Below are 57,671 nucleotides of genomic sequence, written 5' to 3' on the forward strand. Positions count from 1 at the left end.
TGGATTACCTCCAATCACTTCAGCTGGAGGAGAAGTTTCACTTCCTCCACTAATAAAGTTTGCTTTTGTTGGACAATATGCAATACCTTCTGGTAAACCAGGGCCAATCATTAAGTGCCAAGCATCTTCAAAGATAACATCTCTCGTTACACCATCTACTGAGGCATAAGCTTTTATGCTAAAATAATAGTCGCCGTAGTCAAAAACATCATTTTCAGAAATCATAATTTTTCCAGCATCCGATAAATCATAAGTAGTAACTACCTCACCAGTATCTGGATGTGTTGTTTCTAGTTCTTCAGGATTTTGAATAGTGACAAAATTTAAAAAAGAAGCGTCTAAAATTTGATCACCTTTTCTTATACTTTCAACTGCAAACTGGACTGGATGTCCATTTGAGTTAATAGTTGGTCTGCCACTTTCTATGTGGCTGAACTCTCTTGCGTTTACAATTTCAGGGTATGATAAGTCAGTGGGTATAATACGCACCTCCAAATCACTCCCAAAAGAACTATCATCATCGCATCCTTGTAGCATAAATGCTGCAAAAGCAAATAGCACTGATGATAATTTCAATGCTTGTTTAAAATTCATAATTAAATTAGTTAAATTAATATTCATTAGTTTTAATTCGTAGAAAATTCTACAGGGGTCTATTTAGTTATTGGTTAATAATTATTTTTTAGTTTTTTTATTCTTTTTTCTTTGTTTAATCTTTGCATCTGTATGAAGCAATCCTAAAAAAATAGGGTCCTTTAATTTTGATTCCCATCTATCTAAAACTGATTGTAATCGTTTCACTTCTTCTGGATATTTATTCGCAATATTAAAAGATTCACTAACATCGTCTTTGACATTAAATAGTTCTACTTTGTTCGTTTTACCTTTAACAATTAATTTTAAATCACCATCTCTAACACTGTATAATTGTTGATCGAATTTTCTAATGTAAATATGTTGATGTGGATTACCTGAAATCTCTCCATTGATGTATGGGACGATATTTACGCCGTCTAACGGTTTCTCTTTCGAGATAGCAACTTTTGATAGTTCAGCAATAGTACCAAAAATATCTAAAGAAGATATAGGATACTCATATTTTTTTTGAGGCTCAATCGTACCTTTAAATTGAAGAGCAAAAGGAACCCTAAATCCACCTTCATATATAGAGCCTTTTCCTTCTCTTAATATTCCGTTATTAGACGCATTTTTTGTTTCAGGTCCACCATTATCTGATAAAAAGAAAACCATTGTATTTTCTTCTAAGCCTAATTCAGCAAGTTTGTCTAATATCAATCCTACACCATCATCTACAGCGCTCACCATAGCGGCATAAGACTTTCTTTTTTTATCTTGAATATGATCGAATCGTTCAAGATACTTTTTAGATGCTTGTAATGGAGTGTGTGGAGCATTATATGAAAGGAACAAAAAGAATGGTTCTTTTTGATTGCGTTCTACAAATTCTACAGCAGCATCTGAGAATTCATCTGTTAAGTATTTCTCTGTTTTAACTGGTTCATGATTTTTCATGATCCATGTTCTGTAACTCGCAGTTTCGGCGGGAGCCTTCCATGTTTTATTAGGGTCTTTTTCATCGGGAATTTGAACATAATCACCGGTAAAATAACTATCTTTGATTGTTAAGTTTTCCGGAAAATAAGTGTGACCGCCGCCTAAATGCCCAAAGAAATGATCAAACCCCCTGTTTAAGGGATGATTAGATAAATGAGCACCTAAATGCCATTTACCAATAACCCCTGAGGTATAACCAACTGTATGTAAATATTCTGCTATCGTTTTTTCTTCTTTAGGAAGCCCCATGTTTGGATCATCAGTCCTGTATTGTGGGTTTCGCTCAAATCCAAAGCGCTGTTGATATCGACCTGTAATAAAACCAGCTCTACTAGGTCCGCAAACAGCGTAAGAAGTATACCCATTGGTAAAAGTAACTCCATTACTGGCTATTCTGTCGATATTAGGAGTTGGGATATCTGTACAACCGTTAAAACCTACGTCTTGGTAACCTAGGTCATCAGTCATAATAACAATTACATTTGGCTTTTTAGTTGTTTGTGCTGTTGCGTTGAAGGCTACCACACTGAGTATGGCAAATATAATTTTAATATAATTGTTAATAATATGAGTCATTGGGGTTATCGGGTTGTTATTATTTCGTTAATTTCTTTTTCAAATTTCTGTATCAATTTTTCAAACTTCTTTTCATTTGCAATATTGTACCATTCGTGTGGGTCGTTATTATGATTGTACAATTCTTGCTTACCATTGCCATACCTAATATAGCGGTATTGCTCTGTTCTATATGAAATGTGTTGTTGCTCTAAGGTGGTGTTTTTACCAATATTGCCAACAATGCTCAGTGCACCGCTTGGCCCTTGCCAATTCGCTTTCGAGTTAGTGAAAAATGGTTTTAAACTATACCCCCCAAGAGTACCTCCAGCTTCATTTTTCTTATTACTACCTTCTAAATGGCAAACATCTACCATTGTTGGAAAGATGTCAATTAGTGAAATAGGTTGCGTTACTTTTCCAGAATTATTTTCTGGAGCTTTAATAATCATAGGAATTCGGGTGCTTTCTTCCCAAGGTGAATTTTTAAAGAGATAGTCTTTTTCACCCATTTGCCACCCATGATCAGCTGTGAAAACTACAATAGTGTTATCGTTTAATGTGCTGTTTTCGAGATGATTTATTAATTTTCCAACTTGGTCATCTATAAAGGCAACACAAGCCAAATAGGCTTGTAGAAAGTGCTTTAATGCTAATTCTCGATCACCATTATAGGAAGCGATAAGCTGCTTGTAATATCTAGGACCTTTTTTCTTAGGATTAAAATTTTCTAACCAGTAGGTGTCATCTACATCATCAATCATCCATGGTGCAAGCTCTAAACCTTCAAGAGGAAACATGTCAAAGTATTTGTCGGGCGCATGTAGTGGGGTGTGGGGTCTTACAAAACCAACTCCCATAAAGAAAGGTTCTTTGGAAGATTCTAATTCTGTAAGTTTTGCAATTGCCCACTTGACATGTTTCTCATCTTGTAGTAGGTCTCTATCGTTATCATTGATATAGCGCATTGGTTTTTTATCCCATCCGTAGATCCAACCTTTTTCTCCAGTTTTTTTTCCTTCTGATTTTACGGTAGATAAACGACCAAAAGAACCATCAACGGGTCCAATTTTGTTATACGGTGCAGGAACACTTGGATGCGGTCCTACTTTTTCTCCATCAAAATAAGTAGGTCCGTAATTGTGTTTGATATTCATACCCCATTCTTGCCAATCTTGTACATTATTACCATGATCTAATTTTCCTGTTCCTAGAGTCTTATATCCATTTTCATTGAATAACTGCATCAAAGACTTATTATTTTTTAATACAGGTTGCTTATATCTTGAGGTCCAAGCAAAGTCTTTAGATTGATGTGGGTACACACCCGTAAATAAACTATTTCTAGATGGCTGGCAAACCGGAATGTTAGATTGAGCGTTTACAAATTGAACACCAGATGCTGCTAATTTGTCTATGTTTGGAGTTTTGGCCTGTGGGTGTCCACCGAATATACCTTGGTAATCATTTAAATCATCACAAATAATAAACAATACATTAGGCGTGCTTTTTTGAGCAATAGCAGATATTGTTATTGCATATAATATAGTTAGTACAGTTAATTTCACGCGCATAAATAAGACTGGTATGGAGTGGTAGGTACAAATTTAGAATTATGAAGCGCTTTTAAGGTATCAAAAATTACCCATAAAGACCCAGAAATTACCATCGAAAACGTTAGAGTAAATTAGAAAAAAGAATGACTTACCAATAGTTTTATACCATTAATAAGTCATTTAAATCATTTGTATATAGAAGTTTAGATCTTTATAAATTTGATGTTATTTCCAGATTCGAGCTGTAATACATACATACCAGTAGGTATTTCTTTAATACTTATTGTCCCATTAGTATTTCCTACTTTTAATAATTGACCTTGTATATTAAATATTTTGTAATTTTCGTTATTAATAGATTTATTAAAGGTTATAGTATTCTTAGCAGGATTTGGGTATACGTAGAGATTTGATTCTTCTATAGTCTCGTTTTCGTTATTTAAAACTCCTAAATATTCATGAAAACCAATATCAATGTTGGATAAGGTAGAACCGAAATAGTCTAAAGTACCATTATTGGTTATGGAAATACCTGAATTTATTAAAGGGGACCCTCCATCTACAATCTTGTAATCCTCTGGCGTCGTGCCTCCTGGGTTGGATAAAAAAGGATCTTGAGAAAATATTTCATTTTGAGCATTATTGTATAAGGTTTCTAATGAAATGTTTGGAAAGGTTCCAGAGCCAAACCATAAGTTAGTATCGAAAACATTATTAATTCCTGGAGTCTCAGGAGTCCAGCCTAAATCTTCTTCTTCAAAAAGAATTGTTCCATCAACATAAAACACATTATTTTTAACTGTGTTATCATGTGCTGATTCACCAGATACAATTCTGGCAGTTATATTATTGCCAACATAAATCGTATTGTTGTACACATGGTTTAGAGTTGCTCCAACCCTAGGTTCTCCATCAAATCCTGTAAAATTTGAAAACCATATTGTTTTGCCACTTTGAGTATTTTTTTCGCCATTGGGGCTGTACATTTCTGGATTACTAACTTGTGTAGCACCATCAATATGTTTTACTCTAAAGCCATCGTTTATACTTACGTTATATCTGTAAATACAATTGGTACTTGCTCCCATATATTCAGCAAAACCTCCTGAATTATCGTAACTTAAATTATATTGAATTATAATATTGTGATTATCTATATCAATATGAGCTCCACAAGAATCTGCAGGACCTCTTGCATGAGAAAATTCGTTGTGTTGAATTATACCATCATTACACCTTACAGACCAAAAGCCACTCCCTCGGCCATGTTGTCTTGTGTCTAGAGAGAAGTCTCCTGTATAGGTAAATGTATTTTGCTCAATTAAGAAATCTTCAACATTAAAATATACAATACCAGAGCCTCCTATATGGTGTAAATTATTGTTAATTACTGATACATTTTTATGGTATTGATTAGATGGAGGGTTGGCATCAGGAATCCATTTGTTAATACTTATTCCAACATTGCCCGTATCTGTAATTTCACAGTTAGTTATAGAAATACCATCGAAAAAATTCCAGTTGCCGGAACCATCTGAAGTAAAGTAAATACCATAGCCCTTGTAAGAGTCAGAATTTTCAGAACCAGTGGGGTTAACGGGATAAATTTTATGTATTTTAATATTATTTAAACTGATGTTTTTCTTAATGCCTGAATATTTTACATGCGCATAGAAACCATAACGTTTATCATCAGCACCAATTTCTAGAGCAGCGTTATCTTCGTTTGAATCATTTTTAAGTATTAGATTTTCAAAATTAATATATTCTAATCCTGAAGCATCTATAGCGGCTAAATAATTTCTTCCATTAATCGTAGGCCTGTCCGATCCGCCATATGATCCAATTTTAATTGGATTACCATCAACCCCGCTAGCCGAAGGAATCAATTTTCCAAAGAATTCTTGTCCAGATTTGAATAATATCTCATCTCCAGGTAAAAGCTGTAGATTATTAATTTTGGCAATCGTTTTCCAAGGAGTGCTAGCAGATTTCCCGTCATTAGTATCACTTCCGTAATCTGCGTCGACAAAAATAGATTTTGCTGTTCTATCGTTAATTGTAAATTCATAAGTAGCCGAAATACCTGGAAAATTCGTAAAATTTAATTCTACCGTAGCAGTTCCAGCTGTTAAGGGTTCAATAATTCCATTTTGATCCACAGTAGCCGTTCCAGTGCCATTGGTAATACTCCAAATAGCGGTACCAAGATTAGTGGGTGCAGGCATTTTTTCATAGGTGATTTCAATAGGAATTCCTACTTCTATATTGTCAAATGTTTCTGAACTAAACCTAACTTGTGCTGGAGAAACACCAACTTCAACAACTTCAAAATTGTCCACATATTGAGTGCCAAAAGCAGCATTATTTTTCCAAATACTTATACGTGATTTTTGCGTTAAGTTTCCTGTCGAAAAATTATAAGCATGGTTTGTATAGTTTGTAGTTGTATTTATAGTTGTCGGACCTATGAAATGAGTGTTTGCATGTTTTGTAATTAATCTAACGGATTCTCCAGTATTTTCAGATTTGATTGAAAATCTAACTTGATAATCTGTATTTGATTTCAAGTGTATTTCTTGTTGTAAACTTCCTGTAACACCACTATTGATTGTTCCAGACCAGTTACCTTGGTCAACTTCTGACGGAGTGTCTGTAATTCCATTATTCCATGTATTCCAGCCACTTAAATTACCGTGTTCAAAATCTCCATTCAATAAATTATTATACTTTTTTGCTATTGAGAAATTATCAACTAAAACATTTCCTCCAGCATGCTCTCTAAAGACTTCAAATTTTACGTTTGTATTTCCTGCAGTAACTGTGATATCTAATTCTATTGGAGTCCAAGTATTTTGGTCAGGTGCGGTAATAATTTCTTCTTTATAAACATGGGCTCCAGAGGTAATACGAATTTTATGTGTGCGGTTAGAAGCGGTTGCCTCATTAATTATCTTTGTAGCTACTTTAAAGGTGTAAGTTTCTCCAATATTTAGAGTGTGATTTCTATAAAAATCTACATTTGCATTGTTACTACTTTGTGCATATTTATTACTGTCTAAAAATCCGTTCCCATCGTCTTTAATAGCTTGCCAAGCAGCGTTGTCGCTATAATATTTTGGAGTCGTATGGTTTAAAAGATTTCTTCCATTGGCAAAACCTTCAAAGTCATCGTTCCATAGATCTTCAAATCCAATTTCATAGGGTATAGATTGTGAAGTGATACCTAAAAACAAAGGATCCATTAATTCTATGTTCCATGCTTCTCTAAGTTCTTCTAATTCGGCTACTATTTCAGGATTGGCACCAGCTATATTGGTAGTTTCAGATATATCTGTATCAAGATTGTACAGAGAAGTATTATTATTACTAAAATTTCGAATCAGTTTAAAGTCACCTTTTCGTACCGCAAATTTTTGTTGATCAAATTTTCTCATGTATAAAATTTCATGAGGTTCTTCGGTATTTTCACCATTTAAGTATGGAATGATATTTACACCATCTAAGGGCCTGTCTTGGTCTACAGAAGTATTTGAAACACCTACAGCCGTTGCGAATATATCTAATGCAGAAACAGGTATGTCATAAACATCAGGTGCAACGGTACCTTTCCATTGCATTGCAAATGGTACTCTGTAGCCTCCTTCATAAACATCGGACTTTCCACCTCTTAAAATTCCATTATCTGAGTGGTTTTTAGTTTCTGGTCCTCCGTTGTCTGATAGAAAGAAAACAATGGTATCATCATCAAGATTTAATTCTTCAAGCTTATCTAAAACTGCGCCAACACCATCGTCCACAGCACTTACCATAGCCATATATGTTTTTCTGGAACTGTCAGGTAAATGATCAAACCTATCCAAATATTCTTGCGAAGCTTGTAGTGGGCTATGAGGAGCATTGTAAGAAAGAAACAAGAAAAAAGGATCTGATTGATTATTTTGGATGAACTGTACAGCCTCATTAGAAAATTCATCTGTTAAATATTCGTCTGTTTCTTCTGGGGTATGATTTCTTAAAATCCAAGAAAAATAGCTATCTTCTTCGTTATTGATGGAGTAGCTATCTTCAATGGTCAAATCTTCAGGAAAATATCTATGTCCACCTCCTAAATGTCCATAGAAAAAATCGAAACCTCTATTTAAAGGATGATTACTCATGTGAGCACCTAGATGCCATTTACCTACAATTCCGGAAGTGTAACCATTTGTATTTAAAACTGTAGCAAGTGTTTTTTCGGTTTGAGGTAAGCCCATATTTGGGTCGTTTACTTGGTATTGAGGATTTCTTTCAAAACCAAATCTCTGTTGATATCTACCTGTCATTAAACCTGCTCTACTAGGTCCACAGACCACATAACTCGTATATCCGTTAGTAAATTTTACACCATTATTGGCAATTCTATCTATGTTGGGAGTTGGTAAATCTGTAGATCCATTAAAACCTACATCGGCATAGCCAAGGTCATCAGCTAATATGATAATAATATTGGGTTTATCTTGACTGTAGCCAAAATAAAATGTGCTAAGTGCTATTATAAATAATGTGAAAACTTTTTTCATTGTTAATATTTTAATAGAGGTTTAACGAAATTAAAAGAGTATTTATACTTTTGAGGGAATACTTCATTTTAAATTTATAAGATTACTTTAAAATAAATTGTTTGATATGTAAAATAAAATTAAAACGCATCAAAGAATTATACATAATAGACTATTTTTTATACGAATAATTAATTTTGTTTTATGATTCTAATGGTATTTTGATTATTCACTTTTAAAAAGTAAATCCCGTTTTGAAGATGCGAAATATCTATGATAGATTTGTCTGAATCTTGATAAACTACTTGTCCAATCGTGTTGAATATTCGAATTACGTTAGAGGTTGTTTCTGGGCTAATATTAAGTATGCCATTAGTAGGGTTAGGATAAACCGTATTGTTTTCAATAGAAAAATTATTATTGCTTAAAACTTGGGATAATGTATTGTTGTAAAGGTGCACAGCTCCATATTGTGCACTAAACATTTTGCCATTTGTACCCCCGGTTACACTAATTTTCAGAAATTCAGGATTGCCTTGAATTTCATTTTCTGGAACAATAGCGTATTGCATCAAGTTTCCAATGGTTTTAATTTTTACTAGTTTTATTGGAATTTCTGTATAATCTACTTCGGCATCAAGATTTTCTGAAATATACGCTTGTATAACTCCTGTCTCTGTGTTAATCTGTCCAGGAGTTCTTGACGCATTGGTCCAAAATTCCATTCGAAAATAAGTAAGGCCACTTACATCGTATATCAAATTTAATGGAGAAGGTGTAGCATCTGGGTTGTCTGCTACAGGATTTACATTTGATCGAACCAATCGGTTGGTGTCATCTCCATAATCTTCTGGTGAAGAGTTAGAAAAATAGTAAGATCCGGTGGCACTATAAAAGTTTGAATTATTAGCTAAGGGATCAGAAAAATCAGGTAATAGTGGATCATTTGTTCTTAAATCTGAATCTGAAAAGTTGAATAAACTCGGATCTGCTGTTATAACTAAATCATCTATAAAACTATAGTCTGGTGAGTTGCTACCGTCATCAAATAATCTCACTTTGCCAATTAAAGCTTTCCAAGCAGCATCTCCTCCAGTAACAACAATTTTTAATTTTGAAAGGCCGCTTATGGTGCTTGAAGGTGAGAAAAAATAACGTTTTCTATACCCTGTCGTTTCGCTATCTTCAACAGTACTTAAAGTAATTTCACTGTAATTAACATCATCTGTTGTACCGTAGGCTTTAATTGTTCCTACCTCAGTGAGTGTTTTATTTTTAATACCCCAAAAATCGACTGTAAACGTGTGTACATTTGTTGCATCATAAATTATTTCTCCATCACTTAAATTGGGTCTCTGCATTTGCTCTTGATCGTATGTATCGAAATCTTCATTGCTAAGTTGAACAAAATTTAGGTTGCTGTAGGTTTCCATATTACTGTCGTCTGCAAGATGATCTGTCATGATCTCTAATGGTTCACCTGGAGGAGTACTTATCGCTATAAGAGCATTAGACATTGCTGATCTAATCGGCTCATAATCTGATTCTCCTGCTAAATTTTTCCATTCGTAAGGATCTTGTGTATGGTCATATAATTCTTCGTCACCAAGAGGGTATCTTGTATATCTATATTTTTTTGAACGAATCGTCAAGTTTTGACCTGAAGTATCATTGGCTCCCCAATTATAGATTACTGATAAAGCAACATCAGAACCGCTCCAAGTATTTGTGTTTGGATTGATCAGAAAAGGTTTTAAGCTACTACCATCGAGTTCTGCTCCATTTCCATTCCTCTTAGTATTGCCAGTTAAATTACAAAGGTCTTTTAATGTAGGGAACACGTCTACTAAACTAATAGGGTGGTCAACAGTTTCTCCTGCGCTTGCTGTATAATCTGGATGACGAATTATAAAGGGCACTCTAGTTGATTCCTCCCAGGGTGAATGTTTGCGCAAATATTGTTTTTCTCCTACATGATAACCATGGTCGCTAAATAGCATAACAATGGTATTGTCTGCATAATCACTATTATCAAGAGTTTCTATAAGTTCTCCCACCATATCATCTGCGAAAGCTACACAAGCTAAATACGCTTGCACCTTCTTTCTTAGTGCCAATTGTCTATCTGTATAAGAATGATCTAAGGTTTCAAACAATTCATATCCTGTTGTTCCATTTGGGTGATTTGTGTCATCTCTATCGTTTCTTCGCATGACAGGAATTTGAACAGTTTCGATAGGGAACATATCAAAATATTTATCGGGAACAACAAAAGGAGAATGAGGTCGCACAATACCTATGGCCATAAAAAATGGATTCGTACTGTTTGCAGCATCTAAAGTTTGGATATGATTTTGAATCCAAGCAACATTGTCTTCATCTGGCATTAAATCTCTATTATTGTCAGAGATATAAGTGAAAGGGAGGTCATTTGATTTCCAGCCATTATATCCTGGGTTCGTTCCATCAGGTAAAACGTTTGGAATATCCGAAAGTTTTGCGGTGGTACCATCTAATGGTCCTGTTAATTCTGCATAGGCTAGTATGGCATTTGGATGGATTACATTCTCGTTACCATTATTTGCAAAAGGACCATAATTTAGAGAGTTCGCATATACAACATCCCACTGAATATTCTCATCTCTTGTGGTGTGAGTAATTTTTCCTGCCTTGTAACTTGTATACCCATTTTCTGAAAAATATTCTGATAATGTTTTAGAATTATTTAAAATTGTATTGGTATACCAATGCGTATTGTTATTACCGAAAAAGCCAGATGTTGTCGGTAATATTCCTCTCATAAAGCTTGCTCTAGAAGGTTTGCATAAAGGTGCGTTCGAGTGCGCATTGGTAAATAAAACTCCTTCTGCTGCTAGAGCATCCATATTTGGAGTCGATGCTTGTGGGTGCCCATTTAAGACTTGTAAATAGTCATTGAGATCATCTAATACAATCATTAAAACATTGGGATCTTGTGCTGATGCCCTTAAAGATATTGAAAGTGTAAAGATGATGGTAAATAGTGTATTTAGATTTTTCATGATGATGATTCTTTTTTACCAATTATCTGTTTTGAAAGAGGAAGCAGGAAGACCTTCTGTATTATAAAGCTTTGTCCCAGCGGGGTTAGTAGCCCAGGCATATCTTACTGCAATAGGATTTGAAATATCTGGATGCCATACAATTACCTTATTACCATCAATTTTAGTTTTGGCCCAGACAAACTTTTGGTCTACCCCGGCAATAGCAAAATTTTGATGAGCACTGTTGCCTTTAAAGATCATATTGCTTCCAAGGGTATCAAAAGAAATTATAGCCTCCTTTCCTTTGATATTTAGTGATTTGAACATTGGACCTTGATAAACTAAATCAATATCGCCATATACTTTGCTGAAGGCATTTAGAGCTAATCGATTTCCCACATCTTTCTTGTTTAGAGGATGTATATCGTTTGCATCACCAATATCTATAGTTACAGCCATACCGGTATTTGGCAGACTAAGTGCTGATCTTTGTGCTTCTCGAACTTCTGCCCAACCGCTGTTGCTTGGTATTTCAATGGCTTTCTGCCAGTTAGCCAATTGAACAAATAGAAATGGAAAATCACCTTGATCAAAATTTGTACGCCAATCAGTTATCATCGTTGGGAATAATGTTTTGTATTCTTTTGGAGCTTTCGCATTGCCTTCGCCTTGATACCAAATAGCACCTTTAATTTTGTATGAAGTTAATGGCGCTATCATTGCATTGTACAAGCCCGATGGCTTCCAAGTTAATTGAACTGGACGAGGTAAAGCCTCAAGTTGAGCACTTAGTTTATATTTCCATTCATTATTTAATGGAATTTTATCTTCATCTATTTGTAAAATCATTGGATACCCTTTTAAGAAGCCTCCTGTAAATCGGTAATTGACATTTCTAATGGCAATGAGGTTTTCTCCATTCTTCAGGAATTCACTCGGAATTTTATACTCTCGAACTGCAAATTGATTTGATGTAGCTCCAATAAAGTGTTCGTTAACAAATACAGAGTCTGCATCAGAAATTCTACCAAGTTTTAAAAAGATATTTGCTTTAGAATCTAGATTTTTTAGGTTAATTTTTTTACGATACCAAATAATGCCTTGTGTGTTTGCAAGATTGGATTTTCCGAATTTTCTGGGCGCTATCAATGTGTGCCAATCTGATTCATCTATTGTTGCAGAAGCCCAATGTTGTTCTTTTAAACCTTGATCTAATTGAACTGATTTAGTAACCCATTCTGATTGCAATATTTTATTCTTTTGGGCTATTTGATCGATGTATTCTTGGTTTTTTAACTCTTGTAATTCATTGTAATAATGCGGAAACTTCTTGATTGATTCTTCACTTGTCCACGCCTGTGCTGGAGTGCCTCCAATACTAGAATTAATTAAACCAATAGGGATTTTTAATTTTTCATTTAATTCTCGAGCAAAAAAGTAGGCAACTGCAGAGAAGTTACCAACAGTTTTTGGATTTGCTTCTATCCAAGCACCATTAGAAATAGTATCTTGCTCAGATTGGAAATTAAATTTGTGTGGAACAAAAAATTGTCGAATTTCCGAGTTTCTTGAAGATGCAACTTCTTCCTTATATTTTTTTGCTACTTTTTTCATTTCAAAGGCCATGTTTGATTGACCTGAGCACAACCAAACATCACCAAATAATATATTTGAAATGGTAATTTTATTACTCGCCTCTAATCGCATCGTATATGGTCCGCCGGCAACTTGAGCAGGTATATCAATAGACCATTCTCCTCGGTCGTTTGCTGTTGTTTGATAAGTACTATTTAAAAAATGAATTGAAACTCTTTCATTGTTTGCGGCCCAACCCCAAATTTTAGTTTGAGTATCCCGTTGCAAAACCATTCCGTTGCTTACTAATTTTGGAAGTTTAATCTGTGCTTTAATACAAACTTTAGTAAAGCAAAGCATTAAAAATAAAACAGTTAGTCTAAGTTTCATTTCGGGGGGAGTTAATTAATGTTAAAAATACATTTATCTCTCGCTAAAGTAGTGTTATTAATTAACTTAGACTTGTCAGAAATTAACAAAAATATTAAAACCGAATGCTATATTCACCACTTTTTAAGGTGATTGTTTTATCAGTGTTAATTGCTGCTTTTTTATTATTTATTACAATATTTTGAGTATTAAAGCTTATAGTGTCTAGTACTATTTTCATCCCTTCAGGTATAATTAAATGAAGTTTTTCTTTTTGATTTAAATTCCAACTTATACATACGTTTCCTCGAGGAGTCGGAATAACCCCTTTAATGTTTTTAAGAGAAGTATTTGGTTTTTTTAGATTCATAATTGTCATTCCAGGAGCAGTTGGTTTTATTCCGAAAATAAACTCAGTAATCAGAGCAGGAGGAAATACACTTTCTGTTTGAGCATCACTTCGCGTTCTACCTCCCACAAATTTTCCTGATCTACCCGTGCCATCAAGCCACCATTCTTCCCATAACGTTTGATTTGTAGTTGGGTCTAACATATGCCTAAAACGGTTATAAAGCTTATTTAAAGATGCATCTTCGTAACCGTAATTTGCAATTCCTTTATGCAAGAAATAAGACATTGCCGGTGTAACCATTGTAATACCATTTTCTCTTTTAATAAAGTTGTGTTTATCTTCAGTAAGAAGTTGTTCAATAATGCGATTTGCTTGATCTTGAGTAGCAATGTTTTCTCCAAGAGTCATGGCATTGGCATGCTCGCTAAATTGGGTTGATAATTTTCCATTAATGTATGCGTCTGCAAACAATCCTTTTTCTTCGCTCCATAAATATCTTTGCATAGATGCGCTTAACTTTTCTGCTCTTTGTCCATATACTTCAGAACTTTCTTGTTGTAACCAATTGAGCAGTTGATGAAAGTCTTTTAAAGCTCCAAGATAGTGTCCGTTTAGATTGGTGTTGGCTCCATTTCTATCATTTAATGTATGATCAAGCCAATAGGCATATGGAGGATTGTCTATCATGCCTAAATGATTTGTGAAACTGTGGAGTAATTCCATAAGCTCTTTTGCTCTAGGTAACAAATGGCGAAGTGTGATTTCATCGCCTGAGTACAGGTAGTAATTGTAAAGAGATCTAATCCAAAGGCAATTAGAATCTAAAATTACCATAAAATCTTTAGTTGCTAAAGGAGCGTATGCAGGCATCAAGCCATTTGGTTCTTGTTCCTGAGAAGTCTGCATTAAATAACGGCGTTGCAATGCATGGTCACCAAAAGTAAAGTAGTTTCCTAGTGCCGCATAATATCCTGTTTGAGCATACTGCCTTCTTTCTCTATAATTATCTGTATATGCGTCGGTAGTTGCTACAGCTATAGTTTTGGCTGAGGCGTACCATAATTCTTCTAACCATGTTGCCTCTGGGATATTGATAGTTCCTTTTAATTCAAATGGATAGGAGATGTTGTGAATTCCAACATTTTTTAATTGAATATCGGAAGCTCCCTCTATTAATACTGCTAAATATCTTGCAGGTTTAAAGTACATAGACTGCCATGAATCTAAATCGCCAGATAAACATATTTGATCGTGGAATTTAGAGGCTATAATGTGCTGAGTGAATGTATTATGTACAATATATGGAGCGCTTAAAATATGTACCTTAGTATTTTTAGTCCCTTTTAATTCTAATTTTGGCATTCCGTTTACAACAGTGCCAAAATCATAGAGTATAAAGGTATTATTGCTAGTTGATTTGATTGTTTGTGGGAGTTTAACATCTTTAGGGCTGTCTAATTTAATTTGGATGCCTTTTTTAGATAGTATATCTTTCAATTGTTCGTCTGAAAGTTGCAGGTTCTTTACAATCTTGGGTGCTCCAACAAATTTTTCTTTCAAATAAGGAATGTCTCTTGGTACTAAAGAAACCCATGGATTTATAAAGGTTGTTGGAGGATCTGATTTTTTAGGTATAGGCCAACCGTCAGTTCTTTTTAAAGCCTCCGGAGAATGCCAATTGCTGTCATCAAAATTGATTGATTTCCAATTACCTAAAGCTTTTGTTAAGTCAACATGGTCATTCACCTGCATTTGAAATCTGCTGATCAAATCTTCTTTGGCGTTCCAAGTTGGGTCTGCCAAAACTTTCCAACTTGTATCCGTTTTTAATTCTAAGTTTTCACTGTTTAACTGAGCTAACAATCCAGCGCGTCCAGCCTGATGATACGATTGTTTTTCTTTTTGAAAATGTACCTTAATAGCTATGGTATTTTCTCCTTTTTTAAGCATAGAGCTAATATCGAGGATGTCGTATGATTGATGATGAGGTGCGCTTCTTGCAGGCCCTTGATTGATGTAGGTGTTGTTGATGGTTAGTTCGTATTTTGAACTTGCCGTAATTCGAAGAGTTGTTTGTTTAGGTTCTTCTGTTAATTTGAATTTTTTTCTAGCTAACATTACTGTAGCATTATCTTTGTTTGGGAGCCAAATCCAATGTGCACTCCACTTAAAATTTTTGGCTTCTGTTTCTCCTGGTAATTTCCAAACTCCTTTTACATTGTTAGGTAAATTAGAGATTTGCGCATTGGTATTGTAAAAAAAACTGATTACTACCGAGGTAACAATCAGTTTAAAAGGTGTTTTAAGTATTTTAGAATATAGCGCTTTATTTTTTAGATGCATAATTGATATAGTTATAAAGTAGCTTTTCCGCTACTGGATCTTTGTCTAGAAATTCAATAATACGCATGGTAGAAAGAAGCATCGTGCCTTTGCCAAATTCGGTTTCTAATACATCGGCTGCCCACCAAACCTCTCCTGGACCGTTGTAGTGACGTACCATAATTTCGTTGTTCGGAAAATGATCGTACCCTATTAATCCAGCTAAATAATCTCCTTTAATTTTAGACATTGCAACAGTCGGGTGTACATTTTCATAAACACCATGCATTATCATTTCGGTTGGTAAACCGTCAAAAACAGGGTGATTAGATACCACATGAGATTTAGCAGCCCATCCGCCTCTTGTTGCCCATTTTTGCTGCATTTCTGCACCTAATGGTAATACATCTGCTTCAATTTCTTTTAGCTCTCTTTCAAAACCAGGAACTGTTTTGCCTAATACCTCAAAGAAGATTACATAACCACCATCGCGAGCAAAAGTTCTAACTTTTTCTATAGCCTCTTTATATGTTTTGTCTTTCTTTTTTGCTTTTCCGACTAAAACAACAACGTCTTTATTCAGGTTTTCTGAAAATGGTTCAAACGCTATGCTTTTTGAAGTTAAAAAGTTAGAAAGTGTATTGTCAAAATCCAACACTGCAATAGACGCATTAGGTTTTGCTAGTTGACTTTCTGAGAATACATCAAACTCTTGATTGTTAGTTGTAATTAATTTGCCTTGAGTATTTTTAATTTCTACTTGTACTGTATAGGTTCCTTTGAAATTTTTAGTGTTAAGCTTATTCTTGTACAATTCTGATATACCTCTAACAAATTTTTCTTTAAAATTTTCTTCAAATACAACCGTACCAACTTCTGAAGTAATTTTAATCGACACATTCACTTTTTCTTCAGGTAATTCGCTAACTCCATGAATTTCTATATCTGCACCTTTTTCGGCATATACATTTCTAGGTAGAATTCTAATCGGTGCAATTTGAGGTTGGTTAGCTTCTTTGGTCATATCGTACACCAATGTTTTTGGATTTCTCCATAAATCTAGAAGTCCAGCACCAATTACCCAGTCTCCACCAACCAAGGCATGAACGCAATATCCTTTGACAATCTCATTAAGTCGAGTTGCTTCTAACATGCGTTTGTTGGCAATACCATGCATTTTTTGTTGTTCTAGGTAAAAGTCTGTGATGTTCGGATAAATTTTATCGTATCCTACTTTTTTAAGGGCTTTTTTGTAATCTTCATTTAAAGATTTGTGATACACTGTTGGTGCCACAATTGGATTCCCTTTTTCTTCAAACTCTTTAATATTGCTTTCTAAGTCTGGTGTGCTACCATAACCGATTTCAGAAATATAAGTCATCATTCCTGGCACAACATTTTTGCCATAAGATTTTACTCCATTAAGACCTAAATTTTCTTTATCTTCTTTTGTTCTAGCAGTGGCTAAATATCCATTAAATTCTTCTTCGTCTACTTGAGAACCACTATAATGATGTATGTCGTTAAATTTCTTTGGTGTACGTTCAAAAGGAAGGTAGATATTAGCTCCTTCTCCCCAGCCTCCAGATTCATCTAAAATCATTCTAGTTGGGTCTAATTCTCTTGCCAATACAGACATAGAGTTAAGCATTTGAGCAAGAATTGGACGATTGATTTCATTGAACAATTCCCATTGTACGATACAGGTTCTATTTCTATTGGCAGAGATGGTTTTGCGCAATTCGTTTTCAACAACAAAAGGCAATCGCGGAGTTGAGATTGGGCGATGCATACATTCTACCACAAGACTTCCAACAGTTAACACACCCATTTCGTCGCAAAGGTCTAACCACATTTGTGGTGCAGGTTTACGCCAAGGGCGAATCATGTTAAATCCAGCGTCTTTGGCTAATTGAATTTCTTTGATAGCCATTTCTTTACTGTCTGGATACGCTAAACCTAAGGGGTATAATCCTTCAAAGAATGTGGCTTTTAAATATAAAGGCTCACCATTTAAATAAAACTCATCATTTACCACTGTAAATTCACGCATCCCGAATTTATGAGACCATTGGTCTGATACTTCGTTCTTTTTTCGTACTTCAACCGTTGCCTTATATAGGTATGGATTTTTTGGAGACCAGTATTGAGCGTCTGGAATTTTTAAGTCAATATGTAATTGGTTTTTTCCTGGTTGTGCTTTTATTTGTTTTGTTTCAGAAATTACTTCTTTACCGTCTTTATCTGCAATAAGAATGTATACTTCAGTATCCTGAATTTCGATTTCAGTATTTTCTATATCAAGATTAAAAGTTGCTGAATTGGTGTCTAACTTTGGTTCAATAAAAACATCGTTTAAAGCTACAGTACCCGTTGCTTCAATAGAAACAGATTGCCATATACCGCCTGTAATAGCCCCACGCCACATCGGAACCTCTTGACGACCTAAACCGTCAATATATTTATCAGTTAGAATAATTGGACTGATAACACGAACAACCATTGTGTTTTCTTCCCCAGGTTTGATTAATTTATCAACACGAAAACTAAATGGTGTGTAACCACCTTCATGAAATCCTACAACTTGATCATTTATCCAAACTTCAGATTTGTAGTTTACAGCTTCAAAATTTAAATTGATAATCTTGTCGCCCCAAGATTTGGGAACGTTAAACTTCTTTCTGTAAATTCCAACGCCTTCATAGTCTTTTTCAAATGACTCCCAGCAACTTGGAACACTAATTTCGTGATGATCTTGTTGTTCAAAATTTTCATCTAAATACCATTTCTTGCTAATGCCTTCATTTAAATCATCAAAAATAATATCCCAGGTTCCATCTAAAGAAACTTGATTGTTTTCAGCGTTCTGTGAATAGCTTTTAGGAGTAAAACTAAGGCTTAATAAACAAATAGATATGAATAAAAGAAAAGCGTTTTTATGTGCTGCCATGCTAGTTGTAAGTTATATTTCGAGCAAAGATTACAATTAATGAATGAATTACTTTGCCAATTTCTATCTACTGCGGTTCAAAAATTATCTTCGCATTTTATGGTTAATTTTTGAAGGATGCAAGGTAATTATAAACTTGTTGCAAAATTAGGTTCCCATTAATTTTACCGAGAGTCCATATTGGATTTGGTAGGGTTGTTTTGTTTGTTGCTATCCTACTTTAATAACTAACAAATAGTTTAATAGTATTACGTGATGACAAAATTTAAAAGTTTACTTGTTGCTGTTGTACTTTCTGTAATTGCAGGAAGTTGTACTGCCGAGAAAAAAGACCCAATTGCTAAAGAAGAAAAGAAACCTAATGTTGTAATTATTTATATGGATGACTTAGGTTATGGTGATGTTGGTGCTAATGGAGCTACCGAAATTAAAACACCTAATATGGATGCCCTAGCAAATGGAGGTATGCGTTTTACAAATGGTTATGCGAGTTCTGCAACTTGTACACCAAGCAGGTATGCTTTGTTAACGGGGGTGTATCCTTGGAAAAACAAACGCGCTAAAATCTTACCTGGTACTGCACCTTTAATTATTGATACCTTACAGATGACAATTCCTAAAATGATGAAAGCTGAAGGCTATCATACAGGTATTGTTGGAAAATGGCATTTAGGTTTAGGTACTGGTTATGTAAACTGGAATGAAAGAGTGAGCCCAGGTCCAAACGAAGTTGGGTTTGATTACTCCCATATTATGGCGGCAACACAAGATCGTGTGCCAACAGTATATATTGAAAATGGTGATGTAGTTGGATTGGATAAAAATGATCCTATCGAGATTAATTATAAGAAAAATTTTGAAGGGCAACCAACAGGAAAAGATAATCCTGAATTATTAACAATGAAGTGGCACCATGGACACAATAGTAGTATTGTAAATGGTGTGCCTCGGATTGGTTATATGAAAGGTGGAGAAGCTGCAAAATGGAGCGATATTGATATGGCAGATCACTTTTTAAAAGATGCACAAGATTATGTGAAAAAACATAAAGATGAGCCATTCTTTCTTTATTATGCAATGCAGCAACCACATGTTCCGAGAACACCGCATCCAAGATTTGTTGGGACTTCTGGTATGGGACCAAGAGGCGATGTGATTGTGGAAGCAGACTGGGTATTAGGTGAGTTTGTAAAAACATTAGAAGAAGAGGGTGTTTTAGAAAATACATTGATTGTATTTACTAGTGATAATGGCCCTGTATTAAATGATGGTTATTATGATGATGCTGTTGAGAAATTAGGAAATCACGAACCTGCTGGAGGATTAAGAGGTGGTAAATATAGCTTATTTGAAGCAGGAACTAGAGTGCCATTTTTTACTTATTGGAAAGGGAAGATTCAACCAGGAGTATCTGATGCTATTGTGAGTCAGTTAGATTTATTATCATCTATTGGGCAATTAATAGAAAGTGATGTTAGAGCAGAAGATAGCGAGGAGTTATTAGATGTGTTTATGGGTAAAAGTAATGATGGTAGAAAATCTATAGTTTTAGAGGCTACAACACGTACTGCTTTAAGAAAAGGAGATTGGGTAATGATTCCACCTTATAAGGGAGCAAAGGTTAACAAGCAAGTTGACATTGAATTGGGTAATGACAAAGCATTTCAATTATATAATTTAAAAGAGGATAGAGGTCAGCAAAACAATTTAGCGGAGTCTAATCCAGAGAAATTAGAAGAAATGAAAGTAGCTTATAAAGAATCAATAGGTTCTGTAGAGTTAGTGACTGAGCAATTAGAATTGCACTAAAATATATTTCAATTCAAAAAGCTGCCATTGGCAGCTTTTTGTGTTTTTAACTTAACTATAAAACTATGAATGGTGTTCGTATACATATAATGATAGCCCTATTATTGCTATGTAATGTAAGTCTTAAGGCACAAATTAAAGAAATAGAAATTCAGGGTAAAGTAATTGATGGTACAGAAATGGGATTGCCCTATGTGGCAATATCAATACCTAGTTTGTCTAAAGGAACTAGTACCAATGAAGATGGTAAATTTTTGTTGTCTATAACTGAAGATCAGTTAAATGAAACATTAGAGATTTCTAGTATTGGTTTTAAAACATATACCATTACTATTCAAGATTATTTAAATGCTAAAAATTTTGTAATTCTATTAGAAGAGGATGTAGCTACTTTAGATGAAGTTACTTTGACCGCGCCTAGTTTTTATGTGAAAAACGCTTTGAAAAATATAAAATACAACTATGTCAGTGAGCCTCATCAATTAGATGTATTATATAGAAGATTTTCATCAGAACGTGGTAAAGCAAAGTTCTTTATAGAACACTATTTAAAGGCAGAGGATCGAGGCCCTAATTCATCAAGTTTTGATAATATAGAGGTGTTACAAGCGCGTCAGTCGGCAGATTATTCAATGCGAAAAACAAGACTAAGTGCACATGCAATTAATACAACGGCAAGAATTAATCCGTTGAGAAGTGGTTTGAGAGTAAAAAGTTATAAATGGATAAAAACTGATGACACAACCTATGATGGCGAAGATGTAATTGTTGTTGAGGGTAAAAAAGGAAAGAAGGGCTATTTACGCTTATATATTGGTATGGATACTTATAGTGTTTATAAGATTGAGACATCTGATTTAAATGCAGTTTACATTTACAAAAAAAATACAGACGGTAAGTTGTATTTGAGCTATCACAAGAGAGAGTGGACTCGAAAGTTGGAATTGACGGATCAAGAAAAGATGTATCTAAAAATTAAAAATGATAAAATAAATATTTCATTTAGGCATGAATTGATTGTGATGGGTATTACAACAGATAAAAAAGAGATTGATGCTAAGAGTACAAATCATCTAGCAACAGAAATGAAATTTATTAAAGTACCTTATGATGAGGCGTTTTGGAGTAGCTTTGTTGCACCGCCACCAACGGCGTTTCATTTAAAGAGTATAAAAGAATTAGAGTCTATTTACGATGTGCCTATTCAAACACAGTTTGATGCAGTAAATAAATAAAATTAGAAAATAAAAAACCCTAAGTGAAAACTTAGGGTTTTTAAGTGGTACCTCCAGGAATCGAACCAGGGACACAAGGATTTTCAGTCCTTTGCTCTACCAACTGAGCTAAGGTACCAGTTGCATAATTGCGGGTGCAAATATAATAATGTTTTTTAATGTAATCAAAACATAATCTCAAAAAAATACTCCTTATTTTTGCACTTTATTTTTTGTGCCATATGAATTTGATAATTGATTTAGGAAACACTCATGCAAAACTTGCTGGTTTTGATGAAGATACCCTTCGATTTATTGAAGTTATTGGTAAGGATGAAATTGAAAAAAAAATTTCTACTCTTTCAAGAAAACATTCATTTGAACAGGCAATTTTATCTTCTGTAGTAAAACATTCAGATAAAATTGTTGCTACTGTTCAAAAGATTTGCCCAATGCTCATATTAAATCCACTAACTCCAGTTCCTTTCCAAAATAATTATGGAAGTCCCGAAACTTTGGGGGTAGATCGAATAGCGTTGGCTGCGGCTGCAATAAATGAGTACAAAAATCAAAATGTTCTCGTAATAGATGCCGGTAGTTGTATTACCTATGAATTTATTTCTGAAAAGGGGGTGTATATGGGAGGTGCAATTTCACCAGGAGTTGAAATGCGATATAAGGCAATGCATAGTTTTACAGATAAGTTGCCCTTGTTAAAAACAACAGCACCTGATAATATTATTGGTAATTCTACAGAGCAAAGTATGCATTCTGGCGTTGTAAATGGTGTAGTTCATGAGATTAACGGAATAATAGAGCAGTATCATTATCAATTTCAAAAATTAACAGTAGTTTTAACAGGAGGAAGCACAAAATTCTTGGCTGAAAGATTAAAAAATAGCATATTTGCCCATCCAAATTTTTTATTGGAAGGACTAAATACTATTTTGACATATAACACACAGAATGATTAGAAAGATAGCTGGAGTAATTTTGGCCTTTTTTTGTTTACAAACAATTGCACAAAGAAATGATTCTTCACCTTACTCTTCAATGGGAATCGGTTCAGAGGTAGAGGCTAAAACGGTAGAAGAAATGAGTATGGGAAGTGTGGGTACAGCCAGTAATTCCTATCAATTGAGTTTTTCAAATCCAGCGTCATATGCAGGATTGATTATTACAAATTATACTATTGCAGGAGAAAACAGAGCTTATAATTTTAAGGATGATAATGCGAAGGATAATAGTTCGAATGCTTATTTGTCTTATCTGGCTATGGGAATTCCGATGGGTGATAGAGGAGGATTTGCTTTTGGATTGAATTTAAATTCTACTATTGGATATGAGATTCAAAGTCAAGATGTAAATGAAGAAGGAGATGTCACTCGTGCAGCCAAATTTGAAGGTAATGGAGGTACGAATAGAGTTTTCTTTGGGGCAGGTTATGAGGTGTTTGAAGGTTTTAGTCTTGGAGGGGAAGTTGAGTACTATTTTGGAAAAGCGGAGAAAACAGTTACAGAGCAATTAAGAGATATAAATTTAGGGACTCGTTACTACAGCAATGGGCGATTAGATGGATTTGGTTTTCGTGTAGGAGCAATGTATAAGAAAGAATTAAATGGAGGAATTACAGTTGCTGCCGGAACAACAGTTTCACTTGAAAACGAATTAGAGGCAGATACGCAAGAGTATCTGTATTCTATTGATTTAAGCGAGTTGCGTCCGAGAGATACAATTCTTGACAGAGAGGCTAAAGGAATGTATACAACACCTTTAAAAACAGCCATTGGTTTACATGTTGGAAATTCGAATAAATGGGGAGTAAGTGCAGATTACTCATTTAGAAAGCCAATTGAGTTAAGTGGTAGTTTTGGTAATTACAATCCGGAGTTTCAATATGAAAGCTACAGCAAAGTGGCGGTAGGGGGTTTTTTAATACCTAAATACAATTCTATTTCTAGTTATTGGGATAGGATTTCCTATAGGGTAGGTGTAAAATATGTTAAAACTGGATTGATGACTACAGGGTCTGATACTCCTGGTAGTTTGACATCGATTAACGACTTTGGCATATCTTTTGGTTTTGGTATGCCTATAGGTAGAGAATATTCAAAGTTAAATACTAGTTTTGAATTTGGATCAAGAGGAACCACTGATAACGGTTTAACAAAAGAGAACTACTTTAATTTTAGATTAGCAATTGAATTTGGTTCTAAATGGTTTAGAAAATATGAGATTAATTAAATACAACGTATCAACAATGAAAAGAATGAACTACGCAATAGCAGGATTATTGCTTTTTGCAAGTGTTACTGTTATGGCTCAGATGCCAATGAGTAAACAAGATTGTACAGTTGAGTACAATTTATTTAAAGGTGATATTCAGAGTAAAAATTTTTCAGACGCAAAAGTTAAGTTAGATAATTTAATGAAGAATTGTCCGGATTTAACAGTTAATATCTATAAATATGGTATTAAGATAGCTGATGATATTGCTGAAAAAGGAGATTTAGTAGGTGGTGTAAAGTTGGCAAATGAGATTTATGATCAACGTATCAAGTACTTTCCAAAAGATTTGGCAAAAGTATACAGTGATTGGGTAACTTTCTTGGAAAAATATGATTTAGGTGAGGATGAGCGAATTTTTCAATATTTAGAGAAAGCTTTCAAAATCGATCCTACAGCAATGTCTCCTAAAAATATCTATTTATATTTTGATATGGTATTGGAGCGAAATAAAAACATTGATGTTCAAAAAATTCTCGATACCTACGATGATATCAACGATGCTTTGGATAATAAGGCTATTAAGTACCAGGAGCGTTTAAGTAAGTTAATTGCTAAGGAAGAAGCAGGAAATGCTTTAAGTTCTAAAGATGCTAAATCAAAAAGAATTTCTGAAGGTCAACTTAAGAATGTAGGTATTATAAAAGGTGGTTTAGATGCGAAGATTGAGGAGTTATTGACTTGCGAGCGTTTAGTGCCATTGTATAGAAGAGATTTTGATGCAAATAAAGACAATGCAAAATGGTTACAGAGAGCTGTATCAAGAATGTTCCGTAAAGAATGTACTGAAGATGCATTGTATGAAGAGTTAGCAACCGCCTATGCAAATGCTGATCCTTCTTCAAATGCATATATTTTCTTGTCTGGTATTTTAGAGAAAAAAGGAAAGACAGCTGAAGCTTTAGAAATGCGTAAAAAAGCAATTGAGTTAGAAATTGATCCTTCAAGAAAATCACGCTACTTATTAACTATAGCACAAGATTTCAATAAGAAAGGTCAATTAAGTAAAGCAAGACAATACGCTAACGACGCTATAAAATACAATCCTAGTAATGGTGCTGCTTACTTATTAGTATCTAGTATGTATGCTAAGAGTGCAAATAATTGTGGTACAAATGAGTTCTCTAAAAGAATGGTATATGTGGCTGCTTTAAATAAGGCGGAAAGAGCAGTAAAAGTAGATCCAAGTATTTCTTCAAGAGCTAAGAAGTATATTAAAAGTTACAAGGCAAATTTACCTTCAAAATCTATGATTTTTAACGAAGGAGTTAAGGAAGGAGATTCTTTTAAAATTTCATGTTGGATAGGCGAAACTGTTAAGGTTAGGATTAAGTAGTGCGTCTAATATTTAGTACATTTGTACTAAACTATGACAGAATTTGTAAATAATATTATCAAGAGCATTGCTATACTAATTGGTGTAGCAATGCTTTTTTCTTGCGGTAATTCTAACCAAGAAATTCGTGATTTGTTGGCAGATAAGAACCTGCCAATTGGTATTGCTAAAAATATTACGAATATTTATACCGATTCCGGTCGTGTTACATCAACATTGTCGGCTCCGTTATTGCATAATTATAGTAATAGGTCGAATCATCCTTATACCGAATTTCCTGAAGGTGTAAGAGTTGTTACATTTGATAAGAATCAAGATTCTGTTGTTGTAACTGGAAATTTTGCAGTAGTTTGGACCAAAACTAGTATATCAGAAATTAAAGGGAATGTGGTTATAATGAATTATGTTGAGCGAAAAAAACTTAAAACATCTCAGTTGTTTTGGGATCAAAAAGTAAAATATTTTTATACTGAAAAACCCTTTACGTTGTATACAGAAACAGATACTTTACATGGTGTTGGTTTTGATGCAAGAGAAGATTTAAGTCAGTTTAGTGCTAAAGAAGGTAGCGGAATTATTTATATTAATGAAAGTGAAAAGTAATGCATAGAGTTGGTAAAATTTTTGAAATAGGGTATTTGGTAGTTGCTGCAATTTTTATATTCGATTTGTTTTATAGATGGGCTGAATTAGATAGTACCAGAAGAATTATGTATGGTGCATTTGCGGCCCTTGCAGTATTTATGTTTTTCTTTAGAAGGCGCATGCGTAAAAGGCGCGAGGAGTACTTTAATAATAAGAAATAATGGAGGCTGAAATTGCTATAATCGTTCTTTCTATTTTGGCTTCGGCTTTTTTTTCAGGTATGGAAATAGCCTTCGTATCTGCAAATAAAATGCACATTGAGCTTGAGAAAAAGAAAGAGGGTTTTTTGGCAAAGGTCTTAACAAGACTAACTCAAAAGTCGTCTAAATTTATCACCACTATGTTGGTAGGTAATAATATTGCTCTAGTAATATATAGTTACTTTATGGGCGAGTTTTTGGTGCGGTTTGTTGCAATTTCAAATCAGTTTCTCACTTTATTGTTGCAAACTTTGATTTCTACTATTGTTATCTTAATTACTGCAGAATTTTTACCAAAAGCTTTATTTCGTATTTATGCCAATGAGAGTTTAAAAATATTTGCTGTTCCAGCGTATTTCTTTCTTATTTTATTTTATGTGTTATCTACATCAATTTCGGCAATTTCAGATTTTTTTTTAAAAGTTTTTTTTAATACAAGTTCAGATATAGAACAGACTGAGTTTAGTAAGGCAGAATTAGAATCGTACATTTCTGAACAGCTAGAAAAGAGTGAGGATACAGAAGTTGACTCAGAAATTCAGATTTTTCAGAATGCATTAGAATTTAATGACGTGAAAGCGCGTGAGGTAATGATTCCAAGAACAGAAATTTTAGCGGTAGATATAAGTGAAACAGTACCAAGTACAAGAAAATTATTTGTTGATAGCGGATATTCAAAAATAATCGTTTACAAAAATTCTTTAGATGAAATAGTGGGGTATGTTCATGCTTTTGACATGTTTAAAAAACCAAAAAGCTTGCGATCTATTCTACTCTCCGTTGAGTTTATTCCAGAAAGTATGATGATCAATGATGTGCTAAACGTACTTACAAAGAAGAAAAAAAGTATAGCGGTGGTTTTAGATGAGTATGGTGGTACCTCAGGCATAATGACTGTAGAAGATATTGTTGAAGAACTATTTGGTGAGATTGAAGATGAGCACGATACTATTGAGTTAACTGAACATAAAATTAATGATAGAGAGTTTGAGTTATCTGCACGATTAGAAGTAGACTACCTAAACGAGAACTACGAGTTAAATTTACCGGAAGATGAAAGTTATGAAACATTGGGCGGTTTAATCGTGTATCACTCAGAGAATATTCCATTAGAAAACGAACTCATTAAAGTAGATAATTTCGAATTTAAAATTACCAAAGCAAGAACTTCAAAAATTGAAGAAATCTACTTAAAAGTAAAGGCAAAAGAGGATTAAGTTTACTGTCTTTAAAAGCCTATTTTTTAGCTTCTTTTTATTCAAAAATTCCCTTTTATTATTCAACTTAGAATTGTATTTTCGCACACTATAATAAAAAATTAATAGAATGGCGATACTATCGAAACTTAGAGAGAAAACCGTTGTGGTGATTGGAGTTATTGGTTTGGCACTATTTGCATTTGTAATTGGAGATGCAGTAAATAAAAATGGTGGAGGCGATATAGCTAATGTTGTTGGAGAGGTGAATGGCGAAGAATTTAGTAGAGAAGCGTTTAATAGCCAAATAGAGGCGTATAAAGCAAACTCTGGTGTAACTGACAGACAAGCAATGAATGCTGTTTGGGATGGCTTTGTAAGAGATCAACTTTTTAAAGAGCAATTAGAGCTTGCAGGTGTAGTGGTTGGAGAAGAAGATGTATGGCAAAGTATAATTTCGATGCCTTATTTTCAAAACGGTCCTCAATTCAAAAATGAAATTGGATTGTTTGACGAAGAAAAGGTAAAAGAGTTTATTGCAAATATGCGTGATGATGCAATTGGTGCAGATAAAGGATCTGTAGAATACTTAACTTGGTTAAACTGGTTAAATACAGAGCAACAAATTCGTGAGAGTTTAATCCGTTCTTCTTATGGAGATTTAGTAAATGCTGGTTTAGGTGCTAGTGTTGAAGATGGTAAAAGAAGTTATTTTTATAACAACACAGGTGTCAATGCACAATTTGTATATGTTCCTTACACATCAATTGCAGATGCCGATGTAAACTTGAGTAACGCAGATTATCAAAATTATATCAATGCTCGAGCAAATGAGTTTCAAGTAGAAGAAGGACGTAACTTAAAATATGTTCATTTTAAAATTGAAGCATCAGAGGCAGATAAGCAAGCTATCAGATCAGATTTAGAATCATTAAAATCTGGTTTCGCTACGGCTGAAGATAATAATGAATTTATTGATATTGAAAAATCTGATTTAGCCTTAAACGATTCATACAGATTTAAGACATCTTTACCAGTTGTAGTTCAAAATGAGGTTATGGCAGCGAGTCAAGGTGATGTTGTTGGCCCATACGAAGAGGCCGGTTACTTCAAGATTGCAAAGGTAGCAGAAATTAAAAAAATGCCGGATTCAGTAAAGGCTAGTCATATATTAGTAACTTATTTAGGTGCTCGCTCTGCAAGTGCAGAGACAGTTCAAACAGAAGAACAAGCTAAGAAAACTGTTGATAGTATTTTAAATGTTGTGAAAAGATCACCATCTAAATTTGCATCTTTAGCTCAAGAATTTTCAGTAGATCAATCAAATGCGAGTAATGGTGGAGATTTAGGTTGGTTTAATTATACTAGAATGGTGCCTGAATTCAGAGATTATTCATTCGAGAACTCAAAAGGAGACATTGGTATAGTTCAAACCGTATTTGGTTACCATATCGTTAAAATAGATGATCAAAAGAATATTCAGAATACGGTTAAGTTAGCTGAGTTATCTCGACAAATTGATGCTTCTGCTGAAACTGAAGCTACAATTTATCAGAATGCAGAAATTTTTGCTTCTGAGTTAGTTGCCGGAGCAAATATAGACGAGGCTGCGGGAGAAAAGAATTACATTCCATCACCCGCGAATAATATAAAGGCTTTAGATGATTTGGTTCCTGGTTTACCAGGTAACAATCGTTCTATTGTTCGTTGGGCATTTGAAGATATTACTGAAAAAGGTGCTGTTAAGCGTTTTGATGTAGACGGCGGTTATGCTGTTGTAGTTTTAGATGGTAAGATTAAGGAGGGTATTGCACAATACGAAAATATCACAAGTCAAATTAAAACGAAAGCAATTAATGAGCGTAAAGCTGAATTAATTGAAGCTAAATTGTCTGGTGCTACATTAGAAGAGATTGCAAGTGCAAACAATGTTTCTGTTAGAACAGCTTCTAATGTAACTTTAGCGAGTCCAACAATTTCAGGTGTGGGTAGTGAGCCAGCTGTCGTTGGGGCAATGTCTTTAGCTAAGGTAGGTGAGCTTCACAAAGGTATAGCAGGAGAAAAAGGAGTGTTTGTATTTAAAGTAAGTTCTAAAGAAGTACCAACTGATTTAGATAACTACAATACATTTAGAACGCGTTTAACTGCAGACTACAAGTCGAGATCTTCGCAGTTATTAGAAAGCTTAAAGGAAGCTTCAGATATTCAGGATTATAGAGCTGTTATCTATTAATAAGGAATAATAGAAAGAACAAAATATTTAAAAAGGAGAAGCTATTTAGCTTCTCTTTTTTTTTGGTGAATATTATCTGGCGAGAGGTTTAATTCTAACAATTTTTAGATATGTCAGCTAGCAATTAATTAGCAATAAAAAAGAGGTGCATAATGCACCTCTTTTTTATTTTGAAAGTATGATAAATAAATTATCTATTCATACTCATTAAGAACTCTTCGTTGTTTAAGGTCCCTTTCATTCTGTCATGTAAGAATTCCATCGCCTCAATAGGGTTCATATCTGCAAGATACTTGCGCAATACCCACATACGTTGTAGTGTTACTTCATCTAATAAAAGATCATCTCTACGTGTACTAGATTTTACTAAATCTACAGCAGGGAAAATTCTACGATTTGCAATATTTCTATCTAATTGTAGCTCCATATTACCAGTACCTTTAAATTCTTCAAAGATAACTTCGTCCATTTTAGAACCAGTATCTGTTAAGGCAGTTGCAATAATAGATAAAGAGCCACCACCTTCTATATTTCGTGCGGCTCCAAAGAAACGTTTTGGTTTGTGTAGTGCATTTGCGTCAATACCACCAGATAAAATCTTTCCAGACGCAGGTGCAACAGTATTGTATGCTCTAGCTAAACGAGTAATAGAGTCTAATAAAATTACTACATCATGGCCACACTCAACCAATCGCTTTGCTTTTTCTAATACAATATTTGCAACACGAACATGCTTTTCAGCTGGTTCATCAAAGGTAGATGCAACAACTTCTCCTTTAACGTTACGTTGCATATCAGTAACCTCTTCCGGACGCTCATCAATTAATAAGATGATTTGATAAACTTCAGGATGATTAGCAGAAATAGCGTTTGCTATATCTTTTAGTAAAATGGTTTTACCTGTTTTAGGCTGAGATACAATCATACCTCGTTGTCCCTTACCAATTGGCGAGAAAATATCGATAATTCTGGTCGATAAATTTTTACTTGCCATATTTAAACGCTCATCAGGAAACAAAGGTTTTAAATGTTCAAAAGCAACACGATCTCTAACTACGTTTGGATTTAAACCATTAATCTTAGATACTCTAATTAGTGGAAAATATTTTTCACCTTCTTTAGGAGGTCTTACATTTCCTTTAACGGTATCTCCAGTTTTTAATCCGAATAGTTTAATTTGACTTTGAGATACATAAATATCATCTGGAGATGATAAATAGTTATAATCTGAAGAACGCAAGAAGCCATAACCATCTGGCATTACTTCTAAAACACCTTCGCTCTCAATAATACCATCAAACTCATAGTCAGGATCTCTATACTTATTACCATTCTTTTTAAATGGCTGTTTCTTTTGGTTTTGTTTATTGTCTTGCTTGTTTGAGTTGTTTTCTCGTTTAGCAGGTTGTTGTTTATGCTCATTTTGTTTTTGAGGAGGTTTTTCAGAAGTTGCTTTTTCTTCTGATGCAATTTCAGAAGCTTTGTCCGATTGCTTTCTCGGTCTTCTTGCCTTCGCTGCTGGCTTTTTTTCTGTAGCAGTGTCAGGTTTTATTTCCTCCTTGGGAGCAGCAGCTTCTTTAGTTGTTTTATCAACTTTAGCAATGCGCTTGCGTTTTGGTTTAGGCTTATCAGTAGCACTCTCAGCAGGCTTTGGATTTGCTGCTTGATAATCGAGAATTTGATAAACTAAATCCAATTTTTTTAATTGACTAAACTTTGGGAGTCCAATAGTTCTGGCAATTTCTTGAAGATCTGCAAGAGATTTACTCTTGAGTTTGGAAATTTCAAACATTATTTAGGATTAATATTAATTAAAATACGTTGTTAAAGAATAACTTTATAAAGTATGCTGATTTGTTTATTGAAATAAATTGCAACAAGGCAATTCTCTATTTGAAGAGATCACAAATATATAAAATAAAATTAAAAGGAAAGTTTTTATCGTTTAAAAGATTAGTTTACATTTGCAGACCTCAGTACAGAAGGTATGATTCAAAGAATTCAAACGTTATACTTATTAATTGCACTACTGCTTTCTAGTGTTGCACCTATATTGATAAGTCTATGGGAAAACGTAAGTGGTCAAACAGTGTTTGCTTTAGACTTATTGAAGTATGAAAGTTTACTCGTTAATATGGTTCCTGTTTTGTTTGTAGCTTCTGCACTATTGTCTTTAATAACTATTTTTCAGTTTAAGAAAAGACAACTGCAATTTGTGTTGGGGCGTTTAAATATTTTGATCAATCTTATTTTATTAGGAGTATTGATTATTCTATTACAAAACTTATCTGGAGAAGTGTTTATTTCTGAGAAGGGTATTGGGGGATTCATTCCGATTTTGGTAATTGTTTTTATTGTTATTGCAAATAAAGCTATTAGAAAGGATGAGTCACTTGTAAAATCTGTAGATAGAATTCGATAACCTAATTTCTTAGTATATTTAGTGCAAAAATCACCTGAAACATTCAGGTGGTTTTTTGTTTTATAAAGAATTACCTGTTTTTAGGGAGTAAAAATCACTGTTTTCGGTGATTGTTTGGTATTTTGTTAACCTGTATATTTGAATTGGGAAAATTGAAAAAGATACGAGTACATATTGCAGACGATCACCAAGTACTGATAGACGGTATTAAAGCGGTACTTAAAACAGACCCCGAAATTGATGTTGTAGGCTATTCTTTAAACGGACAAGAAGTTTTAGATTGGTTCAAAACATATGAGGCAGATGTTTTAGTATTGGATATCAATATGCCATTAGTAGATGGTATTAAAGTGCTGCAAATGTTTAGAAAGCGTAATTTTCAGCCTAAAGTAGTAGTTCTGTCAAGCTATGATGACATTAAACTAGTAAAAGAGGTTTTGAAAATTGGAGCTAAAGGATTTTTAGCAAAAAAATGTGCTGCCGAACAAATTGTAGAGGCTATTAAAACTGTGGATAAAGGGGAACAGTATTTTAGCGAGAATATTAAGAATAAAATATTCTCAGCGTTCTCGAATGAATCAGTTGACAACTCTGAAAATAGGTCTGACAGCACTTTTTTTGGGTCCTTAACTAAAAGAGAAAAGGAAATATTAGCTCTTGTATCACAAGAGTATAACTCTTCAGAAATAGCAGATTCTCTAAGAATTTCTGTTCATACTGTGGAGTCACATAGAAAAAATTTAATAAAGAAGTTACAGGTTAAAAATGTTGTGGGGTTAGCACTGTATGCTCATAAAAATGAATTAATATAAATCGATAAATTATGATGTTAAAATCCTACAGCTTATCTTGTACATTTACAAAAACGGGAAAAGAGTATAGAATTAAATTTGATGTAGCCTCTGGAGTAGGTGTTAGTTTTAAAACCGTTGGAGATGTAAATCAAATTAATTTAAAACTAGACAGCGCAGCAAAAGATACCCAGTACCATAAAACGTATGAAGTTTCAGGTGAGTTTGATTTAGAATTCAATCAAAATTCAAACTTAAATGAAGAGAGAAGTAATGACCCAATTGTAATCAAAATTCGTCCTTAAAGACTTTTAAAATATTGTATTTTTATACAATGAAGCGCAATCAACTAGCCAACTTTATAGTAGCGTTCATGTTAATGAACGCTACTGTTATTTTTAGCCAATACCATAAAGAGTTTAATACACAATTAAAAGTGGTTGATGCTTATATCGACCAGGGGCAGTTTAACAAAGCACATGCATTGTTAGATAGTCTAAGTGCAATTCTCACCCATTCCAACGATTCGTTGTCAAAAGTAATTGAATTAAAGAGAGTAAAGGTGTTGAATACTGAAGGAAAAAGTGACCAAGCACTACAATTATTAATGAAGGGTTTTAGTTCTTTAAAGGATAACCCTAAAGCTAACTTTTACAGTGAATATGCCTATGAAATAGGAGCTGAATTTACCAACATTGATGATTTTAAAAATGCTTTTAAATATTTTAGTTTAGCAGAGAAAGGCGCAGAGATTCGTAAAGATTCATTGGCTTTTAGCAGATCGTATTTAGGCCTTGGTAGTACTTATTTGAGAAAATATGGTGCTTCTAGGAAATCCGAATCAAGTCCAGATTCAATTTCTATAGATAGTGCTAGCTATTTTTATGACAAGGGAATTTTAATGTTTCCAAAATCTGCGAGCGATAAATATATTTTAGGTACAATTCTTACAAATCAATTGACATTAAACTATTTTAAAGAGAATTATGATCTATCAGAAGATTATGGTGAGCAAAGTTTGAATTTGTGGACCAAAGAAAAAGATTCTTTGCAAATGGTTTTGGCACTAAATTCTTTAGGATCTGTTAACATCGCTAAACAAGATTATGATAAATCTCTATATTATTACAATTTAGGTCTAGGGTTGGTTGAAAACAGAAAAGACCTTCAGTCTTTGGATGATAAGCGTATGTTTCTGAATAATTTATCCTATGTATATTCAAGGATAGGAGATTTTGAAAAAGCATATAATTTTAAAAAACAATCTGCAGACTTAAAAGATTCTATTGTAGAAGTGACTAAAGTTAAAGAGCTGGCTGAAATTGAGGTTAGATTTAATATTGCAGAGCAAGAGAAGATTACCACCCAAGAGATGTTTAAGCGTAAAAGGGCAGAAACATGGTTAGTTGTTGTTGGGTTGATTTCTTTAATTTTAATGGTAACAATTTGGTTGTCTTATAGAGTGCGAAAAGTAAGAAATGAAAAGAAGCGTTTAATTCTAGAGCAAGAAAAATTGTTACAAGAACGTAAAATTGAAACTCTACAGACAGAGGCTCAAATTAAAATTTTGAACGCCACCATAGATGGTAAAGAAACAGAGCGAAAGCATATAGCGGAGATTTTGCATAATAGTGTAAGTACCTTATTGTCTTCAGCTCGTATGCATATCCACGCGGCTAAAGCTTCGTTAGTATTGCCAATACCTGAAGAAATAGATAAATCACAGGCGCTTGTTTTAGAGGCGGGAGAGAAGATAAGAGATTTGTCACATAAATTAATTTCTTCTGTACTATTAAAATTCGGTTTAAGTTTTGCCATGGAGGAGCTTTGCGATAAATACTCGAATTCAAATTTAAAGTTTGAACATTCTTCTCAAAATATTGAACGATATAATGAGGAGTTTGAAATTAAGATTTACAATATAATAGAAGAGTTTTTAAACAATATAATAAAACATAGCAATGCTTCTCAAGCGTCCATTTTATTAAAAGACTTAAACGGTAATTTAGAGGTTCTAATTTTTGATGATGGCGAAGGTTTTGATGTTTCGAAAATTAAAGAATCGAAAGTTTCTGGATTGGGCCTACCACAAATAGAGGCTAGAATAATAATGATGAGAGGTACCTTAGATATAAAGTCCTCAAAAGAAACCGGAACACGAATTTACTTTAGAGTTCCGGTAGACGATATAAAGATTTAAACGCGTTTACCCAATTCAATTACTTCCAAATTCTTAGTTTCACCACTGACTAACTCAAATCGTAGCATCGTTCTTACTCGATGAAAACCGTGTTTACCAGCAGCACCTGGATTCATATGTAAAAGCTTTAAATTGTTGTCGTATTGTACTTTTAAAATATGCGAATGACCGCAAATATAGAGTTTAGGTTTTTTACTGGTTAATTCTGTTTTTACGCGTGCATTGTAACGATTTGGGTAGCCTCCAATGTGTGTGATAAATACAGTTACTCCCTCTAATTCAAAATATTGATCTAATGGAAATTCTTTACGTAAATCGCCCCCATCAATATTGCCGTAAACAGCTCTAAGTTTTGTTTCGTTCCGCAAGGTGTCTGATACATCTACATGTCCAATATCACCAGCATGCCATACCTCATCAGCTTGTTTCACATACTTTAAAATTTGTTCATCAATAAATCCATGAGTGTCCGAAAGGAGCAGTATTTTTTTCATTAAAATATCAATAATTACGCAGTGGGAAATATAGTATATTTGTGTTTGCTAAAATAAGGCTTTCATTGAGATATTTTATTGAGTTATCATATAACGGTAAGGATTATCATGGGTGGCAAATTCAACCAAATGCCATTTCTGTGCAAGAAGTTTTAGAAGATCGTTTATCTAAAATAGTAGGAGTTGAAACGGCTGTTGTTGCGGCAGGTAGAACTGATGCTGGTGTACACGCAAGCCAAATGTTTGCTCATTTTAATGCTGAGTTAATTGAATCTCTTGATAGATTGCAACACAAACTCAATTCTTTTTTACCAGATACCATCGTGGTTCATGCCATAAGAAAAGTGAATGACCATGCGCATGCACGTTTTGATGCTACAGCTAGAAGTTATGAATATCATATCTTTTTAGGTAGGAATGCTTTTAATCTTGAAACTACTTGGCAAATACATCATTCAGAAATTGATGTGGAAGCCATGAATAAGGCCGCAGCGGTTTTATTGCAGTATAACGACTTTCAATGTTTTTCAAAGTCTAAGACAGATGTAAAAACCTATGTATGTAAGATAACAGAGGTCTATTGGAAACAAGACGGTAACCATTTGATTTTTTACATTACTGCAGATAGATTTTTAAGAAACATGGTAAGGGCTATTGTTGGCACTCTAATAGATGTGGGGTTAAATAAAATTTCTACTGCTGATGTTCATGCAATAATTAAAAGTAAAAATAGAAGTGAGGCGGGTTTCTCAGTACCTGCAAAAGGCTTATTTTTGACAAACGTTTCATATCCTTCAAGTATTTTTAAAAATGAGTAAAGAGCAGGTAAAAGCTTTTGATATTAAAATATTTAAAAGACTGATGCAATTTGCACAGCAATACAAACTTTGGCTTTTAGGTACTTTGACTTCGGTTGTATTACTCGCTGGGTTAACAATAGTTAGGCCCTTGTTTTTAAGACATATAATTGGAGAGTATATCTCAGACAAAGACTCACAAGGCTTGCTGTTTATTGTTACCTTAATGCTTTGCGTTTTGGTGATAGAAAGTATTATGCGTTTGTTTTTTATCTACTCTGCGCATACTTTAGGATTTACCATTATTAAAGATATTAGGGTAAAGCTTTACAAGCATATGATGAGTTTTAAAATGTCTTATTTCGATAAATCTTCTGTGGGGCAATTAGTAACAAGAGTAATTACCGATGTAGAGCGTATAGCCGACTTTTTTGGTCAAGGTTTTTTTATGATTATAAGTGACCTTTTAACTATGTTGGTGGCTATTATTGTAATGATTGTTGTAAACTGGAAATTGGCCATTATTAATTTAATTGTATTACCAATTTTAATTTATGCTACAAAGCTGTTTCAGGTGGCTGTAAAGGTTTCATTTAAAGAGATTAGACTGCAGGCAGCAAATTTGAACGGTTTTGTTCAAGAGCGAGTTACAGGAATGAAAATTTTGCAGCTCTTTAATCGCGAACGTATTGAAGATCGAAAGTTTAATGAAATTAATACGAAACATAAAGATGCTTGGGTTAAAACTATTTGGTATTACTCAATATTTTTTCCTTTTGCAGAAGTACTTACATCTATAGCTCTTGGATTAATTGTTTGGTTTGGAGGAATACAAATTGTTAATGGAGTTCCTCATTTTTCAATAAAAGATATTTTCTTTTTTATTATGATTTCTCAAATGTTATTCAGACCATTGCGTCAAATAGCTGATAAATTTAATACCATGCAAATGGGTATTGTTGCAGGTGAAAGAATTTTTGAGATTTTAGATACAGACAGTCATATTGATGATGTTGGAACAAAAACAGCTACTCGATTTGAAGGAGCTATTTCTGTAAAAGATGTGCACTTTAGTTATTTAAAAGACGAGCCAATAATTAAAGGTATTTCTTTTGATGTTAAACCCGGAGAGACTGTTGCAATTGTTGGCGCTACAGGGGCTGGTAAATCAACCATCATTAATTTAATCAATAGATTCTACGATATTACTGAAGGAGCTATCAGTATTGATGGTACAAACATAAAAGATTACAAGTTACAATCTTTAAGATCAAATATTGCAATTGTATTGCAAGATGTATTTTTATTTTCTGATACTATTTATAAAAACATTGTATTAGATAAAGATATCCCCATTGACACCGTAAAAAAGGCGGCAAAAGATATTGGTATTCATGATTTTATAATGACCTTACCAAATGATTACTATTACAATGTTAAGGAACGTGGAGTAATGTTGTCGTCTGGTCAACGTCAGTTAATTTCTTTTTTAAGAGCGTATATTAGTAAACCAAGTGTGTTAATTTTAGATGAAGCAACTTCTTCAATAGACTCATTTTCTGAACAACTTATTCAAGAGGCAACAGAAAAGATCACAAAGTTTCAAACTTCAATTATTATTGCTCACAGATTGACAACCATTCAAAAGGCGGATAAGATTATTGTAATGGATAAGGGGCTAATTGTAGAGCAGGGATCTCACAAAGAGTTACTTGCTAATAATAGTTATTACAGTAACCTTTATGATATGCAGTTTGCTAGCTAAGTTAAATCTGATTTAATAGTTTCAATAAGACTGAAGGTATCATCAAACAAAACAAATTCACCATCTTTTATATAAGATAGTTTTCCTGTTTCTTCGGATACCACAATACTTAAAGCATCACTTTTTTCGGTGATGCCTATTGCCGCTCTATGTCTTAAACCAAATCTAGATGGCAATTCTTTTTCGGTTAAGGGTAGAATGATTCTGGTAGCAACGATTTCATTATCTTTTATAATAATGGCACCATCGTGTAACGGACTGTTTTTATAAAAAATACTTTCTAAAATAGGTTTGTTAACTTGGGCATTCATTTTATCTCCAGAACTTTTAACAAAGTCCAATTTTTGAGTGCGTTCCAATACTATAAGTGCACCCGTTCTCTGAGATCCCATACTTAAACAGGTTTCTATAATTGTTTCAACATCGGTTTCAATCTGAGCCTCAGACTTCACAAATTTTAGTTGTTTTAAAAAGCTTTTTTTATTGGTGTAATTGGTGGTTCCTAACATTAATAAGAACTTTCTAATCTCTTGCTGAAATACAACAATTAATGCTACAATACCTCCACCGGTTAGCGTACCTAAAATGCCGCTAAGCATTTCCATTTCTAAGGCATCGGTAATTTTATAAATTAAAAATACAATGGTAATCCCAATAAAAATATTGATAGCAACCGTACCCCTCAGTAATTTATAAATGTAATATAATAAAACAGCAACTAGAACTACATCAAGTATGTCGAGAAATGAGAGGTCTAAGAAGTCTAGCATAAATTGTTTTTTGTAAATATATTAAATTAAGGGTAATAGTAAACTACAGGCACCATCCACTCATTTTACAAATTTTAATCGTTTCACTGGCCTCTTTTACATCATGTACACGCAATATATTTGCGCCATTTTTAATAGCAATTGTATTTGCCACAGAAGTAGCGTTTAAAGCTTTGTCTGCAGAGGTGTTAAGTGTTTTGTAGAGCATTGATTTTCTTGAAATTCCTGCAAGAATAGGTTTGTCAAATGTTTTGAATTGATGCAATTCCGACAATAATTCATAATTGTGTTCAATCGATTTGCCAAAACCAAATCCAACATCCAAAATAATATCTGATAATTGCAATGCCCGTAAATTTAAGAGTTTTTCTGAAAAGTTTTTTCTTATATCCGTTACCACATTTGAATATGATGGATTCTTCTGCATCGTTTGAGGTGTACCCTGCATATGCATGAGTACATAAGGCACTTTCAGCCTACCAATAGTTTCAAACATTTCGTCGTCCATAGATCCTCCAGAAATATCATTGATAATGGCAGCGCCAATGTTTATTGATTCTTCTGCAATATTGCTACGAAACGTATCTACAGATATTAAAATTTCAGGAAAATTTGTTAGTAGTAACTCAATTATAGGTAGAAGTCTTTGTTTTTCTTCATTGGCACTAATATGTTCAGCATCTGGTCTAGAAGAATAGGCACCAACATCTATAAATCGAGCGCCGTTTTCCAACATGTACTCAGTACGTTTTAAAACATCAGCATCTGATTTTAAAGTGCCACCATCGTAAAAAGAATCTGGGGTAATATTGAGAATACCCATTACTTTGGGACTCGAAACATCTACTAAGTTGCCTTTACAATTAAGCGTCATATTATTTTTTTACTACAGTATTTACAACTTTTGAAATCTTAGGTGCATTGTATTGTTTCATTTGAAAGACTAAATCATCAATACTTTTACTTATTAAAACCATATCTCTATTGGTCTGTTTTAAAAACCCCTCAGCTACCATTAAATCCAACTGTTGAAGCATCGGGTCAAAAAATCCATTGGTATTTAGTAGCCCAATCGGTTTATTCTCAATTCCTAATTGTCCCAAAGTTAAGGCTTCAAATATTTCATCCAACGTTCCAAAACCTCCAGCTAATGCAATATAACCATCAACCAATTTACTCATTTCAACTTTTCTTTTACTCATGGTATTGGTTTCTATTAACTCTGTGAGTTCAGAATGTACAACTTCTTCATGTTTTAATAAATGAGGAATTATTCCAATAACATGTCCATCATTTTTGAGTAATTCATCCGCCAAGGCACCCATCATCCCAATTTTACCACCTCCGTAAATTAGACTTATATTGTGGTCTGCCAAATATTTGCCTACAGTTTGTGCAGCCTCTTTATAAACAGGATTAAAACCAATGCTTGCACCACAAAAAACAGCCAATTTTTTCATTTGAAAAGTAAATTTTTTAATTCCTAAAATTTATCCGAAATTTACGCAAAATATCCAATTTGTATGCAGCAAACTTCAGAACAATACGACGCTATTATTAATGAGTGTAAAGCGTTGTTTGTAAAGAAAATGAAAGACTACGGAAGTGCTTGGCGAGTGCTTCGACTCCCTTCGTTAACAGATCAAATTTTTATTAAGGCAATGCGTATACGCGGGTTGCAAGAAAATGCTGAACGAAAAGTAGATGAAGGAGAATATTCAGAATTTATAGGGATTATCAATTATTCTATAATCGCTTTGATACAATTGGAAAAAGGAGTAGCGGATCAACCAGATATGCCTGATGAAGAAGCTTTAGAAGAGTATATTAAGCACTCTAGTATTACTAAAACCTTAATGGAGAATAAAAACCATGATTACGGTGAGGCATGGAGAGATATGCGTGTTAGTTCTCTTACAGATTTAATCATTCAGAAATTATTACGTGTAAAACAGATAGAAGATAATAAAGGAAAAACATTGGTAAGTGAAGGTGTTGATGCCAATTATCAAGACATGGTTAATTACGCAGTTTTTGCTTTAATTCATATGAATAATTAAGATGAGAATAGTCGTTTTTTTAGCTCGTATTTTTGTTGCAGCTACATTTTTGTTTTCCGGATTTGTTAAGTTGGTAGATCCCCTTGGCTCTGCTTACAAGTTTGAGGAATATTTCGGAGCATACGTGCTAAATTTAGAATTCTTAATTCCTTATGCATTGCCATTTTCAATCATATTGATTCTGGTAGAAATAATGTTAGGAGTAACGCTATTAATTGGTTTTAAACCAAAATTAACCGTTTGGAGTTTATTCTTAATTACACTATTGTTTCTTTTCTTAACGTGGTATTCAGCTTATTACGATAAGGTAACCGATTGTGGGTGTTTTGGAGATGCAGTTAAACTTACTCCTTGGCAAACATTCTATAAAAATGTGTATTTAATAGGTGCTATTATAGTTTTAATTTTGGGCGTAAGGAATATCAAGCCATTCTTAAAACCGAAGGGTTTACAATGGGTGTCTTTGGCAAGTTTAATGGTGTTTATGTATATAACCTATCATGTACTTACGCATTTGCCAATTATTGATTTTAGACCTTATGCAGTTGGAAAAAGTATTCAACAAGGTATGCAAGAATTAGCCATTGATGGTTTGCCTAAAGTGCATGACTTTTATTTAGAAAACGAAGATGGTGATGACCTGTCTGAAGAAATTTTGGCTACCGAAAAAGTAATGCTGGTGGTTGCTTATGATATAGATTTGGCGGATAAAGAAGGGTATAAAGTAGTAAAAGCAACTACAGATAAAGCTCTAGAAAATGGTTATACTGTTTATGGTTTGTCTGCGTCTTATATAGATGATTTAAAAGCCTTAAGTGAGCAAGAAAGTTTTGGTTTTGAATGGCTGTTTGTAGATGGTACTGTTCTAAAAACAATTATAAGAGCAAATCCTGGAATAGTGACGCTTAATAAAGGCACGGTTACTGGCAAATGGAACTGGATTGACGCCGATAATTTTACTCCTTAATTTAATTCTATGAAACAGCTTTTACTAGTATTTATTGGGGGTGGTGCAGGTAGTGTTGCCAGATATATGCTAGGTAAATGGCTTAATAGTCCATCTGAAGGAATCCCCTATGGTACATTTTTAGCCAATGTTTTAGGGAGCTTGTTTATTGGTGTTATTTTAGGTTTAGCTGTTAAGTATGAGGCAATGACACATCATCATACATTGTTGTTGGCTACAGGTTTTTGTGGAGGCTTTACCACATTTTCAACCTTTGCATATGAAAGCCATATTTTCTTAAAAGCTGGTGACTTTTGGAATTTTGCATTGTATGCCTTAGCAAGTTTAGTTTTAGGCTTTTTAGCTGTCTTTCTTGGGATGTTTTTAGTGCGTTTTTTTTAATGCGAAAACATCAAGCCAGCTTTTACTTCAAAAGGCAAATTGTTTTCTTTTGGTGGTACAGGACACGAATATTTAGGATTATAGGCACATAAGGGATTAAATGCTTTGTTGAAATCTATTACAAGTTGTCCTTCTGTAATATCAGACTCCCAAAGCTCTATATAACGCCCACCGCCATAAGATGATACTCCATTAGTAGCATCCGTAAAAGGTAAAAATAAATAACCCCGATATTCAGGATCGCTCAATACATCTTGACTCTGGTACAAACTTAGAGTATACGTGACATTTTCGTAATCAAAAGAGGCAGTGGCAAATTGTCTGTATAAAGGTCTTCTTTCTGTACTAGAGTTCATCTCAAACATTTCTGAATCTGGAGTCAAGGTTAACTTTGCTGTAACTCTCAATAATTCATTGGTAGGATAAAATGGCAGCCCCTTAAATGTTTTTTGTGCTTCTTCCGTTAGTGGAGATGTTTTTTTATCGGCATATTCCACATTCATTTCATATTGATATTGTTCAATTTTGTCTGCATAGGTTTGTAGCTTTTTTTCTGTGCAAGCCAATAATAGCAATGAAAAACAAATAGTTGCGAAATATTTTTTCATCAAAGAATTAATTAATGCTCAAATGTAAACTTTTATTTTGTAGTTTTGAATCGTTAAAATCAACGAACTAATGAGATTTCTTTCAACATCAATTATTACATCTGTAATTAAGTGTAAGCAATATTGCACTTACCGGATGCATTATGTGTTGTAGTTATTTCAAAATAAAATATTTCAATTTCATATAAATCCGGCTACATGCCGGATTTTTTATTTTTAGAACCTATGTTAAAGAGAATTACAATTTTTTACGGCGATTCTTTTAGAGGCTTATCAAAAGAGATATGGTGGTTGGCCTTAGTAACGTTTATTAATCGAGCTGGTACCATGGTACTGCCGTTTTTGACTAAATATTTAAAAGAAGATTTAGAGTTTACCTTGAATGAAGTTAGTTGGGTGATGGTGTGTTTTGGGTTTGGTTCTGTTGTTGGATCTTGGTTGGGGGGTAAATTATCTGATAAGATTGGTTATTACAAAGTTATGGTTTGGAGCTTATTAATAACTGGTTTTCTTTTTGTTGGATTGCAATACGTAACAAGTTTTGTAGATTTTTGTATTGCCTTATTCGTAATAATGTGTATCGCAGATACCTTTAGACCAGCAATATTTGTCTCTTTAAAAGCGTATAGCAAGCCAGAAAATCAAACACGATCTTTAACATTAATACGATTGGCTATAAATTTTGGTTTTGTTTTTGGTCCATCTATGGCAGGTTTGATTATAGTTACCAGTGGATATAGTGCATTATTTTGGATTGATGGAATTACTTGCGTAATTGCAATCTTGCTGTTTACTAATTTGGTAAAAGAAAAGGCACTTCATGGAAAGCGTTCAGATAATGGAGAGGATGCCTCAATACTTGACACAGATGCGCATGTTTTTAAAGATAAAGTGTATTGGATATTTTTAGGTGTTGCCTTTTTAATGGGAATGATATTCTTTCAGTTATTTACAACATTGCCATTATATCATAAAGAACAATTTAACTTAACAGAGTTTGATACCGGTATGCTTTTCTTTTTAAATGGACTTGTTATTGTGCTTTTAGAGATGCCCATGGTACATTGGATTGAGCAAAAGAAGATTGCAGAATCAAAACTGATTTTGTTTAGCGCTGTTTTAATGATGCTAAGCTTCTTAATTCTTTTGTATGATGCTTGGGCGGGTATGCTAGTTGTGAGTATGATTATCATAACGGTTGGAGAGATGATTGGATTTCCATACACAAATGCTTTTGCGATGAAAAGAGCCAAGGCTGGTAACGAAGGAAGATATATGGCGCTATATACAATGGCATTTTCTACAGCTCATATAGTGAGTCCTAAATTGGGGTTAGACGTTATAGACATGTTTGGGTACCAAGCCAATTTTGCAATGATTACTGGTTTAGGAATTTTAGCAATTATCTTGTCAATCTGGCTAAAAAGATCTGTTGAAAATGAAAAAATAAAGGCAGTAGTTTAACTACTGCCTTTATATTAAGTAAATTCTTTTAATTGTTTAACAATCGCAATTAGTGCAACTACAAGATACGCACGTGCACCCATCACACTGTCCATTTTTACAGGGCTCGCATTGGCATGTACATTCATTAATTTTCATAACTCTGTTTTATTTGTTTAAATAAGTCAATAATATAAGAAAAAAGAGATAATAAATCGAATATTTCAGTGCTTTTTGCAGTTGATATAAGAATAATGGTTGTTAATAATTCAAAAATCGTTATACGGCTAAATTTGATTTTATTATCATTTAATCTGATTAATTTAGAGTAAAATAAACGTAACTAATCATGTATAAAAAGCATTTAATTTTTGCATTGGCACTGTGTTTTGGATTCACTATATCAGCGCAAACAAATCTATTTAACGGGAAGAACCTAGATGGTTGGACCAATTATGGAACTGAGAAATGGTATGTTGAAAATGGAGAACTAATTTCTGAAAGTGGTCCGGACGAGCAATATGGATATTTAGCAACCGATAAGCATTATAAGAATTTTGTTTTAACCTTAAAATTTAAACAAGAAGCTAATGGAAATAGTGGTGTGTTTATTCGTTCTACAGTAGAAGGTACCAAAGTTAATGGTTGGCAGGTTGAAGTTGCACCTAAAGGCAAACATACAGGAGGTGTTTACGAATCTTACGGAAGAGGTTGGTTGATAAAACCAACAAAGGAAAAAGAGAAAGTGTTGAAGGAAGGAGAGTGGAACGAGATGAAAATAAAAGTAAATGGTGATACCTTAACTTCTTGGTTAAACGGTGTTGAAATGATAACAATTACAGACGCCAAAATTGGCGCAGGTGTTGGTTCAATAGCGTTTCAAATTCATGATGGTGGAGGTATTAAAGTTCGTTGGAAAGACATTGTAGTAAAAGAGTTATAATTTGAATTAGTTTTATATCTTTCAATTCCTAATTTGAGCTTCATTTTAGGAATTTTTTTTATTCGAAAATTAAGGTATGACAGATAATACATTGTATGATGCTATCGTAATAGGATCAGGCATTTCTGGAGGATGGGCAGCCAAAGAGCTTTGTGAAAACGGATTGAAGACATTGGTGCTAGAACGTGGTAGAATGGTGAAGCATATCGAAGATTATCCTACTGCAAATATGGATCCTTGGGATTTCGACAACCGAGGGGCAAATACACCACAAGAAAAAAAAGCACAACGCAAACAGGCACGTTCTGGGTATGTTACACAAGCTCCAACCAAACATTGGTTTGTAAATGATGACGAGCATCCTTATACAGAAACAAAACGATTCGACTGGATTCGAGGATACCATGTTGGAGGACGATCTATTACGTGGGGTAGACAAGCATTGAGATTGAGCGATCTTGATTTTGAAGCAAATAAAAAGGAAGGGATAGGTGTAGATTGGCCAATACGTTATAAAGATCTTGCCCCATGGTATGATAAAGTAGAGTCATTTATTGGTGTAAGCGCTGAGACTTTAGGACTACCGCAATTACCAGATGGTGTTTTTTCGCCTCCAATTCCGTTGAACTGTGTGGAAGAAGATTTTAGATCTAAATTAAAGGAGAATTATTCAAATAGATACTTAACAATTGGAAGGTTTGCTCATTTAACTGGAGATAAAAAACATGAAGGAAGATCGAATTGCCAATTCAGAAATAGGTGCATGAGAGGCTGTCCTTTTGGAGGGTATTTTAGTAGCAATTCTTCTACACTTCCAGCGGCGGAGCGAACAGGTAATATGGTATTGCGTCCGAATTCTGTGGTGTTAAAAATAAAGTATAACGATACTACCAAATTGGCAGAAGGAGTTGAGGTAGTTGATGCAATCACTAAAGAAAAGACATTTTATAAAGCGAAAATAATTTTCTGTTGTGCATCAGCAATTGGGAGTGCTCGAATCTTATTAAACTCTACCTCAGAAAGATTCCCAAATGGGCTAGGAAATGATAGTGGTGAGTTAGGTCATAATTTAATGGATCATCATTTTAGAGTAGGAGCCTCAGCAGTAGTTCCAGGATTTGAAGATAAATATTATAAAGGAAGAAATCCAGCGAGTTTCCATATTCCAAGATTTAAAAACTTGAATTCTGGAAAACAGGAAAAATCATATAAAAGAGGTTATGGATTTCAAGGCAGTGCGAGTAGAGTAAATTGGCGAAGAGCTGTAGCAGAGATGTCTTATGGCGATTCCTTAAAAAAAGATTTACTGAAGCCTGGGCATTGGAGAATTGGTATCGGTGGTTTTGGTGAGTGTTTGCCTTATCATGAAAATATGATGACCATTGATCAAAATAAAACCAACGAGTGGGGCGAGCCAATAGTAGATTTTAATTGTGAGTTCAAAGAAAACGAATTAGCAATGCGTAAAGATATGCAGCAAGAAGCTATTGATATGTTAATGAAAGCGGGATATGAAGATGTGCAAGGATATGACGAGCCTTGTTTTCCTGGAACAGCAATTCATGAGATGGGCACTGCAAGAATGGGTAGAGATCCTAGAACCTCTGTTTTAGGGAAATATAATGAAGTGCATTCGGTTAAAAACGTGTTTGTTACTGATGGCGCTTGTATGGCATCTTCGGCATATCAAAATCCATCATTAACCTATATGGCATTGTCAGCTAGAGCGGCAAATTACGCTGCCTCAGAATTGGAAAAAGGTAGTTTTGATAATGTCTAAAGTGGTATGATTATTGATGTTATTCATTGACAAAAACAAATAAAACTCAAATGAAAAAAGCAATCCTAGGATTTCTATTTGCAAGTTTCATAATCTTAAGTAGCTGCAATACTGTAAAAGTTGCAGCAGATTATGATACTTCTCTGGACTTCACTCCCTATAAAACATTTGCATTTTATAAGAAAGGTATAGAAAAAGTGGAGATTTCAGATTTAGATAAAAAAAGAATCGTAAAAGCTATAGAACAAGAAATGTTGGCTAAAGGATTTACGCTTTCTGATAAGCCAGATATTATAGTTAATATCTTTGCAAAGACTACTAAAAAAGTTAATGTTCATAATTCTTTTTACCCGTATTATTGGCAGCCATTTTATTATTATGGACCATACTGGGGAGCTGGAGGAACGTATATTTCTGAATATGATGAAGGTACTTTATTTGTAGATTTTGTAGATAATCACACAAAAGAATTGGTTTGGCAAGGCATTGGGAAAGGGGTTCTGTCTGTTAACAATGCCATCGAAAAAGATGAAAAAGTAAAAGAATTTGTAAACTTAATAATGGCACAATACCCACCAGGGCAAGAAGTCAATAAAAAATAAAATTACATGGCCGCTAATATAGTGGCCATTTCTTTTTGTAGTTCTGATGCTTTTTGTTGCGACGCTTTGGCAAAATTCTCGTCGTTTCCTGCATAGATAATTCCTCTAGATGAGTTGATTAATAATCCAACTTCATCCGTAAGTCCATACTTACAAACATCTTGAAGATTTCCTCCTTGAGCACCAACCCCAGGAACTAGTAAAAAGTGATTGGGCACAATTTCTCTTATGCCTTTAAAATATTCCGCTTTGGTAGCACCAACAACATACATCAATTGGTCGCTGTTTTGCCACATTTTAGATGTTTTTAGAACTTCTTTATACACTTGGCTATCCTCAGTTTTTAATCCTTGAAAATCCAATCCACCTTTATTAGATGTTAAGGCTAACAAAATAGTAAACTTGTTTTTAAAGGCTAAAAATGGCTCAACCGAATCACTGCCCATATAAGGAGCCACGGTTACAGAATCAAAATTTAAATCTTCAAAAAAAGCTTTAGCATACATCGTTGATGTGTTACCAATATCACCTCTTTTTGCATCTGCAATGGTAAAGATTTCAGGATAATTGTCATTCAAGTAATCAATAGTTTTAGCTAACGATTGCCACCCCTTAATACCATATGCCTCATAAAAGGCTGTATTTGGCTTATAGGCCACTGCTAAATGATGTGTGGCATCAATAATCTGTTTGTTGAACTCAAAAATAGGGTCTTCTGTTGCTAATAAATGGGTTGGAATTTTAGTTAAATCAACATCTAAACCAATACATAAAAACGATTGTTTTTTTTGTATTTCTGATAGGAGTTCTTGCTTTGTCATTATTGTATGCTATAAACTTGGGCAAAGGTATGAATTAATTATATTTGTTCTAAGCATTCCATAGTGGAATGGACTTATTTTTTGGCGATTGTAAACCAAGCATGATTCAATTTATTCTTAAAAAGATTTCGTACGCACTGCTCACACTTTTTGGAGTTGTTACTCTAGTGTTTTTACTTTTTAATGTGTTAGACGATCCTGCTAGAATGTTATTAGATCAGCGAGAGGATGAAGAGCAATTGGCGAACATTCGAGCCAAATATGGATTTGATAAACCTATGTATTTACAATATGGGTATTATTTAAATGATTTGTCTCCAGTATCTTTTCACAGTGCTAATTCTGAAGATTTCACTTTTTTAGGTGTAGATAAATACAACGCTATAAGACTATTTAAAATTGGTGAAACGGTAGTTGTTTTAAAAGCACCTTACTTAAGAGAGTCGTATCAAAAAAATGGAAAGAAAGTTTCAGCTGTTATAGCAGAAACATTACCCAATACATTTGTGTTAGCTGTAACATCTATTGGTATTGCCATTGTGCTTGGTATATTTTTAGGAGTATTGTCCGCGTTATATCAAGATTCTTGGTTTGATCGAATTATTTCTATAGTAAGTACATTTGGCATGAGTATTCCTTCGTTTTTCTCTGCTATTTTATTTGCCTTTATTTTTGGTTTTGTACTACATGAAATTACAGGGCTTCCTATGACAGGAAGTTTGTACGAGGTAGATAATTTTGGTGAAGGTGTTTATATACAATGGAAAAATTTAGTGCTACCTGCATTTGTTTTAGGTATTCGTCCTTTAGCTGTTATCATTCAGTTAATGCGAAACTCGTTATTAGAGGTGTTAAATCAAGATTATATTCGAACCGCCAAAGCAAAAGGATTAGGTATGTATCAAATAATTAGAAAGCATGCATTAAAGAATGCCTTAAATCCTGTAGTAACTGCAGTCTCAGGTTGGTTTGCCTCTCTTCTGGCTGGTGCTGTATTTGTAGAATACATATTTAACTGGAATGGCTTAGGGAAAGAAATTGTAAATGCATTAAATACATTAGACCTTCCTGTTATCATGGGAAGTGTCTTGATTATAGCCACTATGTTTATTATTATCAATATCTTTGTTGATATTATTTACGGGTGGTTGGACCCTAGAATTAGAACACAATAAATACACAACTAAATATTTAAAATCGATGAGAACAAAAATCGTAGCAGGAAATTGGAAAATGAATAAAAACTTGGCAGAATCTAAGTCTTTGGCAACTGAATTAAAAGAGGCAGTAGCTGGAGTTTCTTTAGAGAATACACGTGTAATTGTAGCGCCAACGTTTGTAAATCTTGCTGGAGTAGCAGAGGCTGTTGGGGGAAGTGCTGTTGAGGTTGCTGCTCAAAATATGCACCAAGCAGATAGCGGTGCTTACACAGGAGAAATTTCTGGCGGAATGCTAAAAGGTCTCGGTTTAAACTCTGTTATTTTGGGCCACTCAGAACGTAGAGCTTATTTTAGAGAAGATGATGCTCTGTTAACTGATAAAGTGAATGCAGCTTTAAAAAATGAATTAGAAGTAATTTTCTGTTTTGGTGAAGAGTTAGAAGATCGTAAATCAGATAACCACTTTGCAGTTGTAGAATCACAATTAAAAAATGCATTGTTTCATTTAGATGCTTCAGCTTGGAGTTCTATAGTTTTAGCTTACGAACCTGTTTGGGCTATTGGTACTGGTGAAACAGCATCTCCAGAACAAGCACAAGAAATGCACGCATTTATCCGTAAAATTATTACTGAAAAGTATGGAGAGACTCTTGCAGAGGGTGTTTCTATTTTATATGGAGGTAGTGTAAAGCCTGCAAACGCACAGGAAATTTTCTCTAAACCAGATGTAGATGGTGGATTAATTGGAGGTGCCTCTTTAAATGCAGAAGACTTTACGGCGATTATTAAAGCTATTTAATATGCCAAAAACGTGGCAAGAAAAATTTGATACAACAAAGCCACCAGTAATAAAGGTAATCGATAAACGATTTGCCGATATTCAAGCTGGTCAGACCATGTCTATTGCCACTCCAAGAATTATTGACACATATGTAAAGAACATTCCTTATGGTTCTAAATCAACTGATAAAGCCATGAGGAATGATCTTTCTAAATCATATAAAACATGTCCGGTAACCTTGGGCATTTTTTTGCGTATAGCCTCAGAAGTAGCTTATAAAGAATTTCAAAACGGAAAATCATTAGAGCAAATCACTTCTTTTTGGAGAATGGTTGAGGCAAATTCACCTTTAGCAAAAAAGTTGGACAGCGGTGTAGATTTTATACTAGAACAACAAATCAAAGAAGATTTATAATGGATGCCATTTATATTGAATACAATTTTACCATAAATCCTGTGCAACCTGCTACAGAAATTTTAATTGCAGAACTTGGTTTTGCCGGTTTTGAAAGTTTTGTAGAAAAAGAAGATGGTGTGTTGGCATATATTCAAAAACAAGATTGGAACGAAACGATTCTAGAAGATATAGGTGTGTTACAATCTGAGGCTTTCAATATTCAATTCGAGTTTAAAGAAATTGAGCAAACAAATTGGAATAGTGAATGGGAAAAAAACTTCGAGCCTATTCAGGTAAATAGTAAAGTGAGTATTAGAGCTCCGTTTCACGAAAATCTGAATCTAGAGTTTGATATTGTTATTGAACCAAAAATGAGTTTTGGTACAGGGCATCATGAAACAACACATATGATGGTGCAGCATTTATTGGATTTAGATGTGCGAGATAAAAGTGTGCTTGACATGGGATGTGGAACTGGAATCTTGGCCATTTTTGCTGAAATGAGAGGTGCTAAGCCCATAGACGCTGTAGATATTGATAGATGGTGTTACGAGAACTCCATTGAGAATGCACAACGAAATAATTGCAATCATATCAGTGTTTATGAAGGTGATGCAAGTTTATTAGTAGATAAAAATTACGATATAATTATAGCAAACATCAATAGAAATATATTGATTGCAGATATGCAAACCTATGTTTCTTGCCTAAATAAAAATGGTGTAGTACTTTTAAGTGGATTTTACAAAGAAGATATTCCAATTATTGAGGCAGAAATTAAAAAGTACCAATTAACCATTTCAACAATTATTGAACGCAACAATTGGGTTGCTTTAAAATGTGAATAATGAGTACAAAAGAAAAGATACAAGAAGATGTTGATGTCTTAGAAGATGAAACGAGAAAGTATGAAATCATACTTCATAATGACGATGTACATACATTTGATTTTGTAATAGATGCTTTAATGAATGTTTGTGAGCATACCTTAATTCAAGCAGAACAATGTACTATTTTAGTGCATTATAAAGGTAAATGTTCCGTTAAAACAGGTGAATATGATTTTCTAAAACCGCGTTGTTCGAAACTACTAGATTTAGGCTTGTCTGCCGAGATCGTTTAATCTTTTAAAAATTATAATATGAGCTCCATCACTTTAAAAATTAATAATAAATCTTACTCAGTTGATGTTGATGCTCAAACACCAATTCTTTGGGTATTAAGAGACCATCTGAAATTGGTCGGTACAAAATATGGCTGTGGCATTGGGCAATGCGGGGCATGTACCATTCATTTTAATGGACACCCAATCCGTTCATGCTCTATACCAGTTAGCGCTGCTATTGGAGCAGAAATTACAACTATAGAAGGGCTTTCAGAAGATGGCGCTCACCCGGTTCAGGCCGCGTGGGCAGAGATGGATGTACCTCAATGTGGGTACTGTCAAGCTGGACAGATTATGACAGCTTCAGCATTGCTAGCTAAAAATGCAAGTCCAACGGATGAGGAGATTGAAACAGCCATGTTAGGTAACATCTGTAGATGTGGAACCTATAATAAAATTAATGAAGCTATTAAAAAAGCTTCTAAAAGTCTTTAACCTGAATCAATAGATCTATGGAAATAAAAAGAAATCAAAATAGGAGAACATTTCTTAAAACTTCTTTGATTAGTTCAGGAGGCTTAATGTTTAGTTTTAGTTGGTTGCAAGCCCAATCGAGATTGTTTGATACTGCACTAGAAAAAGAAGTTGTTGAAACGAAACTTTCGGGTTATATCGTAATTAAAAAGGACAACACTATAATTATCTATTCTCAAAACCCTGAGATTGGACAAAATATAAAAACCTCTATGCCTATGATTGTGGCAGAAGAGTTAGATGCTGATTGGGCCTTTGTTGAGGTGCACCAAGCTGATTTAGATACAGATACATTCAAAAGACAAATTGCAGGTGGTAGCCAATCTATAAGACAAGGTTGGACTAGTTTGAGAGAAGCAGGTGCAACCGCAAGGGCAATGCTTTTGGAAGCAGCAGCGAAAAAATGGGGAGTTGATATAAACACACTTACAACGTCAAATAGTTATGTAATAAATGGAAATGGTAACAAAATAGCTTATGGCGATTTGATTGATATAGTTTCGGAAATCACTGTTCCTTCAAAAGTAGTATTAAAAGACCCAAAAGATTTTAAAATTATCGGTCAATCAAAGCTAAATGTAGATGCTAAAGATATTGTTACTGGAAAACCGTTATTTGGAATTGATACACAGTTAGAAGGAATGGTTTATGTGCGTATTGCAAGACCAATAGGTTTTGGTACGCAATTGATTTCATTTGATGCAGATAAAGCTTTAAGTACTTCTGGAGTTAGTGATGTTGTAGAATTGGATAATAAGGTTGCTGTTGTGGCAAATTCAACATGGGCAGCTATTCAAGGATTAAATGCTCTTGAAATTAATTGGAGCAAGCCCTTGACAAGTGAAGATTCTAATGTACATCAAGAAAAGTTGAGAGCTTTGGTTGAAAAGCCATCAAAAAAGCCTAGAGTAAACAGAGGAGATGTTAATCAAGCTTTTAGTACTGCAGATACTATTCTTGAACGTATTTATGAAGCTCCATTTTTACCACATAATTGTTTAGAGCCAATGAATTTCTTTGCCAATGTTACTAATGGCAAGGTGGAGTTACATGGTCCTATTCAAACTCCTGCAAATACTCGAAAAGCTGTTGCTAAATTGTTGAATAGAAAAGAAAGTGAAATAACTGTGGGGCTTTCTAGAATGGGAGGTGGATTTGGTAGACGACTTTATGGTGATTTTGTCTTAGAGGCAGCGGAAGTTTCAGATAAGATTAGAAAACCTGTTCAGTTAATCTATACTCGAGAAGATGATATGACAGCTGGTGTATATAGACCTGCATCAACATATCGATTTAAAGCTTCTATTAAAAATGGTGAGATTACGGGATATCATGTAACTGGAGCCGGAGTTCGAATGAGAAACACAGTTCGTCCGGGTACATGGCCTCAAGGCTCTTTTCCTAATTTTAAATTAGAAACACATTCTTTAGATAGTAAAATTACAACGGGTGCATGGCGTGCTCCAACCTCCAACTTTTTAGCATTTGCTGAACAAGTTTTTATTGATGAATTAGCAGAAACGGCCAAAAAAGATCCTTTGGAATTTAGATTAGAAACATTGAATCAGGCTATTGAGAATCCTTATGGTAATCTGAGATATGATCCGGTAAAGATGAAAGGTGTATTGCAATTAGTAGCTAAAAAATCTAATTGGTACCAAAAAGAAGAAGGAGTTTTTAAAGGGATCAGTACTTATTATTCACATAATACATACGTTGCAGAAGTGGCGGAAATTACGATTGTAAAGAATAAACCTAGAATAAAACGAATCGTAGTAGCATCCGATTGTGGGATCATAATAAACAAATCAGGTGCAATTAACCAAGCTGTTGGTGGAGTTGTCGATGGAATTGGGCACGCTATGTATGGTGAATTAACATTTGAAAACGGAGTACCAACTTCAAATAATTTTGATAGCTATCGATTAATTAGAAATAATGAGAGTCCAAAAGTTGAAGCGTATTTTGTAGAAAGTAATGAGGCGCCAACAGGTTTAGGTGAGCCTACATTACCACCTGCTGCTGCTGCATTGGCAAATGCCATTTATGCTGGGTTAGGAAAACGATTATACAAACAACCATTTAGTAAACAAGGAATTGCTTTGCTTTGACATAAAATAAAAACCAACTAAAACAATTATGAGAACTAGCCAAACAACTATTATTGCCATATACGCAGTAATGGTATTGAGTTGTGAAAAGCTACAAGAAGAAAATACAAACCAGCAACCACCAAATATTTTATTTATAATGTCTGATGATCATGCGTATCAAGCAATCAGTGCATATTCAGATAAATTAATTCAAACACCAAATATAGATCGTATTGCAGATGAAGGTATGCTGTTTACAAATGCTTGTGTTACTAATTCTATTTGTGCGCCTTCAAGAGCTGTAATTCTTACTGGTAAGCATTCACATTTGAATGGGAAAATTGACAATCATTTTCCGTTTGATACAACACAGGTAACATTTCCTCAAATTTTGCAGAAAGCAGGATATCAAAATGCCATGTTTGGTAAGTTGCATTTTGGAAACAATCCAAAAGGATTTGATGAATTTAAAATACTACCTGGGCAAGGCACCTATTATAATCCTGATTTTATAACCAAAAACGAAGGAAAAGTTAGAATAGAAGGGTATACCACAGATTTAATTACCGATATGACAATTGATTGGATGGATAAAAAACGTGATGCCACGAAACCATTTATGATGATGTATTTACACAAGGCACCGCATAGAGAGTGGTTGCCTGCGCCAAGACATTTTAAGGAGTTTACAAAAAAGACCTTTCCTGAACCAGAAACTTTGTTTGACGACTATGAAGGAAGAGGAGCTGCTGCAAAGAATGCTGAGATGAATTTATTAGCCCATATGAATTGGGCGGGAGACTCTAAAATTCGCCCAGAGGTAATGGATGAGCTTGGTATTGCAGAAACTGCAGGCTGGGATAAAGGGGCCTATGAGCGAGAAGTAGGACGTATGAATGAAGCACAGCGTGCTGAATGGGATGCTGTATATGATGAGATTAATGAAGAGTTCAAAAAGAACTACAAAAACATGTCTGAAAAAGAATTAATGCAGTGGAGGTATCAACGGTATATGCAAGACTATTTAGGATCAATTGCAGCAATTGATGATGGAGTTGGTAGAGTTTTAGATTATCTAGAAGAAAGTGGGTTGGCAGAAAATACGATTGTAGTTTATACTTCGGATCAAGGATTTTATTTAGGTGAACATGGTTGGTTTGATAAGCGCTTTGTGTATAACGAATCTTTTAAAACGCCATTATTAGTGAAATGGCCTGAGATTATTGAACCGGGATCTCAAAATACTCAGATGGTTCAAAATTTAGATTTTGCTCAAACATTGTTAGATGTAGCTGGAGTAGAAGCTCCAAATGATATGCAAGGTGAAAGCATAGTTCCGCTATTAAAAGGAAATATAGAAGGCTTTAGAGAAGCAGTATATTATCATTATTACGAATACCCATCCATTCATATGGTGAAGAGGCATTATGCTATTGTGACCGAAAAATATAAGTTAATTCATTTTTATTACGATGTTGATGAGTGGGAATTGTTTGACAGGGAAAAAGATATTCATGAAATGAACAATGTTTATAACGATGCTGCATATGCCGATGTAGTAGAAGATTTGAAAGTAAAATTAGCTGAAATGAGAGTGCAGTACAAAGACTCTAAAGAACTTGATGATGAATACATTCAATTGTATTTAGAAAAATTGAATGTAAAGAAGTAGTATGTTTGTAAATCTTTAATAATTTATAAAGTTTTTTACAGTATACTTCAATAATTATAAACCTCATTTAGAATTGTTTAGTTTTGAAGGAGGTTTTGTGCTAAATCCATATTGTTAAAGTCTTAAAAGCTTTATAGATAAGGAGGTTTGAGACTTGCCTGTTTTTATTTTAACATATTTTAACACAAATTAAGACCTTTAACATTTACATTTGTTGCTCTGTGTTCAAAACACACAATATACACAATACGCACACATTCAAACACCTTTAAAATACATGAAAAAATTAAATGCTCCGGTGGCAATGCTATTCTCAATATGTATGGTTGCTCAAGCACCTGAAACAGTTGAGACAAAAGTTTCGGTTCAAGAATATGCAAATACTATTACGGTCAACGAACTAAAAGAAGATTTGACAATTTTAGCTTCTGATGCCCTTGAAGGAAGAGATACAGGGTCAAGAGGTCAGAAAATGGCAGCAGCATTTATTCGAGCTCATTTTGAAGAAATCGGACTAATAGGTCCAGGAGAAACTGGTGGAGGTTACTATCAAAATGTTCCTTTTAAAACATCAAAACCAGGGGATATCTTTGTGACTTTTGGAGATGAAACGATTAGGAATATTGAAGATTTTCTTTACTATGGACCAGCGTTTACAACAGATGTAATTAATTCGAATATCGTTTTTGCAGGTAGTGGTTCTGAAGAAGAACTAGCTGTGGTTGAGGTAAAAGATAATGCTGTTTTAATACAAACAACAGACAGGTTTACTCGTCAAAATGCATTAAAATATGTTCAAGATAATGGGGGTAAAATGTTATTTGTTATCTATAGTGATGATGAAGCTGGATATCAATCTTATTACAATAGATATAAAGGATATTTTAATCGCGAAACATTATCTTTAGATAAGGGTGAATCTGATATTGAAAAAGCTGGAATCATGTTTGTGAGCCCATCTCATGGAGCCGCAATGTTTAATCAATCTTTTGAATCATTAATGGCTGCCATAGAAGCTCATAAAGAGGGCAAGAAAAAGGCATATAAAAAATTTAAATCGAGACCTATCAGTTACCAATTAGAATTCGAGTCTGAATCAATTATTTCAGAGAATGTTATGGGGTATATAGAAGGGTCAGATTTAAAAGATGAAGTTTTAGTTTTGACCGCTCATTACGATCATATTGGTTTAGATAATAATGGAGAAGTGTTTAATGGAGCCGATGATGATGGATCTGGTGTTGTTGCTGTAATGGAAATTGCTGAAGCATTTGCGAAAGCAAAAAAAGATGGTAATGGTCCAAGAAGAAGCATATTGTTTTTAATGGTTACAGCAGAAGAAAAAGGA

General features: G+C 34.1%; 46 protein-coding genes and 1 tRNA gene (2 of these 47 only partly in view). 31 read left to right on the plus strand and 16 right to left on the minus strand.

From position 1 onward, the window contains the following. From ACYQ5R_RS08105 to ACYQ5R_RS08140, 8 genes are all read right to left on the minus strand, one after another. Positions 1 to 594 carry the beginning of a hypothetical protein gene (locus ACYQ5R_RS08105; protein ID WP_460190418.1) on the minus strand. It extends 918 nt beyond the left edge of the window, so 594 of the gene's 1,512 nt are visible here — the first part of the coding sequence; it begins with the start codon at positions 592 to 594; the stop codon falls past the left edge of the window. Positions 595 to 675: 81 nt separating this feature from the next. Further along, positions 676 to 2,151 (minus strand): sulfatase-like hydrolase/transferase, encoded by a 1,476-nt coding sequence (locus ACYQ5R_RS08110; RefSeq protein ID WP_460190419.1) that lies wholly within the window; start codon positions 2,149 to 2,151, stop codon positions 676 to 678. Positions 2,152 to 2,156: 5 nt separating this feature from the next. Continuing rightward, on the minus strand, positions 2,157 to 3,704 hold the full coding sequence (locus ACYQ5R_RS08115; RefSeq protein ID WP_460190420.1) for a sulfatase: 1,548 nt from the start codon (positions 3,702 to 3,704) through the stop codon (positions 2,157 to 2,159). Positions 3,705 to 3,889: 185 nt separating this feature from the next. Beyond that, positions 3,890 to 8,248 carry a sulfatase-like hydrolase/transferase gene (locus ACYQ5R_RS08120; RefSeq protein ID WP_460190421.1) on the minus strand — a complete coding sequence of 1,453 codons (4,359 nt, stop codon included), beginning with the start codon at positions 8,246 to 8,248 and terminating at the stop codon, positions 3,890 to 3,892. A gap of 170 nt (positions 8,249 to 8,418) precedes the next feature. Further along, on the minus strand, positions 8,419 to 11,268 hold the full coding sequence (locus ACYQ5R_RS08125; protein WP_460190422.1) for a sulfatase-like hydrolase/transferase: 2,850 nt from the start codon (positions 11,266 to 11,268) through the stop codon (positions 8,419 to 8,421). Between the two features lie 15 nt (positions 11,269 to 11,283). Continuing rightward, a complete protein-coding gene (locus tag ACYQ5R_RS08130) occupies positions 11,284 to 13,215 on the minus strand; it encodes a sialate O-acetylesterase (RefSeq protein WP_460190423.1) in 1,932 nt (643 codons plus the stop codon). A 94-nt stretch (positions 13,216 to 13,309) separates the two neighbouring features. After that, positions 13,310 to 15,889, minus strand: a complete 2,580-nt coding sequence (locus ACYQ5R_RS08135; RefSeq protein WP_460190424.1) for an alpha-L-rhamnosidase-related protein — start codon at positions 15,887 to 15,889, stop codon at positions 13,310 to 13,312. Next, entirely contained in the window at positions 15,873 to 18,818 is a 2,946-nt protein-coding gene (locus tag ACYQ5R_RS08140) for a glycoside hydrolase family 2 protein (protein ID WP_460190425.1), read from the minus strand. The genes ACYQ5R_RS08135 and ACYQ5R_RS08140 overlap by 17 nt, the downstream gene beginning before the upstream one ends. A gap of 255 nt (positions 18,819 to 19,073) precedes the next feature. Here ACYQ5R_RS08140 and ACYQ5R_RS08145 point away from each other — a divergent pair, with 255 nt between their 5' ends. Together ACYQ5R_RS08145 and ACYQ5R_RS08150 are read left to right on the plus strand one after the other, a co-directional pair. Further along, the gene (locus ACYQ5R_RS08145; RefSeq protein WP_460190426.1) at positions 19,074 to 20,627 is read left to right on the plus strand and encodes a sulfatase family protein; all 1,554 of its coding nucleotides are present in this window, start codon (positions 19,074 to 19,076) and stop codon (positions 20,625 to 20,627) included. Positions 20,628 to 20,692: 65 nt separating this feature from the next. Further along, the gene (locus tag ACYQ5R_RS08150) at positions 20,693 to 21,862 is read left to right on the plus strand and encodes a carboxypeptidase-like regulatory domain-containing protein (RefSeq protein WP_460190427.1); all 1,170 of its coding nucleotides are present in this window, start codon (positions 20,693 to 20,695) and stop codon (positions 21,860 to 21,862) included. Positions 21,863 to 21,907: 45 nt separating this feature from the next. On the opposite strand, the gene ACYQ5R_RS08155 is transcribed toward ACYQ5R_RS08150, so the two are convergent. Continuing rightward, positions 21,908 to 21,980 (minus strand) — tRNA-Phe (locus ACYQ5R_RS08155). A 103-nt stretch (positions 21,981 to 22,083) separates the two neighbouring features. Between ACYQ5R_RS08155 and ACYQ5R_RS08160 the strand changes: the two genes are divergently transcribed. The 7 genes from ACYQ5R_RS08160 (at position 22,084) to ACYQ5R_RS08190 (ending at position 29,737) form a co-directional block, all read left to right on the plus strand. Continuing rightward, on the plus strand, positions 22,084 to 22,815 hold the full coding sequence (locus ACYQ5R_RS08160) for a type III pantothenate kinase (protein WP_460190428.1): 732 nt from the start codon (positions 22,084 to 22,086) through the stop codon (positions 22,813 to 22,815). After that, positions 22,808 to 24,085, plus strand: a complete 1,278-nt coding sequence (locus ACYQ5R_RS08165) for a hypothetical protein (RefSeq protein ID WP_460190429.1) — start codon at positions 22,808 to 22,810, stop codon at positions 24,083 to 24,085. Before ACYQ5R_RS08160 ends, ACYQ5R_RS08165 begins: the two co-directional genes overlap by 8 nt. A gap of 25 nt (positions 24,086 to 24,110) precedes the next feature. Then, complete coding sequence (locus ACYQ5R_RS08170; protein ID WP_460190430.1) at positions 24,111 to 25,463, plus strand: tetratricopeptide repeat protein; 1,353 nt, start codon at positions 24,111 to 24,113, stop codon at positions 25,461 to 25,463. A 33-nt stretch (positions 25,464 to 25,496) separates the two neighbouring features. Then, on the plus strand, positions 25,497 to 26,066 hold the full coding sequence (gene lptC, locus ACYQ5R_RS08175; protein WP_460190431.1) for an LPS export ABC transporter periplasmic protein LptC: 570 nt from the start codon (positions 25,497 to 25,499) through the stop codon (positions 26,064 to 26,066). Then, a complete protein-coding gene (locus ACYQ5R_RS08180) occupies positions 26,066 to 26,269 on the plus strand; it encodes a hypothetical protein (protein WP_460190432.1) in 204 nt (67 codons plus the stop codon). Before lptC ends, ACYQ5R_RS08180 begins: the two co-directional genes overlap by 1 nt. Then, positions 26,269 to 27,525 carry a hemolysin family protein gene (locus tag ACYQ5R_RS08185; RefSeq protein ID WP_460190433.1) on the plus strand — a complete coding sequence of 419 codons (1,257 nt, stop codon included), beginning with the start codon at positions 26,269 to 26,271 and terminating at the stop codon, positions 27,523 to 27,525. The genes ACYQ5R_RS08180 and ACYQ5R_RS08185 overlap by 1 nt, the downstream gene beginning before the upstream one ends. Before the next feature lie 109 nt (positions 27,526 to 27,634). Continuing rightward, complete coding sequence (locus ACYQ5R_RS08190) at positions 27,635 to 29,737, plus strand: peptidylprolyl isomerase (protein WP_460190434.1); 2,103 nt, start codon at positions 27,635 to 27,637, stop codon at positions 29,735 to 29,737. A gap of 190 nt (positions 29,738 to 29,927) precedes the next feature. On the opposite strand, the gene rho is transcribed toward ACYQ5R_RS08190, so the two are convergent. Next, positions 29,928 to 31,529, minus strand: a complete 1,602-nt coding sequence (gene rho, locus ACYQ5R_RS08195) for a transcription termination factor Rho (protein WP_460190435.1) — start codon at positions 31,527 to 31,529, stop codon at positions 29,928 to 29,930. Positions 31,530 to 31,724: 195 nt separating this feature from the next. Here rho and ACYQ5R_RS08200 point away from each other — a divergent pair, with 195 nt between their 5' ends. The 4 genes from ACYQ5R_RS08200 (at position 31,725) to ACYQ5R_RS08215 (ending at position 35,150) form a co-directional block, all read left to right on the plus strand. Then, positions 31,725 to 32,159 (plus strand): DUF4293 family protein, encoded by a 435-nt coding sequence (locus tag ACYQ5R_RS08200; RefSeq protein WP_460190436.1) that lies wholly within the window; start codon positions 31,725 to 31,727, stop codon positions 32,157 to 32,159. A gap of 152 nt (positions 32,160 to 32,311) precedes the next feature. Further along, positions 32,312 to 32,971 carry a response regulator gene (locus ACYQ5R_RS08205; protein WP_460190437.1) on the plus strand — a complete coding sequence of 220 codons (660 nt, stop codon included), beginning with the start codon at positions 32,312 to 32,314 and terminating at the stop codon, positions 32,969 to 32,971. Between the two features lie 11 nt (positions 32,972 to 32,982). After that, entirely contained in the window at positions 32,983 to 33,255 is a 273-nt protein-coding gene (locus ACYQ5R_RS08210) for a hypothetical protein (RefSeq protein WP_460190438.1), read from the plus strand. 29 nt (positions 33,256 to 33,284) lie between these two features. Next, the gene (locus tag ACYQ5R_RS08215; protein WP_460190439.1) at positions 33,285 to 35,150 is read left to right on the plus strand and encodes an ATP-binding protein; all 1,866 of its coding nucleotides are present in this window, start codon (positions 33,285 to 33,287) and stop codon (positions 35,148 to 35,150) included. Here the strand turns inward: ACYQ5R_RS08215 and ACYQ5R_RS08220 are convergent. Next, positions 35,147 to 35,644, minus strand: a complete 498-nt coding sequence (locus ACYQ5R_RS08220; RefSeq protein WP_460190440.1) for a metallophosphoesterase family protein — start codon at positions 35,642 to 35,644, stop codon at positions 35,147 to 35,149. The genes ACYQ5R_RS08215 and ACYQ5R_RS08220 overlap by 4 nt on opposite strands. A 65-nt stretch (positions 35,645 to 35,709) precedes the next feature. Here ACYQ5R_RS08220 and truA point away from each other — a divergent pair, with 65 nt between their 5' ends. Both truA and ACYQ5R_RS08230 read left to right on the plus strand, forming a co-directional pair. Continuing rightward, the gene (gene truA, locus ACYQ5R_RS08225; RefSeq protein ID WP_460190441.1) at positions 35,710 to 36,462 is read left to right on the plus strand and encodes a tRNA pseudouridine(38-40) synthase TruA; all 753 of its coding nucleotides are present in this window, start codon (positions 35,710 to 35,712) and stop codon (positions 36,460 to 36,462) included. Then, positions 36,455 to 38,206 carry an ABC transporter ATP-binding protein gene (locus tag ACYQ5R_RS08230; RefSeq protein ID WP_460190442.1) on the plus strand — a complete coding sequence of 584 codons (1,752 nt, stop codon included), beginning with the start codon at positions 36,455 to 36,457 and terminating at the stop codon, positions 38,204 to 38,206. Before truA ends, ACYQ5R_RS08230 begins: the two co-directional genes overlap by 8 nt. Here ACYQ5R_RS08230 and cdaA read toward each other — a convergent pair. From cdaA to ACYQ5R_RS08245, 3 genes are read right to left on the minus strand one after another with little or no spacing between them, the layout of a single operon-like run. Beyond that, positions 38,203 to 38,976, minus strand: coding sequence for a diadenylate cyclase CdaA (gene cdaA, locus ACYQ5R_RS08235; RefSeq protein WP_460190443.1), 774 nt, complete (start codon positions 38,974 to 38,976; stop codon positions 38,203 to 38,205). The genes ACYQ5R_RS08230 and cdaA overlap by 4 nt on opposite strands. 43 nt (positions 38,977 to 39,019) lie before the next feature. Continuing rightward, positions 39,020 to 39,850: a dihydropteroate synthase gene (gene folP / locus ACYQ5R_RS08240; RefSeq protein WP_460190444.1), complete on the minus strand. Its 831-nt coding sequence runs from the start codon at positions 39,848 to 39,850 to the stop codon at positions 39,020 to 39,022. Between the two features lies 1 nt (position 39,851). Next, on the minus strand, positions 39,852 to 40,436 hold the full coding sequence (locus ACYQ5R_RS08245; RefSeq protein ID WP_460190445.1) for an LOG family protein: 585 nt from the start codon (positions 40,434 to 40,436) through the stop codon (positions 39,852 to 39,854). Positions 40,437 to 40,499: 63 nt separating this feature from the next. On the opposite strand from ACYQ5R_RS08245, the gene ACYQ5R_RS08250 reads away from it, so the two are divergent. Genes ACYQ5R_RS08250 through crcB form a run of 3 tightly spaced genes read left to right on the plus strand, consistent with a single transcriptional unit; the run spans position 40,500 to position 42,384 of the window. Continuing rightward, on the plus strand, positions 40,500 to 41,036 hold the full coding sequence (locus ACYQ5R_RS08250; RefSeq protein WP_460190446.1) for a DUF1599 domain-containing protein: 537 nt from the start codon (positions 40,500 to 40,502) through the stop codon (positions 41,034 to 41,036). A gap of 1 nt (position 41,037) precedes the next feature. Further along, positions 41,038 to 42,003: a DoxX family protein gene (locus tag ACYQ5R_RS08255; RefSeq protein ID WP_460190447.1), complete on the plus strand. Its 966-nt coding sequence runs from the start codon at positions 41,038 to 41,040 to the stop codon at positions 42,001 to 42,003. A 9-nt stretch (positions 42,004 to 42,012) separates the two neighbouring features. After that, positions 42,013 to 42,384: a fluoride efflux transporter CrcB gene (gene crcB / locus ACYQ5R_RS08260; protein WP_460190448.1), complete on the plus strand. Its 372-nt coding sequence runs from the start codon at positions 42,013 to 42,015 to the stop codon at positions 42,382 to 42,384. Here the strand turns inward: crcB and ACYQ5R_RS08265 are convergent. Then, positions 42,381 to 42,992, minus strand: coding sequence for a DUF1684 domain-containing protein (locus ACYQ5R_RS08265; RefSeq protein ID WP_460190449.1), 612 nt, complete (start codon positions 42,990 to 42,992; stop codon positions 42,381 to 42,383). The two genes, crcB and ACYQ5R_RS08265, sit on opposite strands and share 4 nt — an antisense overlap. Before the next feature lie 198 nt (positions 42,993 to 43,190). Between ACYQ5R_RS08265 and ACYQ5R_RS08270 the strand changes: the two genes are divergently transcribed. From ACYQ5R_RS08270 to ACYQ5R_RS08285, 4 genes are all read left to right on the plus strand, one after another. Then, positions 43,191 to 44,456, plus strand: coding sequence for an MDR family MFS transporter (locus ACYQ5R_RS08270; RefSeq protein WP_460190450.1), 1,266 nt, complete (start codon positions 43,191 to 43,193; stop codon positions 44,454 to 44,456). Positions 44,457 to 44,784: 328 nt separating this feature from the next. Further along, complete coding sequence (locus ACYQ5R_RS08275; RefSeq protein WP_460190451.1) at positions 44,785 to 45,378, plus strand: 3-keto-disaccharide hydrolase; 594 nt, start codon at positions 44,785 to 44,787, stop codon at positions 45,376 to 45,378. Positions 45,379 to 45,454: 76 nt separating this feature from the next. Then, positions 45,455 to 47,158 (plus strand): GMC oxidoreductase, encoded by a 1,704-nt coding sequence (locus ACYQ5R_RS08280; protein WP_460190452.1) that lies wholly within the window; start codon positions 45,455 to 45,457, stop codon positions 47,156 to 47,158. Between the two features lie 50 nt (positions 47,159 to 47,208). Then, complete coding sequence (locus ACYQ5R_RS08285) at positions 47,209 to 47,760, plus strand: DUF4136 domain-containing protein (RefSeq protein ID WP_460190453.1); 552 nt, start codon at positions 47,209 to 47,211, stop codon at positions 47,758 to 47,760. 2 nt (positions 47,761 to 47,762) lie between these two features. On the opposite strand, the gene pyrF is transcribed toward ACYQ5R_RS08285, so the two are convergent. Beyond that, complete coding sequence (gene pyrF / locus ACYQ5R_RS08290) at positions 47,763 to 48,581, minus strand: orotidine-5'-phosphate decarboxylase (protein WP_460190454.1); 819 nt, start codon at positions 48,579 to 48,581, stop codon at positions 47,763 to 47,765. 101 nt (positions 48,582 to 48,682) lie between these two features. Between pyrF and ACYQ5R_RS08295 the strand changes: the two genes are divergently transcribed. The 9 genes from ACYQ5R_RS08295 to ACYQ5R_RS08335 form a co-directional block, all read left to right on the plus strand. After that, positions 48,683 to 49,756 (plus strand): ABC transporter permease, encoded by a 1,074-nt coding sequence (locus tag ACYQ5R_RS08295; protein ID WP_460190455.1) that lies wholly within the window; start codon positions 48,683 to 48,685, stop codon positions 49,754 to 49,756. A 25-nt stretch (positions 49,757 to 49,781) separates the two neighbouring features. Further along, positions 49,782 to 50,540, plus strand: a complete 759-nt coding sequence (tpiA, locus tag ACYQ5R_RS08300; protein ID WP_460190456.1) for a triose-phosphate isomerase — start codon at positions 49,782 to 49,784, stop codon at positions 50,538 to 50,540. 1 nt (position 50,541) lies between these two features. Next, positions 50,542 to 50,937 carry a hypothetical protein gene (locus tag ACYQ5R_RS08305; RefSeq protein ID WP_460190457.1) on the plus strand — a complete coding sequence of 132 codons (396 nt, stop codon included), beginning with the start codon at positions 50,542 to 50,544 and terminating at the stop codon, positions 50,935 to 50,937. Further along, on the plus strand, positions 50,937 to 51,767 hold the full coding sequence (gene prmA / locus ACYQ5R_RS08310) for a 50S ribosomal protein L11 methyltransferase (RefSeq protein ID WP_460190458.1): 831 nt from the start codon (positions 50,937 to 50,939) through the stop codon (positions 51,765 to 51,767). The genes ACYQ5R_RS08305 and prmA overlap by 1 nt, the downstream gene beginning before the upstream one ends. Further along, complete coding sequence (locus tag ACYQ5R_RS08315; RefSeq protein ID WP_460190459.1) at positions 51,767 to 52,042, plus strand: ATP-dependent Clp protease adaptor ClpS; 276 nt, start codon at positions 51,767 to 51,769, stop codon at positions 52,040 to 52,042. The genes prmA and ACYQ5R_RS08315 overlap by 1 nt, the downstream gene beginning before the upstream one ends. Positions 52,043 to 52,060: 18 nt before the next feature. Continuing rightward, positions 52,061 to 52,519 carry a (2Fe-2S)-binding protein gene (locus tag ACYQ5R_RS08320; RefSeq protein WP_460190460.1) on the plus strand — a complete coding sequence of 153 codons (459 nt, stop codon included), beginning with the start codon at positions 52,061 to 52,063 and terminating at the stop codon, positions 52,517 to 52,519. A 17-nt stretch (positions 52,520 to 52,536) separates the two neighbouring features. Continuing rightward, positions 52,537 to 54,669, plus strand: coding sequence for a xanthine dehydrogenase family protein molybdopterin-binding subunit (locus ACYQ5R_RS08325; RefSeq protein ID WP_460190461.1), 2,133 nt, complete (start codon positions 52,537 to 52,539; stop codon positions 54,667 to 54,669). A 28-nt stretch (positions 54,670 to 54,697) separates the two neighbouring features. Then, complete coding sequence (locus ACYQ5R_RS08330) at positions 54,698 to 56,323, plus strand: sulfatase family protein (protein WP_460190462.1); 1,626 nt, start codon at positions 54,698 to 54,700, stop codon at positions 56,321 to 56,323. 277 nt (positions 56,324 to 56,600) lie between these two features. Further along, positions 56,601 to 57,671 carry the 5' portion of a M28 family peptidase gene (locus ACYQ5R_RS08335; protein WP_460190463.1) on the plus strand. 459 nt of this gene lie beyond the right edge of the window, so the window shows 1,071 of its 1,530 coding nt (coding positions 1-1,071); it begins with the start codon at positions 56,601 to 56,603; the stop codon falls past the right edge of the window.

It is taken from the genome of Urechidicola sp. KH5, assembly GCF_054661455.1.

What these genes read in the sequence shown, in the direction of transcription:
- ACYQ5R_RS08110 (WP_460190419.1), bottom strand. Translation starts at nt 2,151, where the DNA reads ATGACTCATATTATTAACAATTATATTAAAATTATATTTGCCATACTC.
- ACYQ5R_RS08115 (WP_460190420.1), bottom strand. Translation starts at nt 3,704, where the DNA reads ATGCGCGTGAAATTAACTGTACTAACTATATTATATGCAATAACAATA.
- ACYQ5R_RS08120 (WP_460190421.1), bottom strand. Translation starts at nt 8,248, where the DNA reads ATGAAAAAAGTTTTCACATTATTTATAATAGCACTTAGCACATTTTAT.
- ACYQ5R_RS08125 (WP_460190422.1), bottom strand. Translation starts at nt 11,268, where the DNA reads ATGAAAAATCTAAATACACTATTTACCATCATCTTTACACTTTCAATA.
- ACYQ5R_RS08130 (WP_460190423.1), bottom strand. Translation starts at nt 13,215, where the DNA reads ATGAAACTTAGACTAACTGTTTTATTTTTAATGCTTTGCTTTACTAAA.
- ACYQ5R_RS08135 (WP_460190424.1), bottom strand. Translation starts at nt 15,889, where the DNA reads ATGCATCTAAAAAATAAAGCGCTATATTCTAAAATACTTAAAACACCT.
- ACYQ5R_RS08140 (WP_460190425.1), bottom strand. Translation starts at nt 18,818, where the DNA reads ATGGCAGCACATAAAAACGCTTTTCTTTTATTCATATCTATTTGTTTA.
- ACYQ5R_RS08145 (WP_460190426.1), top strand. Translation starts at nt 19,074, where the DNA reads ATGACAAAATTTAAAAGTTTACTTGTTGCTGTTGTACTTTCTGTAATT.
- ACYQ5R_RS08150 (WP_460190427.1), top strand. Translation starts at nt 20,693, where the DNA reads ATGAATGGTGTTCGTATACATATAATGATAGCCCTATTATTGCTATGT.
- ACYQ5R_RS08160 (WP_460190428.1), top strand. Translation starts at nt 22,084, where the DNA reads ATGAATTTGATAATTGATTTAGGAAACACTCATGCAAAACTTGCTGGT.
- ACYQ5R_RS08165 (WP_460190429.1), top strand. Translation starts at nt 22,808, where the DNA reads ATGATTAGAAAGATAGCTGGAGTAATTTTGGCCTTTTTTTGTTTACAA.
- ACYQ5R_RS08170 (WP_460190430.1), top strand. Translation starts at nt 24,111, where the DNA reads ATGAACTACGCAATAGCAGGATTATTGCTTTTTGCAAGTGTTACTGTT.
- lptC (WP_460190431.1), top strand. Translation starts at nt 25,497, where the DNA reads ATGACAGAATTTGTAAATAATATTATCAAGAGCATTGCTATACTAATT.
- ACYQ5R_RS08180 (WP_460190432.1), top strand. Translation starts at nt 26,066, where the DNA reads ATGCATAGAGTTGGTAAAATTTTTGAAATAGGGTATTTGGTAGTTGCT.
- ACYQ5R_RS08185 (WP_460190433.1), top strand. Translation starts at nt 26,269, where the DNA reads ATGGAGGCTGAAATTGCTATAATCGTTCTTTCTATTTTGGCTTCGGCT.
- ACYQ5R_RS08190 (WP_460190434.1), top strand. Translation starts at nt 27,635, where the DNA reads ATGGCGATACTATCGAAACTTAGAGAGAAAACCGTTGTGGTGATTGGA.
- rho (WP_460190435.1), bottom strand. Translation starts at nt 31,529, where the DNA reads ATGTTTGAAATTTCCAAACTCAAGAGTAAATCTCTTGCAGATCTTCAA.
- ACYQ5R_RS08200 (WP_460190436.1), top strand. Translation starts at nt 31,725, where the DNA reads ATGATTCAAAGAATTCAAACGTTATACTTATTAATTGCACTACTGCTT.
- ACYQ5R_RS08210 (WP_460190438.1), top strand. Translation starts at nt 32,983, where the DNA reads ATGATGTTAAAATCCTACAGCTTATCTTGTACATTTACAAAAACGGGA.
- ACYQ5R_RS08215 (WP_460190439.1), top strand. Translation starts at nt 33,285, where the DNA reads ATGAAGCGCAATCAACTAGCCAACTTTATAGTAGCGTTCATGTTAATG.
- ACYQ5R_RS08220 (WP_460190440.1), bottom strand. Translation starts at nt 35,644, where the DNA reads ATGAAAAAAATACTGCTCCTTTCGGACACTCATGGATTTATTGATGAA.
- ACYQ5R_RS08230 (WP_460190442.1), top strand. Translation starts at nt 36,455, where the DNA reads ATGAGTAAAGAGCAGGTAAAAGCTTTTGATATTAAAATATTTAAAAGA.
- cdaA (WP_460190443.1), bottom strand. Translation starts at nt 38,976, where the DNA reads ATGCTAGACTTCTTAGACCTCTCATTTCTCGACATACTTGATGTAGTT.
- folP (WP_460190444.1), bottom strand. Translation starts at nt 39,850, where the DNA reads ATGACGCTTAATTGTAAAGGCAACTTAGTAGATGTTTCGAGTCCCAAA.
- ACYQ5R_RS08245 (WP_460190445.1), bottom strand. Translation starts at nt 40,436, where the DNA reads ATGAAAAAATTGGCTGTTTTTTGTGGTGCAAGCATTGGTTTTAATCCT.
- ACYQ5R_RS08250 (WP_460190446.1), top strand. Translation starts at nt 40,500, where the DNA reads ATGCAGCAAACTTCAGAACAATACGACGCTATTATTAATGAGTGTAAA.
- ACYQ5R_RS08255 (WP_460190447.1), top strand. Translation starts at nt 41,038, where the DNA reads ATGAGAATAGTCGTTTTTTTAGCTCGTATTTTTGTTGCAGCTACATTT.
- crcB (WP_460190448.1), top strand. Translation starts at nt 42,013, where the DNA reads ATGAAACAGCTTTTACTAGTATTTATTGGGGGTGGTGCAGGTAGTGTT.
- ACYQ5R_RS08265 (WP_460190449.1), bottom strand. Translation starts at nt 42,992, where the DNA reads ATGAAAAAATATTTCGCAACTATTTGTTTTTCATTGCTATTATTGGCT.
- ACYQ5R_RS08270 (WP_460190450.1), top strand. Translation starts at nt 43,191, where the DNA reads ATGCCGGATTTTTTATTTTTAGAACCTATGTTAAAGAGAATTACAATT.
- ACYQ5R_RS08275 (WP_460190451.1), top strand. Translation starts at nt 44,785, where the DNA reads ATGTATAAAAAGCATTTAATTTTTGCATTGGCACTGTGTTTTGGATTC.
- ACYQ5R_RS08280 (WP_460190452.1), top strand. Translation starts at nt 45,455, where the DNA reads ATGACAGATAATACATTGTATGATGCTATCGTAATAGGATCAGGCATT.
- ACYQ5R_RS08285 (WP_460190453.1), top strand. Translation starts at nt 47,209, where the DNA reads ATGAAAAAAGCAATCCTAGGATTTCTATTTGCAAGTTTCATAATCTTA.
- pyrF (WP_460190454.1), bottom strand. Translation starts at nt 48,581, where the DNA reads ATGACAAAGCAAGAACTCCTATCAGAAATACAAAAAAAACAATCGTTT.
- ACYQ5R_RS08295 (WP_460190455.1), top strand. Translation starts at nt 48,683, where the DNA reads ATGATTCAATTTATTCTTAAAAAGATTTCGTACGCACTGCTCACACTT.
- tpiA (WP_460190456.1), top strand. Translation starts at nt 49,782, where the DNA reads ATGAGAACAAAAATCGTAGCAGGAAATTGGAAAATGAATAAAAACTTG.
- ACYQ5R_RS08305 (WP_460190457.1), top strand. Translation starts at nt 50,542, where the DNA reads ATGCCAAAAACGTGGCAAGAAAAATTTGATACAACAAAGCCACCAGTA.
- prmA (WP_460190458.1), top strand. Translation starts at nt 50,937, where the DNA reads ATGGATGCCATTTATATTGAATACAATTTTACCATAAATCCTGTGCAA.
- ACYQ5R_RS08315 (WP_460190459.1), top strand. Translation starts at nt 51,767, where the DNA reads ATGAGTACAAAAGAAAAGATACAAGAAGATGTTGATGTCTTAGAAGAT.
- ACYQ5R_RS08320 (WP_460190460.1), top strand. Translation starts at nt 52,061, where the DNA reads ATGAGCTCCATCACTTTAAAAATTAATAATAAATCTTACTCAGTTGAT.
- ACYQ5R_RS08325 (WP_460190461.1), top strand. Translation starts at nt 52,537, where the DNA reads ATGGAAATAAAAAGAAATCAAAATAGGAGAACATTTCTTAAAACTTCT.
- ACYQ5R_RS08330 (WP_460190462.1), top strand. Translation starts at nt 54,698, where the DNA reads ATGAGAACTAGCCAAACAACTATTATTGCCATATACGCAGTAATGGTA.